This is a genomic window from Citrobacter sp. S46_ASV_140, assembly GCF_018919545.1.
GTDB lineage: Bacteria > Pseudomonadota > Gammaproteobacteria > Enterobacterales > Enterobacteriaceae > Citrobacter > Citrobacter braakii.
In genome coordinates, this window is record NZ_JAHLRC010000010.1 from 1 (window position 1) to 57094 (window position 57094).

Here is a 57094-nt window from a genome sequence, read left to right on the forward strand (position 1 = left end):
ATTTTTGCTCAAGGGCAAATAGTGAAAAATAAAAAGCGCAGGATTTGACCATAAAAAAGCAGCCTGCAGGCTAATGCTGGTCACTTAAGGATTGATTAGCTGCAAAGGTATTTTTTATTAAAGCGAAACGGATTGAACTGAAAGTCAGCGTACTGAAGCGATCCGAAGGAAGACGACATAAGGCGAATGGATCACGAAGTGACGATTTTTCCTGCCGGAAGCCTGGGTGGCAAGGGAGACGGTGAGCCTCCCTTGCCCGTTACGGGAATGAGGGGTTCAGAGAAACAATGAATATACGGTGAACGGAACCCTTTGCCATTGTTAAAAATTCTCTGTTACCACAGGTTCCTTTTCTTAATGACGATGCCCGTGACCGCCGCGCCCACGACCGCGATGGTCGTCACGGTCATTCCAGCCTTCTCGATAGCCGCGTTCATAAGCTTTGCGTTTATCCCAGCCACGATGGTAGCCGTTGTCATGACGCCACCAGCGGTTTTTGCGCCACTCATAGTTATGGTGCCAGTAATCCCGGTCGCGCCAGCGGCCGCCATCCCAGTAGTTACCGTAATTATCGCGATCGCCAATTTGCAATTTTATTGATGGCAGCAGGGTGATTTCGCCAGCGTTCGCGGCCAGCGGTGTAAAAGCCATTAAGACTGCCGCCAGAATCAGTGACCTGAACATGTTTTCTCTCCTTCACGATCGAGCCGTAGCCGGCCTGTTAACGTAATATTACGGGGCAGTAAAGCCCCGTTTCATCGCCACAACTCTTAAATCGCAAGTGAGAGCACTTTTTGTTAATAAATGTGTCTTTATTTCAACCGACTCAGAATGGCATCAATCTCCGCGCACTCTTCAGGCGTAAAGTGACGGTTTGCCAGCATGCCGACGGCATCTTCAATTTGCGCCGGTTTACTGGCACCAATCAGCACAGACGTAACTTTGTCTTCCCGGAGAACCCACGCGAGCGCCATCTGAGACAGCTTTTGTCCCCGTCGCTCTGCCAGTGCGTTCAGCGCTCGAACTTTTTCCAGTTTTTGTGGGGTGATCTGGTCCGGATTCAGAAAACGGCTGGTGCTTGCGGCGCGAGAATCCGCAGGAATACCGTTCAGATAGCGGTCGGTTAACTGCCCGCCAGCCAGCGGTGAGAAGGCGATACTACCGACGCCTTTTTCCTGTAAAAGCGACAGCAGGCTCTCTTCGACCCAACGCTCAAACATAGAATATTTGGGCTGATGAATAAGGCATGGCGTACCTAAATCGTCCAGTATTTCAATCGCTTGCCTGGCAAGTTCAGCCGGATAGTTAGAGAGGCCTACGTACAGCGCTTTGCCCTGACGGACGATATGATCCAGCGCGCGCATGGTTTCTCTGAGCGGTGTTTCAGGGTCGGGGCGATGGTGGTAGAAGATATCGACATACTCCAGCCCCAGACGCTTCAGGCTTTGATCGAGGCTGGCAATCAGGTATTTGCGTGAACCCCAGTCCCCGTAAGGGCCTTCCCACATGGTGTAACCCGCTTTGGTGGAGATGATCAGCTCATCTCGCCACGGTAAAAAATCTTCCTGCAGGATGCGACCAAAATTTCGCTCCGCTGAACCCGGCGGTGGACCATAGTTATTCGCCAGATCAAAATGGGTGATCCCCAGATCGAATGCACGCTGTAACAGCGCCCGACTGTTCTCGACCTGCGTGGTATCACCAAAATTGTGCCACAACCCCAGTGATACAATCGGGAGCTTGAGGCCGCTCTGACCGCAGCGGCGGTACTCCATTGTCTGATAACGATTTTCAGCAGCCTGATAAGCCATATAGCCTCCTGTCAGATAAGGTGTGACTTTGAGTGTATACGTTTACACAAGGCCAGCTGCAATTAAATTTAGGGATGAAAACTGTACATCTTGCTTTCCACCCCCTTCACAGCGACTTTCCTGGACAGTCATCACAGTTCTTCGATACTCAACATGAGGTTACCGTCAGAAGGAAAGCTGTCATGCAAACCCCGTATTCCGTTGCTGATTATCTGCTGGACAGGCTGGCAGGCTGTGGTGTTGGCCATCTCTTTGGTGTGCCTGGCGATTATAATTTGCAGTTTCTTGATCACGTGATTGAACATCCCAGCGTACGTTGGGTCGGGTGTGCGAACGAGTTGAATGCGGCTTATGCTGCGGATGGCTATGCCCGGGTATCCGGGGTGGGGGCGCTGCTCACCACGTTTGGCGTGGGTGAGTTAAGCGCGATTAACGGTATCGCGGGAAGTTATGCGGAATATGTTCCTGTTTTGCATATTGTTGGCGCGCCCTGTCGCGGTGCCCAACGTCGTGGGGAGTTGATGCATCACACCCTTGGGGACGGTGATTTTCAGCATTTTTATCGTATGCAGCAGGCGGTGACGACGGCCAGCGCAGTGCTGGATGAACAAAACGCCTGTTATGAAATTGACCGCGTGCTGCGAACAATGCTCATCGAACGCAGACCGGGCTATCTGATGTTACCTGCTGATGTGGCAAAACAGCGGACCACGCCGCCGAATGACATCCTGATTGTTCCTCTGAGCGAGCCAGAAAGCAGCGTGGCAGAAGCGTTTCGCTACCATGCCCGCGAGCGGTTACTGGACAGCCCGCGCGTAGCGCTTCTGGCAGACGTTCTCGCGCAACGCTTTGGCCTGCAGCCGGTATTGCAACGCTGGATGGCGGAAACGCCGATGGCCCACGCCACGTTGTTGATGGGCAAAGGGCTATTCGATGAGCGCCATCCGGCGTTTGTCGGCACCTACAGCGCTGGAGCCAGCAGCGACTATGTACGTCAGGCGATAGAAGATGCCGACACGATAGTGTGTGTTGGCACACAATTTGTTGACACTTTGACCGCCGGGTTTACGCAACAGTTACCACAGGAGCGCACGATTGAGGTGCAGCCACATGCCTCACGGATTGGAAACCGTTGGTTTAACGTCCCGATGGAGCAGGCGGTAACCACCTTGCGGGAGCTGTGTCTGGAGATGTCCTTTTCACTGCCGCCAGAACGCCCGCCAGTTAGGCGTATTCAGGTTGAGAAGGGACCTTTGACGCAGGAAAATTTCTGGCATACGGTGCAGCAATATCTGGCGCCCAATGACATTATCCTCGTCGACCAGGGGACCGCTGCATTTGGCGCGGCTGCGCTCATGCTACCCGGTGGAGCGGAGGTGCTGGTTCAGCCGCTGTGGGGGTCTATCGGCTACGCGCTCCCGGCTGCATTTGGCGCGCAAACCGCCTGCCCGGACCGCCGGGTGATCCTGATTATTGGCGATGGTGCGGCGCAGCTCACCATTCAGGAACTGGGCTCTATGCTCAGAGACGGGCAATCTCCCGTAATTTTGCTGCTAAATAATGACGGCTATACCGTGGAGCGGGCTATACATGGGGCAAATCAGCGCTATAACGATATCGCCGCCTGGAACTGGACGCAGGTGCCGCAGGCGTTTCGTCGTGAATGTCAGGCGGAGTGCTGGCGTGTGGAGCAGGCGGTACAACTGGAAGAAGTGCTGGCCCGTTTGTCCCATCCGCAACGATTGTCGTTAATTGAGGTGGTACTACCGAAAGCCGATCTTCCTGAGCTATTGCGCACGGTGACCCGTGCGCTGGAAACGCGTAACGGAGGCTAACTACTTATCGGTACGCTCGGCGATCATCATCGGTTTGCCCGCCAGCAGCAGCCAGGCGGGCAGCATGACGATGCACAGGAGCGGCAGCAGGGTGGAATCTGGCACCACCACTGCTGCCATAAACAGGCTCAGCCAGGCGTCACGGGTGACGACCAGCACCAGTCCAAGAATCGCGCAGGAGACGGTAATGGCCGCTGGCACCGCTTCAACGTGGGCGTGCAGCATCAGGCCAAGCGCGACCCCAACGAATACTGCCGGGAAAATTCGCCCGCCGCGAAAACCACTCGCAGCTGCAACCACTAATGCCGCCAATTTGATCACGGCGAGCATGAAATAATCCGATGCTCCCAGCGTCTGGCTAAATGCCATTTGCTGCATTTCGTCCAGACCTTTAAACAAGGTAAGCGGTCCGCCGATAACGCCTAAAATGCCGAGGATTAAGCCGCCTGCCCCAAGAATCAGGACCGGGTGTTTCAATCGATGCATTAAATGGTGTAAACGCGGCAGACACCAGACAGCCACCATCCCGGCGGCAATGGCGATGGCGGCAACGACCGCACCGCTGAGGATATCGATCACGTGCATCTGCGTGTAGTGCGCGATGGGCAGTGAAAAATGGGGGTGAAAAAACAGACTGGTGGTCAGCGAGCCCGCGGCGGCGGCCATTAACGGTGCAAACAGGCGATCCCATAAGGGAACATTGTCCGAGCTATTCAGCGTTTGTGAAAAGACCAGCGCGGCGGCAACGGGGGTGCCAAATAGCGCGCCGATGGTGCCGGCAGAGGCGAGGATGGTCCAGTCCAGCTTAGCAATGCGGGGAAACATACGGCTGCCGAGCGCCACAGCCAGTGCGATATTCACGGTCATGATCGGGTGTTCCGGACCCAAACTGACGCCACCCGCCAGGCCGAGGATGAGCGCTGCCAGCAGGCCCGGAATTGCTGAGGTGGGGACCGGCATTCCAATTAACGGCTCACAGGCAGGATCCGGTCCCGCGTGACCCTGGCTGTAGCGAATAACTAACCCGACCATAATCCCCGTGAGCGTCAGCATGCCGATAATCCACAGCGGAGAGTCCTGGGCAATACCGATGCTAACGGGCAGGCGTTCCCACAAAAATTGCTGTAAAACGGACGCCACTTTCATCACAACGATCAACACCAGGCTGGAGGCAATACCAATAATTAGCGCAGGAGTTGATAGCAAGAGCATCGTTCTGGCTCGTGGATGAAGCATATTCTATTCCTTAAAACAGAGTCATAGACATAGTTTGCACAGCCTGCGCAACCGCATCGCTGCAAATGGTGCTGAAACGATAAAGTAATTATGTGATCTGGATCGATTTTCCACGGGCATCAGCCTTCAGGGCGTTGTTGTTATGCCCCCATGAATTTACAGTGTGGCAAAGATTTATTCTGACTTTAGCGGAGCAGTGGAAGAATGACAAAATATGCTTTAGTAGGTGATGTTGGCGGCACCAACGCGCGTCTTGCTCTGTGCGACATTGCCAGCGGCGAGATTTCGCAGGCAAAAACCTATTCCGGGCTGGATTACCCAAGCCTCGAGGCGGTAGTACGCGTATACCTGGATGAGCATAGCGTCAGCGTTGAGGATGGTTGTATTGCCATTGCCTGTCCGATAACCGGTGACTGGGTGGCAATGACCAACCATACCTGGGCATTCTCTATTGCTGAGATGAAAAAAAATCTGGGCTTCAGCCATCTGGAAATCATCAATGATTTCACCGCCGTGTCGATGGCGATCCCGATGCTGAAGAAAGAGCATTTGATCCAGTTTGGCGGTGCGGAACCTGTTGAAGGCAAGCCGATTGCTGTCTATGGCGCAGGTACCGGACTCGGTGTGGCGCATTTGGTGCATATAGATAAACGCTGGGTGAGCCTGCCCGGTGAAGGCGGTCACGTGGATTTTGCGCCTAACAGCGAAGAAGAAGGGATTATCCTTGAGGTCCTGCGTGCGGAAATTGGTCACGTTTCCGCAGAGCGTGTACTGTCAGGTCCGGGGCTGGTTAATCTGTATCGCGCCATCGTCAAATCAGACGGGCGCCTGCCGGAAAATCTGCAGCCGAAGGATATCACCGGGCGTGCGCTGGCTGATTCCTGTATCGACTGTCGTCGCGCGCTGTCGCTGTTCTGCGTCATCATGGGGCGTTTTGGCGGCGATCTGGCGTTAACGCTGGGCACGTTTGGCGGTGTGTACATCGCTGGCGGCATCGTACCGCGCTTCCTCGACTTCTTTAAAGCTTCGGGTTTCCGTGGTGGTTTTGAAGATAAGGGGCGTTTTAAAGCCTACGTACAGGATATTCCGGTATATCTGATCGTGCATGATAACCCGGGCCTGCTTGGTTCCGGTGCGCATCTGCGCCAGACGCTGGGCCATATTTTGTAAGACCAACGCCGGACGGTGCACAGCGCTTATCCGGCTTACATATATCCCGCAAACCGCGTTTATTACGCGGTTTTTTTATTCCTGCCGCCCGCCTTTCCGACCTTCGTCACATTTCCGAATGGCGGGATTATTTGTCCAGTAAAAGCATTATTTGTCTGATAACGGTCGTTACTTTCCCCGGACCATAATTTCACTCGTTAACTATTACGAGGAAATGATTATGAGCAAAAAACTGATTGCCGTTTGCGCGTGCCCAATGGGGCTGGCCCATACCTTTATGGCGGCTCAGGCGCTGGAAGAAGCCGCGGTTGAAGCGGGTTATGAAGTGAAAATTGAAACCCAGGGTGCGGACGGAATTCAAAATCGCCTGACGGCGCAGGATATCGCAGAGGCAACGTTGATCATCCATTCTGTTGCCGTTACTCCGGAAGATAACGAGCGTTTTGAGTCGCGTGACGTCTACGAAATTACGTTACAGGACGCGATAAAAAATGCAGCCGGCATCATCAAAGAGATCGAAGAGATGGTTGCCGCTGAACAACAATAATCATCGACAGGGAATTACGTATGGCCATTAAAAAACGCAGTGCAACCGTTGTGCCTGGCGCATCTGGTGCGGCAGCGGCAATAAAAAATCCACCGGCCTCCCGCAATAGCTTCTGGGGCGAACTTCCGCAGCATGTGATGTCGGGTATTTCGCGCATGGTACCGACGTTAATTATGGGCGGGGTAATTCTCGCCTTCTCGCAACTGATCGCCTATAGCTGGCTCGATATACCTGCTGACACCGGCATCATGGATGCACTGAACAGCGGAAAATTCAGCGGTTTTAATCTCTCATTACTGAAGTTTGCCTGGCTGTCGCAATCTTTTGGCGGCGTGCTGTTTGGTTTTGCTATTCCGATGTTTGCCGCGTTTGTCGCCAACTCTATCGGCGGTAAGCTGGCGTTTCCGGCGGGGTTCATTGGTGGACTGATGTCTACTCAGCCCACACAGATACTGAATTTTGACCCAGCGACGCTGCAATGGGCAACCAGTGCCCCCGTCCCGTCAACCTTTATTGGCGCGCTGATTATCTCGATTGTCGCCGGGTATCTGGTGAAGTGGATGAACCAAAAAATCCAGTTGCCTGATTTCCTGCTGGCATTCAAAACCACCTTTTTACTGCCCATTCTTTCCGCGATCTTCGTCATGTTGGCGATGTATTACGTGATAACGCCGTTTGGCGGGTGGATCAACGGCGGAATTCGTTCTCTGCTGACGGCGGCTGGAGAGAAAGGCACGCTGATGTACGCGATGGGGATTTCTGCGGCAACGGCGATTGACCTCGGCGGTCCGATTAATAAAGCCGCAGGATTTGTCGCCTTCAGCTTTACTACCGATCACGTTCTGCCAGTAACCGCACGCTCTATTGCCATCGTGATTCCTCCAATTGGCCTCGGGTTGGCTACGCTTCTCGACCGACGCTTAACCGGCAAACGCCTGTTCAGCGCACAGCTCTACCCGCAAGGGAAAACGGCAATGTTCCTCGCGTTTATGGGCATCAGCGAAGGGGCGATCCCGTTCGTACTGGAAAGCCCCATCACGGCAATTCCATCCTATATGGTTGGCGCTATTGTCGGATCGACGGCTGCCGTCTGGCTGGGGGCGGTGCAGTGGTTCCCGGAATCGGCCATCTGGGCATGGCCGCTGGTCACTAACCTCGGCGTCTATATGGCGGGGATCCTGTTAGGTGCGGTGATTACGGCGCTGATGGTGGTGTTCCTGCGCAACATGATGTACCGCAAAGGCAAATTGCTGATTGAAAGCCTCTGATTAGAAGGATTGTGACCATGAGCTTACTTGCCTCGCTGCGTGACTGGCTAACGGCGCAACATCTCGATGCGATGCTGCTGTCATCGCGGCAGAATAAACAGCCGCATATGGGGATCTCCAGCGGTTCAGGGTTTGTGTTTATCAGCCATCAAAGCGCGCATATTCTGGTCGACGCCCGTTACTACACCGATGTTGCTACGCGTACTCAGGGCTATCAGATCCATCTACTTGATGGCGCGCAGACGCTGTATTCACGGGTGAATCACATTATTGCTGACGAAAAGCTGCAGACGGTGGGATTTGAAGGCGAGCAGGTAAGCTGGAATACGGTGAATGGATGGTCGGGCAAACTGCGTGCCCGACTAGTGAGTGCCGTGCCGGATGTGCTCCGGCAGGTAAAAACGGCGCAGGAGATAGCCTGCATTCGCGAAGCCTGCCGGATAGCTGACCTTAGTGCTGAACATATTCGCCGCTTTATTCAACCTGGGCTCAGTGAGCGCGAAATCGCCGCTGAACTGGAGTGGTACATGCGCACGCTCGGTGCAGACAAACCCTCTTTTGACACCATTGTCGCCAGCGGCTGGCGCGGCGCGCTGCCGCACGGTAAAGCCAGCGACAAGCGTGTCGAGGCGGGTGAGTTCATCACGCTGGATTTTGGTGCGCAGTATCAGGGCTATTGTTCGGATATGACGAGAACCTTTCGCATCCCAGACGCAAACCAGCCAGCGCAAGAAAGCCCGCTGTTTTCCGTGTATCAGATTGTCCTGGCGGCGCAGCGGGCGGCGGTGGCAGCAATTCGACCAGGTCGGCGTTGCCATGAGGTTGACGCCGCAGCCAAGCAGGTCATTACGCAGGCGGGCTATGGTGATGAGTTTGGTCACAATACCGGACACGCTATCGGCATTGAGGTGCATGAAAATCCCCGTTTTTCCCCCACCGACGCGACGCTTCTGGCGGCTGGCATGCTGCTCACCGTTGAGCCGGGTATTTATCTGCCGGGGCAGGGAGGCGTGCGTATTGAGGACGTGGTGCTGGTTACGCCAGACGGCGGCGAGGTGCTCTACACCATGGCGAAGACTTTGTTACACACGGGAGAAGCGTAATGGACTTATCGCTACTGAAGGCGCTGAGTGAGGCGGACGCGATCGCCTCTTCAGAACAGGAAGTGCGGCAGATCCTGCTTGAAGAGGCGGATCGTCTGCATAAAGAGGTGCGCTTTGACGGCCTGGGATCGGTGCTGATCCGTCTGAATGAATCAACCGGTCCGAAGGTAATGATCTGCGCGCATATGGATGAAGTGGGATTTATCGTGCGCAGTATTTCCAGCGAAGGAGCGATCGATGTATTGCCGGTGGGAAATGTGCGTATGGCGGCCAGGCAATTGCAGCCGGTGCGGATCACTACCCGTGAAGAGAGCAAAATTCCCGGTCTGCTCGACGGAGAGCGCAGCGGTAATGACGTCAGTGCGCTGCAGGTGGACATTGGCGCGCGGTCTTATGACGAGGTACTTCAGGCCGGCGTACGCCCTGGCGATCGCGTCACATTTGACACGACGTTTCAGGTTTTGCCGCACCAGCGAGTCATGGGCAAAGCCTTTGATGATCGACTTGGATGTTATTTGCTGGTGGCGCTGCTGCGCGAATGGCATAACGCCATTCTCCCATGTGAGGTCTGGCTGGTGGCCAGTTCCAGTGAAGAAGTGGGACTGCGCGGAGGACAAACAGCAGCACGTGCGGTCGCCCCGGATGTGGCGATCGTGCTGGATACCGCCTGCTGGGCCAAAAACTTTGATCATGGTGCGGCCAACCATCGGCAGATTGGTAATGGCCCGATGCTGGTGTTAAGCGATAAATCGCTGATTGCCTCGCCAAAGCTGACCGCGTGGGTTGAAAGCGTGGCCACCGATGCGGGTATTACCCTGCAGCTTGACATGTTCAGTAACGGCGGCACTGACGGCGGGGCGGTGCACGTAAGCGGCACGGGGATCCCCACGGTTGTCATGGGGCCAGCTACGCGGCATGGACACTGCGCGGCGTCGATTGCCGACTGCCGTGACATCATCCAGACGCAGCAGTTGTTGTCGGCTCTTCTTTCACATCTTACGTGCGAAACCGTGGTTCATCTGACGGATTTCAGGTGCTGATTTCGCGCTAAACAGGAGTTGTTATGCTAACGATTCAATTTCTTTGCCCGTTACCCAATGGCCTGCATGCGCGTCCGGCGTGGGAGCTGAAAGAGCAATGCAGCCAGTGGCAAAGTGAGGTGATATTTCTTAACCATCGCCAGAACGCCAGGGCAGATGCGAAAAGTTCGCTGGCGCTGATTGGCACCGGGACGCTGTTTAATGACAGTTGTAGCTTAACCATCACCGGTCGCGATGAAGAACAGGCCCGGCGAGCACTGGAGGAGTACCTCCTGCACCGGTTTATTGACAGCGACAGCGTTCAGCCGACGCTGGCGGAACTGGCGGCACATCCGTTGCCGCGTTCGCTGATTCGCCTCAACCCAGACCTTCTTTATGGCACCGTACTGGCAGGGGGCGTAGGGGCGGGTTCGCTCACGCTTTGGCAGAGCGATAATCTGGAAAGCTATCGCGCAATTGCGCCGAGTGCGGAAGACAATACCCGGCTGGAGCATAGTCTGGCGACGCTTGCCGAACAGCTCAATCAGCAACTGCGCGAGCGTGAGGGTGAGAGTAAAACCATCCTCAGCGCCCATCTGTCTCTGATTCAGGACGACGAGTTTGCCGGGAATATTCGTCGCTTAATGCGGGAGCAGCATCTGGGGTTAGGGGCGGCGATTATCGCCAATATGGAGCAGGTGTGCGACAAGCTGTCGGCCTCCGGTAGCGATTACCTGCGCGAGCGCGTTAGCGATATCCGTGATATCAGCGAACAGCTGCTGCACATCACCTGGCCTGAAAGACGTCCGCGCAATGCGCTGGTGCTGAATAAGCCGACGATTCTGGTCGCTGAGGATTTGACGCCCAGCCAGTTTTTAAGCCTCAATTTGCAGCATCTGTCAGGCATGATCCTGGAGAAAACAGGGCGCACCTCGCACACCCTGATCCTCGCTCGCGCGTCGGCTATACCGGTGCTTAGCGGCTTGCCGCTGGAGGCCATTAGCCGCTATGCAGGCCAGCATGCGGTACTGGATGCCCGCTGTGGGGTACTGGCCATCAATCCAGACGATGCGGTTCGCGGTTATTACGCGATTGCGCAGAAGCTGGCCGATGAATGCCAGCGGCGGCAGGCGCTGGATGCCGCCCAGCCCGCGCTGACCAAAGATAATCAGCGTATTGACGTTGCAGCGAATATCGGTACCGCGCTGGAAGCGCCGGGGGCGTTTGCCAATGGCGCGGAAGGGATTGGGCTGTTTCGTACTGAAATGCTGTTTATGGACCGCGACAGCGCTCCCGACGAGCAGGAACAGTTTGAAGCCTACCAGCAGGTCTTATTGGCCGCGGGCGACAAGCCGGTAATCTTTCGCACCATGGATATTGGGGGGGATAAAAATATCCGTTACCTCAATATTCCGCAGGAAGAGAATCCGTTCCTGGGCTACCGCGCGGTGCGAATTTATCCAGAGTTTGCCGGGCTGTTTCGCACGCAGCTGCGCGCCATCTTACGTGCGGCAACCTTCGGCAATGCGCAGCTGATGATCCCAATGGTGCACAGCCTTGACCAGATTTTGTGGGTAAAAAGCGAACTGCAAAAAGCGCTGGTGGCACTGAAAGCCGACGGTTTACGCCATGCTCCGACAATTTCATTGGGGATTATGGTTGAAGTGCCGTCGGTGTGTTACATCATCGACCATTTCTGCGATGAGGTGGATTTCTTCAGTATTGGTTCAAACGACATGACCCAGTACCTGTACGCCGTCGATCGTAATAACCCGCGCGTTTCGCCGTTGTACAACCCGATTACGCCGTCGTTCCTGCGAATGTTGCAGCAGATTGTCCGCGTGGCGCACGAACGTGGTAAATGGGTGGGCATTTGCGGCGAACTGGGGGGCGAAGGACGCTATTTACCGCTGCTGCTGGGCTTAGGACTCGACGAGCTGAGCATGAGCAGTCCACGTATTCCGGCGGTGAAAAGTCAGCTTCGTCAACTGGAGGGCCAGGCATGCCGTGAACTCGCCATACGGGCCTGTGAGTGCCGTAGCGCTCAAGAGATAGAAGATCTGCTCAACCAGTTTGCACCGCAGAAAGACGTGCGTCCGCTGCTGGCGCGGGAGAACATCTTTGTTGGTGAATCTCTGAGTAACAAAGAGCAGGTGATTCAGTTTCTGTGCGGCAATCTTGGTGTTAATGGGCGAACTGAACATCCGTTTGAGCTGGAGGAAGATATCTGGCAGCGCGAAGAGATAGTCACCACTGCTGTCGGTTTTGGTGTGGCTATTCCGCACACTAAGTCCCAGTGGATCCGCCATTCCAGCATCAGTATTGCCCGGCTTGCTCATCCCGTTGACTGGCAGTCAGAGATGGGCGAAGTGGAACTGGTTATCATGCTGACGCTGGGAGCTGATGAAGGCATTAACCACGTGAAGGTCTTCTCGCAGCTGGCGCGTAAGCTGGTGAACAAGCCGTTCCGCCAGTCGTTGTTTGCCGCTGAAAATGCCGACAGTATTCTCGCGTTGCTGGAGGCGGAACTGACGTTTTAAGCTTCATTGAAAGAGCGCTCTCCAGCCTGCGACGATCTGGTTGCAGGCTGGATGAACGCGACCGGAAAGCGACATCATCAATGTGGCGCGTTTGGCACCGGCAGTTTCCCGGCTCTTAAGAGCGTCATTTCTTGCTTACAGAGCAGAACCACCGCCTGGCGAGCTTTAACACGGCGGGAGGTAAGGGCTCTTTTCACGGTCTGACGATCCGCACCTGATTCCAGCATCTGAAAACACATCAGGGAGAGTGCACGTCTGTTTTTCATCGCATATTCACTTTATTGAGTAAGCCTGCAGGGGGAGCTACATGCCGTTATTTTACAACGATGCAAACGGATATTACTAACCTGTTGGTGTTGTCTCACTTAACGTGCTGACTGAAAACGTACGCTGTACTCTCCCGGCGTCAGGCCAAACTGACGCCGGAACAGGCGGCAGAAATAATTACTGTCCTGATAACCGCACCGCTGTGCGACTTCGCTAATCGACAGATGGTATTTCTGTAAGATGATGCGCGCCTTCGCCATTCTGACCCACCGCAGGTACTCGACGAATCCCATGGTGCCGTGCTGGGCAAACACTTTTGACAGGTGGTTGGGCGTGATATTAAAAAACTGCGCTACGCTTTCCCGGGTCAGCGGTTGGGCATAGTTATCCTGCACCCAGTTACACATACTGTGATAGAGAAATTCAGCGCGCGGACGCTCTGTGTCAGGGCGGGTATTCACCACGCTACGACACAGATGCAGCAGGCTAAGCACCAGCGGCTGAATAATATCCTGGGCCAGAGGAGAGCGGCTTAAATGGGTTAATGCGGTGAGCATCGCCTCGCCTTCGCCGCGCTGCGGATGTGGTAACTCAATACGGCGGATCGGACGTAACAGCGATGCCGTTCGATTATCGTAAAAAGAGAGCCCCAGCCAGGCCGGAGAAAACACCAGACTCAGTAGCATCACGGGTTTATCGCTACCGGGCAAATTCGCTGCTTTCGCCGGGATAAACAGCATGTCGCCTTCTGGCAGGCTATGCTGCTGTTTTTCCAGTTGATTACTGTATTCGCCACGCAGCACGATATCGAGGCGCGGAAGGTCAATACACAAACTGCCGGACGGTAACGTGCTGGGCTGGGGCGCGAACCACACGCGGCCAAGACGCTGCGGGTTCAATACCAGGCCGCTGAACAGATCGGCGAAAAACTGTTGGTCTGCGGGTAGGCCTGGCTCTTTCATCGCTCTTTCTCTGCGCTATAAGTGCATTAACTGCCTGAACTCTTTCACTTTACTCCGACTCACCGGGATTTCAAATTCCAGATCTTTTAAGCGCAAAATGTAGGTGTTGTTAAACCAGGGTTCGATCTCGCGGATTTTATTCAGATTCACACAGAACGAGCGGTGGCAGCGGAAGAAATGCGAAGCAGGCAATTTGCTGCAAAATTCAGTGATGTTCATTGGCATCACATACGATTCGCGCCGGGTGTAGACAAACGTCATCTTTTCATGGGCTTCTGCGTAGTAGATGTCGTTGATCGGGGTCACGATGATCCGCTCATCTTTGATCAGATTGATCGTATCGTTTTCGCGGGTCACCGGACTGGCAGGCGAGGTTCCCGTTTGCTGTTGCTGCCAGGCTGCTTCCAGCTTTTGCAGCATGCCGACGATGCGTGATTCCTGATACGGCTTCAGGATGTAGTCAAAGGCCTCCAGTTCAAAGGCTTCAACAGCGTGCTCTTTCCACGCGGTAATAAAGACAATAAAGGGCTTGTGCGCGAACTGGCTGATGTTTTGCGCCAACAGGACGCCATCCAGCGAGGGAATATTGATATCCAGAAAAATGGCGTCAACGCGGTTGTGCTGGAGGTATTTCAGCACGTCCAGACCGTCGTCAAATGTGCCGACAATCTCCATCTGGCTGTGCTCTTTTATCAGCCAGCTAAGTTCCTGTTGGGCCAGGAATTCATCTTCAACAATGATGACTTTCACGACTTCACTCCTGGTTAAAGCAACAATGTGGCCGGTGCGGCTGCGGGCGAGTGCTGATTAGGCACATAAAAGGCAATCTCTGTGCCTGGCTCCAGACGGCGGATATGGAGGCCCTCGCCGTAGAGCAGCTTAACGCGATGATGCACATTTAACAGACCAATTTTATTGCCCGGCATTTCATTGGATTCGACCCGTTCAATCACTTTTGGATCGATACCGTGGCCCGTATCCCGCACGGCAATCCGTACCCGATTACCGCACTCCGCAACGCTGATGGTGACCACCCCTTTTCCTTTGCAGGGCTGAATCCCATGGACGATAGCGTTCTCTACCAGCGGCTGAATCAGCAGGCTGGGAATATAACAGCTTACCTCTTCATCGATATCATAAATAACCGTCAGCTTGTCGCCAAAACGGGCCTGTTCGATGGCGATGTAATCCTTGATTTGATACAGCTCTTTTTTGATGTCGATCTGCTCATCGTCTTTTAATTCAATATTATAGCGAAGATAGCGCGATAAATTAAAAATTAGCTGGCGCGCAGTGTCTGGATTCAGCCGCACCGACGATGAAATTGCGTTCAGGGCGTTAAACAGGAAATGGGGATTTATTTTACTTTGTAGCGCACGCAGCTCTGCCTTATTTGCCATTTCGCGTAGCTGCTCCGCCCGGGAGACTTCCAGCTGAGTCGAGATAATTTGCGACAGGCCGATGGCCATTTCTTGTAGTGAGGAGGTTATCTGGTGGGCGTGACAGTAGTAGATTTTTAGCGTACCGGTGACAACACCTTTCTCCCAAAGCGGAATCACCAGCATGGAGTGTATTTCCGGCGTACGGTGCGCTTCATCATTGTTTTTAATGATGATTTTTCCGTAATTGATCGCCTGTTGCGTAGTCGGACTGACGAAATCATCATTATCGCGGTAGTTAAGTTCACCCACGCCAACGTAGGCCAGCACGTGCTGGGTGTTGGTAATAGCGACGGCATCAGCATGGATATCATGGCGAATAATTTCGCACACCTGGCGAAGCGATTCGCTATTGACCTGGCGAAAAAGCGGCAGAGTTTTGTTGGCGATATCCAGAGCCAGCTTAGCCTGCTTCGCGGCGCTGGCTTCTTTCTCGCCTTCCACGCTTTGCACCAGCATGACGATAAAACCAATGCAGACACTACCCAGAATCATTGGGATGCCGATTTTCGAAACGATATCCAGCCCCAGTTCGGTGGTGGGCGCCCAGGCGACGACGAGGATCATGGTCAGAGATTCGCACAGCATTCCGCCTAAAATACCCGCACGCCAGTGTTGCGCTTTGGGGATCCTACGGTTGATCCAGCCAGCAATGCAGCCTGCCAGAATGCTGGTGATAAAGCAGGGCAGGGCGGTTACGCCGCCGATGTCGATCAGGTAGCGGTGGGTGCCCGCGATCAGGCCTGTAATGATACCGACCCAGGGACCGAACAGAATTCCCCCTGACATGACGGCGATAATACGTACGTTAACCAGTGAGCCTTCAACCGGTACGCCGGACCAGGTACTGAACAGGGCAAACATTGAGAAAATCGCGGTAACGGCGAGCAGCTCTTTCGGGGAGTGGGCTGACTTGTGCAACAGTTCGCGAAACAGGCGGATACGAATCAGGAAAAACAGACAGAACAGCATCAGCGCTGCCCGGTCGAATACCGCCAGCAGCATATTGAATATTTCGTGCACGGGTGACTCTTGCGCAAGGGTTAAACCTCTATGATAGGTAACCTGAGGCTGGATGACCAGCACCCGCGCAGCCTGTAGCTAATGGGGAAAAACCTTAATATTAAAAGGGGATTGTTGCATGATTGTTGTATTTACAATGCCTGTCCTGTCAACAGAGCGCACAAAGTAATATGTTTAACAATAAAATGTTAAATGGTGGTAATTTTAAGTGGAGTGTGAAAAATTTTATTTCCTCATTTTTTCTGGCTATTCCTCTTTTACCTCAATAAAAAATATTTTGTTTTGCCTCTCGACAGAAGGAAATTATTCAGGCTATTTTCTAAACGTGCCACCATCGTGGCAGCGTCGCTCGGACGGTCCGGGCGCTAACGTTAATCTGAGGATATTATGGCTGACTCCCGCCCTGAACGTCGCTTTACGCGTATTGATCGCCTTCCCCCTTACGTTTTTAACATTACTGCTGAACTGAAGATGGCTGCGCGTCGGCGCGGCGAAGATATTATCGATTTCAGCATGGGGAACCCGGATGGGGCCACGCCTCCTCACATTGTCGAAAAACTCTGTACCGTGGCGCAGCGCCCGGATACGCACGGTTACTCCACCTCGCGCGGCATTCCGCGTCTGCGTCGGGCGATTTCCCGTTGGTACCAGGAACGCTATGACGTTGAGATCGATCCGGAATCCGAAGCGATTGTGACGATTGGCTCGAAAGAAGGATTGGCGCACCTGATGCTGGCCACGCTGGATCACGGCGATACGGTCCTCGTACCGAACCCGAGCTATCCGATCCATATTTATGGCGCGGTGATTGCCGGCGCGCAGGTACGTTCAGTGCCGCTGGTCGAAGGGGTCGATTTCTTTAATGAGCTGGAGCGCGCGATTCGCGAAAGCTACCCGAAACCGAAGATGATGATCTTAGGTTTTCCTTCCAACCCGACTGCGCAGTGCGTCGAGCTGGAGTTCTTCGAAAAAGTTGTGGCCCTGGCTAAACGCTATGACGTGCTGGTGGTTCATGACCTGGCTTATGCCGATATCGTCTACGATGGCTGGAAAGCGCCGTCGATTATGGAGGTACCGGGCGCTCGCGATGTCGCGGTGGAGTTTTTCACCCTATCGAAAAGCTACAACATGGCGGGCTGGCGTATCGGTTTTATGGTAGGTAACAAAACGCTGGTGAACGCGCTGGCTCGAATTAAGAGCTATCACGATTACGGAACATTTACTCCGTTGCAGGTTGCAGCAATCGCCGCGCTGGAAGGCGATCAGCAGTGCGTGCGGGATATTGCTGAGCAATATAAACGTCGTCGAGATGTGCTGGTTAAGGGGCTGCATGAAGCCGGGTGGATGGTCGAGATGCCCAAGGCCTCGATGTACGTTTGGGCGAAAATCCCAGAGCAATACGCCGCGATGGGCTCACTTGAATTTGCCAAGAAACTGCTGAACGAGGCGAAGGTATGCGTTTCGCCGGGGATTGGTTTTGGTGATTATGGTGATACGCACGTGCGCTTTGCGTTAATTGAAAACCGCGACCGTACCCGCCAGGCGATCCGTGGCATCAAAGCAATGTTCCGCGCCGATGGCTTACTGCCTGCCAGTGCAAAATCGGCCACTGAAAGTACCGACTAACAACACGTTTTCCCAAAAGCAAACAGGAGCCATCAGGCTCCTGTTTTTTTTGCTGCGTCTTTTAATTTAGATCATCAGGGCGAAAGTACCGGCCCAAACGATGACCATAAAAGAAATGCCCATAAAGAAATATTTCACTTTTCATCTCTCCGCGTACCTGAGGTACGTCTAAATGAACATATGCTAACCTGACAGAGAGCTGATGCACGCGTAAACGAAATGGAGAATTCCCTTCGTTTGCTTGTCTGCATCACCTCAGAATTCTGAGCTTTTATGCTCCAGACGGCGCTAATGTACGCCTAAAAATGAGGTGAGACAAGAGGCATTTTTTTATTTAATTTTAATAACTTACAAGTGTCGTGATTCGGCGACAGTTTAATTTCTATCGGTAATAAATTGCTATTGAGCGACGGAATGTTTACTCGGAGAATTCTCATATCTCCATGATGTTAATGCGGTTAATTTTTCGCGGAATGAGATTATGAAAAGGTTAAAAATGACCAGATTAATGATGTTAGCACTCGTTCTTACGCCAGTGACGTCGATGGCGGCCTCGCCGATGGCATTCAATTTCAGCTGCGCAAGTATTGGTGGTGTGAATAGTGATGGTAAAGGCAATATCTGGATTGATGGCACTAAGGCGACGGTAAAGGCCTTCAATGAAAATTACTGGGAAGCAAAAAGCGGTAACAATACCGTGTCTATCTCCCGTAAAGATGACGGGAATCCGGACGTTTCCTGGACCAGGCCTAATCGTAAGCACGGGATTTGCCTGCCTGAAGACAATATCGACTTTTCAGGGGCAAAGAAATCGACCAGCAACGGGCCTTCTTTTTCCTGTTCTGCGGTAGCAAAGGGCAGTATCGAGGAGGTTATCTGTCAAAGTCCTTCGCTCTCAGCCATGGATTTGGCATTGAACGGGGCCTACAAGCAGGCGCTGGTTAAATCGAGTAATAACCCGACGCTCAAAGCAGAGCAACGCGGCTGGGTGAAAGGGCGTAACGAATGCTGGAAAGAGCAGGATAAGCCAGCGTGTATAGCCCGTAACTACAATGAGCGAATGGCTGAATTACAGAACAAGTGGGGCGTGAAGTAATTCAGCCGCAGAAAAAAAGAAAGGCCTTTCGGCCTTTCTTTTTAGATGTACAACGAGGCTTCACCCATCGGGCGAGTTTTGAAGCGACGGTGGATCCAGAGATACTGCTCGGGCGCGCGCATGATCTCTTTTTCGATAATTTTGTTCATATACGCCGCTGCCTGGCTTTCATCTGTTGGATAACCTTCCATTTCTGGAGTGATGAACAGGCGGTAACCGGAGTTATCTGCTTTTCTTACCATGGTTACGGTCAGCATCGCTGCGCCCGATAACCGTGACAGCACGTAAGTACCGTTGGTGGTCGCGACGTTTTTGACTGCGAAGAAGGGGGCGAATGAACTCCCTTTACGACCGTAGTCCTGATCGGGGGCAAACCATACCGCTTCCCCTTTTTTCAGGGCGCCGACAATACCGCGCAGATTATTTCTGCCGATCATGGCCTTGTTGGAGCGCATACGACCGCGGGTTTGGATCCACTCCATCAACTTATTATTGTGCGGGCGATAGGTTGCCATCATCGGTTGGCAAAGTCCCATTACGCGACCACCCAACTCGAGTGACATAAAGTGTACGCCTACCACCATCACGCCACGGTTTTGCATCTGTGCGCGTTTCAGGTTGTCCAGCCCTTCTACATCAAACCATTTGCGTACCCGGCGATCCGGCCAGAACCAGGCCATACCCGTTTCAAGCAGGGCCATGCCGAGTGAACGGAAGTTCTCATCGACCAGTTTGTCTCTTTCTTCTTGCGACAGATTTGGGAAACAGAGTTCGAGATTTTTATGAGCAATAGATTCACGGCGCTTTAAAAATGGACGAGCCAGCGTGCCTGTACGGGTACCAAGAAAACACAATACCGGATAGGGAAGCTGTACCAGTAACCAGAGCACACCGACGCCAAACCATGTGAGCCAGTAGCGCGGATGCAAAAACGCGCGTGAAAATTTACATTGGGGGAACATAAGCACCTGTTGTTGATACGAAATAGGTGTATCGCGAAGATTCTTTAGTCTGCCGCTTTACAGTCTGTACTGATCGTTAGGCCGCCATGAACGACATTGGTTCCTGTAAAGAGTGTAAAACTGAGTCAGGACAAAACCAGGAAGGGGCATGAATGATCGGACGCTCAATGTACACCCGAATATTAATGTCAGCCAGAAATAATTACTCAAGATTCGTAAATGTTTTTACGGCGATTAAGGTCAAAAATGAGTCGATATATAATGTGCTGTTTTTATGACGATTAAATAAACGGCTGTCGAATAAATTAGTAGTCAGCGATTGAGTGATTTTTGTAACGAAAATGTTGCTTAAATTGCGAACCATTGGGAATTGTCTTAGAATATAAACTCAAGGGAGTGTAAGGACTTACGTAAATTTTTACGGCAAACAGGAGGTATCGCTATGTTCTATTTTTGGATCTTTCTCGCGTTGAGCATTCTGAGCGTCAGTTGCTATATCTGGCAGGTTATGGGGGCTGCGGCGTCAATAAGTGCTTTTATCGGCATGGCCATACTCACGGCATTAATTTACGTTTTTACTATGCAGTTGACCAATGGTAACGAGATGGTTACCGGATTATTCCTTTTTCTTGCCCCAGCATGCGGTTTGATCATCCGCTTTATGGTGGGTTACGGTAAGCAATAAATTATCACGCTGAGCTATTTATTCTTTATCTGAATGTATTGAAGTGCCAGCATCGCTGGCACTTTTTGCGAGACTGAAATCGGCTACCGGGCATCAGCCAACTGGAGTGACGCTTCCTCTTGCTGAGCGTTTTTCCGCTGTTGTTCGAGCTCCAGCGCGCCGCGATGGGAGAGGTAGCAGAACAGGATGCAGCAGACAATCCCGCCCATCAACAGATAGAAGCCGCCATGCCATCCCATTTTATCGACCATCACGCCAAACAGGCTGGTTCCCAGCGATGCGCCAAAAATGTAGCTCATGAATCCGCGTAACCCTACCGCAGAACCTACTGCGAAGCTGGGGACGATTTCCATGGTCTGCACGGAGGCCAGGAACTGCGGAACATAAATCAGGCAACCCACGATGGCGGCAAAAATAGTGACCATCAGCAGCGATTCACTTTTCCAGTAACCGATCAGGCAGACGAAAATCAGCGCCATACAGATCATGGCCAGCGGCATGCGACGGCCTTTAAACAGTTTATCGGTGAGCCAACCCGCCAGTAATGTGGAAGGAATTGCCGCCCATTCGAAAAACAGAAAAGCTATGCTCATTTGCTCTTTCGAGAAATGTTTTTCGGTTAATAAATAAATTGGCAGCCAGCTAATCATACCAAAACGCACCATATAGACAAAGACGTCTACCAGTGAAACATACCAGGCATTCTTATTACGCAATACATAGGTGCAGAAGATCTGGAAGGCACTCATATTTTCTGGCGCCTGGACAGCGTGTCGGGAATTTAATACGACTTTTTCTTCCGGCATCATTTGTTCCAGAGCCGGTAAACCCTCCTGGCGTGGTGAACCTTTCCCCAGCATCAGCACAATAAAAGCAAACAGTACGGCAACACAGGCCGGAACAATATAGCTGGCGCTTTGCCAGTGTTCGCTCCCCAAAATGGCAAACGCGGCGCCAACAATCGGGGCGACAATACCACCGCCAACGTTGTGTGAGATATTCCAGAATGCGCCAACGCGTCCACGTTCTTTACGTGGAAACCAGTTAGCGATGGTAATAAATGAAGGGCCAACGCCCATCCCCTGAAACAAACCGTTGAAAACGACCAACGCGGCGAATATCCAGAATCCGGTACTGAACCCCAGGCCTACGTTGACGATAGCGCACAGGATCAGGCCGCATGCCATGAAGACTTTCGGGCTGGCCTTGTCTGCCAGACTGCTCATAATGCCTTTACTGATCCCATAGGCAATAAGCATGCAGCTGCTGAGTAAACCAATCTGCGTAGCGCTGAGATCCAGGTGCTCCTTCAGATATGGAGTCGAAAGCGTGAAGTTATTGCGCACAATATAGTACGCAAGATAGCCAAGAAATACGCTGAGTAATGCCTGAATGCGATATCGGCCATAAGTTGCCTGGACTTTCTCCGCCGGGACTTTATTCGCCGCTGGTCCTGCCTTAAATATTGATAACATATCATCACCTAATTTTTTATTGATGTGAATATCAGGATTTTTCGCAGTGAAGAGTGAAATAGACGGCGAAGAAACTCAAGTTGATGAAATGTGTCACTATTGACTCAATTTTCGGGCGGCGTGGCAGATTTTGACACTTTTTTAATAATGGATTTTCAATTCTATTCTTTCACGGGCATTTTTATCATCGGCGTGTGCGGATATTAACAAATTCAGGCTGCATTTTCGGGTATTCTTTACTGATGTCGTCACTTTCCGTTTGGTTATTCTACGAATAACCTTATTCTTCCCCCCAGCGGTGATAAACGGGTAAGTTTTGTCTCAATATTATTTTTTGTACATGTTGGTATTTATGAACGGGATCACAAACAGACTGTTGGGCCGGGGGCGTTTTTGGGCATTCTTGCTCTGTTTTATGTCGCTGTCGGCGAGCTGCCAGGTCCTGGGTAAAGAGCTGGTGATGGCGACCACCTTTTCCCCAGGGGCCACGGCCTGGATTATCCAGCGCTGGCAGACGGAGCCAGGGTCAGTGATGATTCGCACGTTAAACCGGACCAGCGGTTCGCTGGAACAGTTGCTGGATACTGCGAATGCGGAAAACGTCGATCTGATTTTGACCTCATCACCCATGCTGTTGCAGCATCTTCAGGAACACCAGAAGCTGGCACCTTTCGATAATGCGCTGCCTGAAAGCCAGCGGCTGGTGCCAGACTCGATTCGCTCGACCTCCGTGGCTGTGGCGATATCAGGGTTTGGCCTGTTGATTAATCGTTCTGCGCTGGCGGCGCGGCATCTTCCGCCGCCTGCCGACTGGGGGGATTTAACGCAGCCTAAATATCAGAACGCGCTGTTGATGAGTAGCCCGTCGCGTTCCGATACCAATCACCTGATGGTTGAGTCGCTGCTGCAACAGAAAGGGTGGGAAGAGGGCTGGGCGACGCTGTTGGCCAGCGCCGGTAATCTGGTAACGATTTCATCACGCAGTTTTGGCGTGGCCGACAAAATTAAGAGCGGTTTGGGCGTAGCGGGGCCGGTCATTGATAACTATGCCAACCTGTTGCTTAACGATCCGCACCTTACTTTTACCTATTTCCCTCGCTCGGCGGTGTCACCCACCTATGTTGCCGTACTCAATAATAGCCAGCACCCCAACGAAGCGCGTCGCTTTATCCGCTATCTGTTAAGCCCGGAAGGACAGCGGATCCTTGCGGATGCGAACACGGGGAAATATCCGGTCACGCAGCTCGCGCCTGATAACCCACGCGCCGCTCAGCAGGCTATTTTGATGAGCCAGCCCGCGCTTAATTATCGGCTGATCCTTAAGCGGCAACAGTTGGTGCAGCGGATGTTTGATACCGCCATCAGTTTTCGACTCGCGCAGCTGAAAGATGCCTGGCGGGCGCTATACAGTGCGGAAGCGCGCCTGAAACGCCCGCTACCCGAAATCAGAGCATTACTGACCAGCGTCCCGATAGACGCCAGAAGTAGTGAAGATGAGGCCTGGCTTGCGCAATTTGAGAATAAAAGCGTAGCCGAACAGCAGATGATGGAGTGGCAGCTCTGGTTTCTTAAAAATCAGCGTCAGGCGATATCCAAACTGGAAGAGTTAAAATGAAAGGTGGTTCGATACTGCAACGCCTGCGCCAGCTCAGCATCAGCAGCAGCCTGCGGGGAGCGTTTCTGACGGGCGCATTACTGACGTTGAGCGTAAGCTGCGTCAGTTTGTACTCCTGGCATGAGCAGAGCTCGCAGATACGTTATTCACTTGATGATTACTTCCCGCGCGTACATTCCGCTTTTTTGATAGAAGGAAATCTCAACCTGGTTGTGGATCAGCTTAATGAATTCCTGTTGGCCCCCAACACCACGGTAAGGCTGCAACTACGCAATCAGATTATTTCTCATCTGGACAAAATTGAGGTGCTGAGCCGGGGATTACAATCGGCAGAACAGCAGCAGTTGGCGGTGATTTTGCAAGACAGCAGGGCGCTGATGGCGGAGCTGGACCGGGTGCTCTACAACATGTTCCTCGTGCGCGAAAAGGTGAGTGAACTCTCCGCGCGCATCGACTGGCTACATGATGATTTTACAACCGAGCTGAATTCGCTGGTGCAGGATTTTACCTGGCAGCAGGGGACGTTGCTGGATCAAATTGAGGCCAAAAACGGCGATGCGGCGCAGTATCTCAAACGTGCCAGAGAGGTACAAAACGAGCAGCAGCAGGTCTACACCCTGGCAAGAATTGAAAATCAGATCGTGGATGATTTACGCGACAGGCTCAATGAACTGAAGTCGGGTAGCGACGACGGAATGCTGGTGGAGAATCATATCCGCTATCTGGAGAACCTGAAGAAAACGGCGGATGAAAATATCCGTACCCTCGATGACTGGCCCAGTACTATCACCTTGCGGCAAACCATTGATGAGTTACTGGAAATCGGGATGATGAAAAATAAAATGCCCGATACCATGCGCGATTATGTCGCCGCGCAAAAAGCGCTCGTTGATGCTAACCATGCCAGAGAGGCAACGCTCGGGCGCTTTCGAACACTGCTTGAGGCACAGTTGGGGAGTAGCCATCAGCAAATGCAGATGTTTAACCAGCGGCTGGAACAAATTGTTCGCGTCAGCGGTGGACTTATTCTGCTGGCGACGCTGCTGGCGCTACTTCTCGCCTGGGGGCTCAACCATTACTTTATTCGTTCGCGTCTGGTGAAGCGTTTTACCGCTCTCAACCAGGCCGTGGTGCAAATTGGTCTTGGCAGAACGGATGCCACCATCCCGGTTTATGGGCGCGATGAGCTCGGGCGCATCGCAGGATTGCTGCGCCATACTCTGGGCCAGTTGAGTGCGCAAAAAAATCAGCTGGAGCAGGAAGTGACAGAGCGCAAGGAGATAGAGTCCGATCTCCGGGCAACGCAGGATGAACTGATCCAGACGGCAAAACTGGCAGTGGTTGGACAGACCATGACCACGCTGGCGCACGAGATTAACCAACCGCTGAATGCGCTGTCGATGTACCTGTTTACGGCGGGAAGGGCAATTGAACAAGGACAATCCGCTCAGGCCAGAAGTACGTTAACCAAAGCGGAGGGGCTGATTACCCGTATTGATGCCATTATCCGTTCGCTGCGTCAGTTTGCACGTCGGGCCGAGCCGGGCGCGCCTTTGCATCCGGTCGATCTGCGACAAACATTCAGCGCCGCCTGGGAACTGTTGGCCATGCGGCATAAGCCTCAGCAGGGTACGCTGACGCTTCCAGCCCAGAGTGTATGGGTGACAGGTGATGAAGTGCGTATTCAGCAGGTGCTGGTAAACGTACTGGCAAATGCGCTGGATGCCAGTCCGACTGGCGCGCAAATAGAGGTTCACTGGCAGGCTGAGGGCAGCCGATTGTGCGTCTTTGTCTGCGATAACGGCCCCGGCTGGCCGGAGGCGTTATTGCCATCACTATTAAAGCCGTTTACCACCAGTAAGGATGTGGGGCTCGGTATTGGCTTATCGATTTGTGTATCGTTAATGGGGCAAATGAACGGCGAGCTGCGCCTGGCGTCGACACCGGGGCGTAATGCCTGCGTCGTTCTGCAATTTAATCTGACGGATGTAAACGATGTTGTGTGATGACTATTCTGTTCTGCTGATTGATGATGATGCCGATGTTCTCGACGCTTACACTCTGTTGCTTGAACAAGAGGGGTACCGTGTCTATGCATGCAATAACCCTTTTGATGCCCGAAACTGGCTGCAGGCCGACTGGCCGGGGATTGTTCTGAGCGACGTGTGTATGCCTGGCTGCAATGGAATAGACCTGATGACGTTGTTTCATCAGGATGATAATCAGCTCCCTATCCTGCTAATCACCGGGCATGGCGATGTCCCGATGGCGGTGGAGGCAGTAAAGAAAGGCGCATGGGACTTTCTGCAAAAACCGGTCGACCCCGGCAAACTGCTGTCTCTGGTAGAGGATGCGCTGCGTCAGAGACGATCCGTGATTGCCCGTCGCCATTATTGCCAGCAAAAGCTTCAGGTTGAACTGCTCGGCTACAGTGACTGGGTCAATCAGTATCGTCAACGTCTGCAACACCTGGCGGAAACGGATATTGCCGTCTGGTTTTATGGCGAGCCGGGAACGGGACGTATGACCGGAGCCCGGTATTTGCATCAGCTTGGGCGCAGCGCTGATGGGCCGTTTATCCGCGGTGAACTGACGCCCGGGAACGCGGGACTACTCAATGACCTTATTGCACAGGCGCAAGGAGGAACGCTGGTCCTGAGCCATATTGAATGCCTGACACGTGAACAGCAGCACCATCTGGTGCATCTGCAAAGCCTGGAGCGGCGTCCGTTTCGTCTGATAGGCATTGGTGACACATCGTTAGTGGAACTGGCTGCAACCAACCAGATTGTGGCCGAACTCTACTACTGTTTTGCGATGACGCAAATCGGTTGCCAGCCGTTGTCACAGCGTCCGGATGATATTGAGCCGCTGTTTCGTCATTACCTGCAGAAAGCCTGTCTGCGCCTGAACCATCCCGTGCCCGAGGTTGAAGGGGAGTTACTGAAAGGCATGCGGCGTCGCGTGTGGTTAAGTAATGTCCGGGAACTGGCGAATGCCGCCGAGCTTTTTGCCGTTGGGCTACTCCCGCTGGCTGAAACCGCGAATCCGCAACTGCATCTGCCTGAACCAACACCGCTCGATCGGCGGGTTGAAGAGTACGAGCGACAGATCATTACTGAAGCGCTAAATATTCATCAGGGGCGCATTAATGAAGTGGCGGAGTATTTACAAATCCCGCGTAAAAAATTGTATTTACGCATGAGAAAATACGGGCTGAGCAAAGAACACTATAAGTTTTAGTCGCCAGGATTGGGGGAGAAGGGACGTCGAGAGTATTTCGGTGGCGGCGTTGGCGTTCACCGAAATAGGCAACGGAAGTCCAGGTGATTATCTGGTTGTTTTTCTTACCACATCAAATCATCAGGGATGACAAAATCAGCATACGGATCGTCTTCGTCCTTCGCTTCCTGGCTCAGCTCGCAATTTAAAACAATATAACTTGCATCGCGCTGCGCAATCTTGTCGGCGACGACAGCCGGGATAATGGCGTATTCGCTATCGTTGCCGCTTTCAGCCGTCAGTCGGGCAATGGCCAGACGGCCCTTGATCAGCTGAGACTGAGTCACCTTATCAACATAGACTTTTTTGATCAGGTTATTATCAGTAAAGTTGTAACCAATATCGCCACGGGTAATGGTGATTTTATTCATTTCAATCAGTTGCTTGATCTGCGCTTTATATTCTTTAGACAGCGCGGCCTGTTTCTGCTGTTCGCTGAGCTGCTTGTCGCGCTCAATTTGCGCTTTTTTATTCTCTTCAACCGCTTCTCTGGCTTCGCGAGCCTGAACGCGCGATTTCTTCGCCGTTCTTTGCACTTTGGCCATTTTTTTGCTGCTGACCAGACCTGCCTTAAGCATCTGTTCTTGTAGGGTAAGTTTTGTCATCGTCGCTTCTAATCCAATAAAATCGTTGTCAGGATTATAACCTTAACGTTCGGCGGGATGCCAGAAAATGGCCGAGCCACGACGGTTATCTCCAGTAGGCGTCACCGTTCTGCGTCTTACTCCTTTTCCGAATCGTGTTGATAGTTAACCCGTTTTTTAATAAGAAATAATATGCTGAATTATTTAAATATTTTGATAATAGATATCATAAATATAAATATTCCAGTGTTTTATCCTGATTGTCATAATCAAATAGAGTTATTTTGGCAGGTATTTAATCTAAAAAACAATCAGTTGTCTCTTGATCAAATTTAAAGTGCAGCCTCATTGCGCCGATAACCATAATGAAAATATGGACAATGGAGGGAAGTGGCATGTGGTGGGTTTATCGAATGCCGATGAAAATGAAGTTAATAATCGCGCTACAACCACTATTATTGGCGTTATGTTGGTTTGCTGGTTCAGGAATATTGACGCGCATTGAGACAGAACGGCAGATGGAAAATATTGCTCAACTGACAGCGCTCGCGCGTAGTGCCGGAAATGTGGTGCATGAGCTGCAAAAAGAACGGGGAATGAGCGTCGGATTTCTGGGGGCTGAAGGGAAGACGTTCAAAGATGAGTTAACCGCACAGCGGGCTTTAACCGATCGCGAGATCGAGGTCTTTGTGCGTTCACTGTCCGATACTGCATTGCCAGAAGGGGATGCCGCCAATTCTGTCACCACGTTCAAGAAAAACATTCTGTCGCTTGCCACCATCCGGGAAAACGTCACGCGATTGGGGCTTCCGGCCTCAGATGTCGTTAAGTTTTATACTAATGTCATTGCTGATGTGCTGAGTTTTGTGGGCAGGTTGGGGCAGTTGACGGATTCAGGCGAGATGGCGAACGCATTCGCCGCCTACTACAACTTGCTGAATTTGAAAGAACAAGCAGGTATTGAACGCGCGCTGCTGTCAAATATCTTTTCCTCCGGTCATTTCGCCGAGGGGCAGTTACATCAACTCAGTGATGTCGTCAGTAAACAGAACGTCTGGCTGGCACAATCGTTGCGTCTGAGCCCACCGGAACAGGCGGCTATGTTGAAAAGCCGCTTACAGTCCACAGAAGCGTCAAAAGCCCTCTCATTTCGCGAAACCGCGTTTAGTCATGCCGCGAACGGTGGATTTGATGTCGATCCTACTGTCTGGTTCAAGGTTCAAACCCAGCGTATTGAAGTGATGCGGCAGATAGAAGATGTGACGGCGAATCTTCTGTTAGCGAATGCGGAAAAACTCGCGCAGGATGCACGAAAAAACTGGCAAATATATATGATTGTCAGCTTGTTAGCGCTCCTGGCATCATTGGCGTTCGCAGGGGCAATCGCTATCAATATGCATCGTCAATTTAGTGACACGCTCCGCAAGATTGCGGGTATGAACGGCGATCTGACTCAACGGCTGGCGACCCCGGGGAAAGATGAGCTTTCCTCACTTAATCGCGCCTATAACACGATGCTGGAAAGTATTCAGCATATCGTCCAGGAGATTAAACAAGGCTCCGTGGTTTTATCCGATGCCAGCAGCAGTATTACGGCGGGTAATCAGGACCTGGCCCAACGCACGGATGAACAGGCAGCATCAATAGTACAAGCGGTGGCCAGTATGGAACAGCTCTCCACGACGATTACGCAAACGGCGGACAATGCCCGCGAAGCGGAGCATCTGACAATAAGGCTGGAAAAAGAGGTCCGCCAGGCCAGTAACGTCGCCAGTGCGGCAAATCAAAGCATGGGGGATATTCGCTCTTCCAGTGAGAAAATCTCGAATATTGTGACCTCGATTGACGATATTTCGTTTCAGACTAACTTGCTGGCGCTGAATGCGGCAGTGGAAGCTGCACGGGCCGGAGAGATGGGCAGGGGGTTTGCGATTGTCGCCAGTGAAGTGCGGAATCTTTCGCAGCGTTGTGCCAAAGAAGCTAATCAGATCCGCGAGCTGGTCGCGCAGAATATGGTAAAAATTAGTGAGGGTGTTGAGCGGGTTACGGCGTCCGCTACCGCGCTAGAAGCCGCGGCGGACAATACCACCAGCATGAAGCAATATATTACGGATATCGCTCGTGTAGCGACGGAACAATCGCAAGGGGTAACTCAGATTAACCTGGCACTGCGACCTATGGAGCAGGTCACGCAGCAAAACGCGGCGTTGGTTTCTCAGGCCGCGAGCGACAGCCAGCGCCTGGACAATCTGTCTGTCACCATGAAGGATCTGGTCAATCGTTTTGTTGTCTGACCTGACGCCGTTTAACCGACCCGGACAACATACCGGGTCGGTTCATCCCCTGGCGGGGAAATAGTATTAACGATAAATGGCTACAACGGGTTTTCCGTCATCGCCTATGGTTCCCCGGTACATACCTTCAGAGTTGAAGGACATGGTGTAATTACCGGCTTTATCAAGCACAATTACTCCACCGCTGCCATTCAGCGCCTTAACTTCATCCAGAGCATTCTGCGCTGCGTCTTTTAAAGGGGTATTGCGGTATTTCACCTGGGCTGCAATGTTATACGCGGTCAGCGTGCGGATAAACATTTCTCCTGAGCCGGTTGCGGATACCGCCACGGTTTCATTGTCGGCATAATTTCCTGCGCCAATGATAGGTGAATCCCCCACACGTCCGTAACGTTTGTTGGTCATTCCGCCTGTAGACGTTCCGGCAGCGAGATTACCGTCTTTATCCAGAGCAACAGCGCCGACAGTGCCATATTTATAGTCATACATCATTGGATCAGCGAACAGGGCAGCGCTCTTTCCATCGTGATCAAGGAGCACTTTTTCTTTTTTGATTGCATTCTGTAATTGCTGCCAGCGAAAATCTGTTTTGAAATAAGCAGGATCAACGGTTGCGAGTCCCTGTTCTTTTGCAAAGGTATCCGCGCCTGTCGAGACCATGAGTACGTGCGGGCTTTGAGTCATAACGGCATACGCCGCATTAATTGGGTTTTTAACCGTGGTTACACCGGCAACGGCACCGGCTTTTCGGGTTTTCCCATCCATAATGGACGCATCCAGTTCATTGCGGCCATCGTGGGTAAACACGGCACCTTTACCTGCATTGAAGAGAGGAGAATCTTCCATCACATTAATCGCTTTCTGAACGGCTTCCAGGCTGCTACCGCCTTTATTCAGAACCGCATAACCTGCATTCAGAGCTTCAGTGAGTTTTTCTGTATACTGCTTTTCCTGTTCTGGTGTGATGGTATCTTTTGTAATGGTACCGGCACCACCATGGATCACCAGCCTTATCGGCGATTGCGCGTCTCCCCATGCGGGAGCTGTCAGTAAGGTACAAAGGGTCAAAGTAGCGATACTGGTCTTGATTCTGATCATATGAATAAATTCCTTTTTTCTGAGTGATGAATCATTTCCGATAATGTTTCTCATTACCGGTATTAATCAGCCTGTTTATGGAGAACTTATTCCTGACAAACTGGCTAAAGATTAATCATGGCTATACTTCAATAATCATAATTTTGGTTAATTGATTTTAGTCAAAATATATTTTTAATGGTTGATTTATCAAAAAATGAAGCGTTTCCGCAGTAGTTTCTATCATTCCACTGACCATACTCGCGGGCTTCCGGTTGCAGTCTGTCGCTGGTAAAGTGAGCAACCAATACCGAGATGTGGCCAGAAGGGAATTCCGAGTGACCGAACGTATTGATTATCAGACTGAAAAATACAGCTTTACTGAGGCGACTGAAAGTTCCCGTCTGGCTGGCCAGTGGGCTGATGTTATTGCTGAATGTCGGGAAATGAAGGCGGGTCCGGAAGAGCGTCTGCGTATTGCTTTATTGAATGTGGACTATGTGACCAGCTTTGAGCTGCCTTTCCGTTTGTTATTACTCCGTACCCCGCAACTGATTGCCAGCGTTCGTGAAGAGCTGCAGCTTAGTCAGAAAAACGTAATCTTTAACGGCAAACGCTTTGGTTGTGTTTACAGCCTGAAAGCGAGTCTCGGCGGGATACCGGATGAATTTCAGTACCGCCTGTCGCATCGTATTCGACGCATTAATCGTGCAGGTTCAAGCGAAGCGCCATATCAGCAAATTGCTAAAACGGTGAAAGCACCGCGTGAGCGTCTGAAGCTGGCACTGGAATCAGGCCTTGATGTCACTGCTTTGGACGGGCTTTTCTGGTTTGGCAGCCAACGTATTGCTGCTGACGTACTGAGGCTGAGAAAATCAGGGATGCGGATAGCTACTGAGCAGACAATGGTGTCCGACAATCTTACTGCAACGGTGAGGAATGTGCCGTTTTATCGCCTGGCTCAGGGATGAACTGACAGGTAAATGAAAGGATTTAGCCGGATGCATTTAATTAAAAGTGTCCCCTGCAGGAATCGAACCTGCAACTAGCCCTTAGGAGGGGCTCGTTATATCCATTTAACTAAGGGGACGAAGCGGCACGAGTATAGCGTTTTTTACTCACAACGGTAAGCCTCAGGCCGCCCAACTGCTCAAACCGTCACCATTCAAGCCTGTTTTTTCTGATTTTTCTGCTTTTGCTCATCCCGCCTGGCTTGCAACCTGGCTTCTTCTTTGCGTTTATTGCTCATATCATTGCGGATCTGCGCGTGGCTCATCAGCGCGAAGATAAACGTCCCGCCACAGATATTCCCGGCGAGCGTTGGTAGCGCAAAGGGCCAGAAGAAATCACTCCAGTGCAGCGTACCATTAAAGACCAGATAGAGAATTTCCACCGAACCGACGACGATGTGCGTGGTATCGCCCAGCGCAATCAGCCAGGTCATCAGAATAATAACCACAATCTTTGCCGCACCGGCGGCGGGAAACATCCATACCATTGTGGCAATTAACCAGCCAGAAATGATGGCGTTGGAAAACATCTCCGTTGGCGTGTTTTTCATCACATCCATGCCGATTTTGACAAAAGCATCGCGGGTTTCTTCATCAAAAATCGGCATATGCTCAAACGCCCATGCCGCAACTCCGGTGCCAATAATATTACCTAGCAGAACCACACTCCACAGGCGCATCAGCAGGCCAAAATTGCCGAGCGTAGGGTTTTGCATTACCGGCAGGACGGCGGTGACGGTATTTTCGGTAAACAGTTGCTGGCGGGCCATAATGACAATTATAAAGCCGAAGGTATAACCGAGGTTCTCCAGCAAAAATCCTCCAGGCACACCTTCCAGCTGCACATGAAAAATTCCTTTAGCCAGTAGCGAGGCGCCCATCGACAGTCCCGCAGCGATGGCTGACCACAGTAGCGCCATCGCGTCGCGCTCCATTTCTTTCTCCCCATCCTGGCGGATATGTTCATGGATCGCCATGGCGCGGGAGGGGAGTCTGTCCTCATCGACCTCAATCTTTTTACCCTCTAGCTTTTCGTCACTGTCGACCTGGAGTTCGTCGCTGTGCCGATCAATCTTTTCGTTCTCAATGTCATTCATAGCCGAATCCTGAATTAGCACGTATTGCTAAAGCGTAGCGGCTTTTGTCCGAAAATCAGCGGGAGAAAGTCTGAGATAGCAAAAATGGTAACGTTAGTTTTTATTGGGGTAGCTAGAATAGAGCCGCCGCGGAGTGCGCATTACCAGGCTATGATCAAATCAGTAACACAGGGTATATAGACATCATTTGACGTGCTGTTACAATCGCTCACATCTAAACAGGCGGATACGTCATCGTTCCGTCATGGATGGCAATCAGCGATAGCCATAATACACAGGGAGACACTTATGAAGCTTCGCCTGTCGGCGCTTGCGCTGGGAACCACACTTTTGGTGGGGTGTGCGAGCTCTGGTACTGAACAGCAGGGGCGTTCGGACCCATTTGAAGGGTTCAACCGCACCATGTACAACTTCAACTTTAATGTTTTAGATCCATACGTTGTTCGACCGGTGGCAGTTGCCTGGCGTGATTATGTCCCGCAGCCGGCGCGTAACGGTTTGAGCAATTTTACCGGCAACCTTGAAGAGCCGGCCGTTATGGTCAACTACTTCCTGCAAGGCGACCCCTATCAGGGGATGGTGCACTTCACCCGTTTCTTCCTGAACACCCTGTTAGGTATGGGCGGATTTATCGACGTGGCGGGTATGGCTAATCCGAAGTTACAGCGCGTTGAACCACACCGTTTTGGTAGTACGTTAGGCCACTATGACGTTGGTTACGGACCGTATATGCAGCTTCCATTCTACGGCAGCTTCACGCTGCGTGATGATGGCGGCGACATGGTGGATACGCTGTATCCGGTACTGTCCTGGCTGACCTGGCCGTTGTCGATAGGTAAATGGACGGTTGAAGGGATTGAAACCCGCGCGCAACTGCTTGATTCCGACGGTCTGCTGCGTCAGTCTTCCGACCCTTACATCATGGTGCGAGAAGCTTACTTCCAGCGTCATGACTTTATTGCGAACGGTGGGAAACTCAAACCAGAAGAAAACCCGAACGCGAAAGATATTCAGGACGATTTAAAAGAGATCGATTCCGAGTAAGGAAGGATGAAAATAAAAAGGTGAGCTAAAAAGCTCACCTTTTTTATATCTGAAGAAAATCAGAATGCGTAGTTGAAGTTGGTACCGAACAGCCAGGCTTTACCTTCAGAATCGAAAGTATACGGGCCTTCTTTGACGGTCACTTTCTGGCCGTGCATATAAGAAACGCCTACGTCAATGGATGCGTCATCATTGAAGGCGTAAGTGGTACCCGCACTCAACCACAGACGGTCCTGGTCCGGAATGGAGATGGAACGCTTGCTCGCAGGAACCGGGCTATCGTCATAGGCGATACCGGTACGGAAGGTCCAGCTTTTATCCATGTAATAAGTCGTACCCAGCGCGATGCGGTAAGAATCTTTGAACCCTTCTTCTTTATAGAACAGCGTCTGCCCGTTGGTGCCGGTTGCTTTCAGTTCCTGGAACTGACTCCAACTGGTGTAAGCCATGCTGTAGTGAATAGCCCACTGTGGTGCAACGCGGTTGTAACCCGACAGTTCCCACATTTCCGGTAGGTTAAGCGTCAGAGAACCTGGGACGGTGGCGTTGGTGGTTCCCCAAGGGAACGCCGTGCCTGCGCCAGGTAACGCGTTGGCCTGGGTGCGGATGCCGCTCTTGTAATCGCCATCGAAGTCGATTTTGACTTCAGACCGATACGTTAAACCGTAGCGGTTATTTTTATCCAGCTCGTACAAAATACCAGCGTTCCAGCCGTAACCCCATTCGTCACCTTTCAGGCTGGCAATTTTCTGGCTGACTTTTGGCAATGCAGCAGTTTGTTCACCGGAATAACGCTCAATTTTTGCATCGGCATAGACGGCATTAAAACCAACGCCAAAGCTCCAGCTATCATTCAGACGGTAGGCACCGCTCAGGTTCAGGTTGACCGTTTTAAGATCGGTCTTCCCGCCGTATTCGCCGACGATGTAGTTATCGTTAAATTCGGTTGCCAGGCCATAGTTTGACGTGACAGAAGCCCCCCAACCAAACTGTTCGTTGATCGGCATCACGAAGTGAGCATTGGGAACCCACGCCGTAGGCGCGATGTTGTCCGCATCGGTGCTGCGACCGGTGTATGGCGATTTACCGGAAATATTCACGTCTGGATCGATATACACCGCACCCGCTGAAAAAGTAGGGCGGTCAAACATCATAATCAGCGCCGGGTTACGACTGGCGTTACCTGCATCATCTGCAATAGCGCCTTCACCCGAATATGCCCGGCCAAGGCCAGAGGAAGAAAATTCGTTTAACTGAAAGCCTGCAGACCAGGCCTGTGTGGAGATAATTGCCACTGCGACTGCGAGAGCAGACTTTGTAAACAGGGTTTTCTGGCTCATGACCATAACCTCATTGATTTATTTTTATACAAACAATGTTACATACCGTAACAGGAGCGCGAAGTGTAGGGTCTGAGGTACAACTTAGAAATCAGACCAGTGCCGAGAGTATAGGTCTGACCAGCTGAAATGTTGCAAGTATGTTTATAAATATTTTCAATTCTGATCTCGGAAACGCGATCCAGCTGGCAAAATTGCGGGTATGCACACTCACCTGTTTGGGTGATTTTTGTTTTAGATCATTTTTAAGTGTGATTTCGGTCACTTATCCCATTTCATACAATTAACGACTGGAGAGGCGAATAATGGGAGCGTAAAATATCCCCATCGTTTATCTGGCACCACAGGTGCGAATACAGAGGAAATCTACAATGAGTAAATGCAGTGCTGATGAAACCCCGGTTTGCTGCTGTATGGATGTTGGCACCATCATGGACAACTCCGATTGCACCGCGTCATACAGCCGTGTGTTCGCGAATCGTGCAGAGGCAGAAGAAACGCTGGCCGCTCTGACTGAGAAGGCGCGTGGCGTGGAATCTGAGCCTTGCCAAATCACCTCGACCTTTACTGAAGAGTCTGAAGGTGTGCGTCTGGATATCGACTTTGTTTTTGCCTGTGAAGCTGAAACGCTGATCTTCCAGCTGGGCCTGCGTTAATCCCTTCTTTAAAAGCCCTTGTTACCCGGTAGCAAGGGCTTTTTCGTCACTGTCAGTGATTATTCACTGTGTCATAGCTCCCACTTTCTTTTCTCCCTGCTTGGCTAAATGTAAAAAATTGGTTAAGACTGTGATCAGGTCAGACCACTTATTTTTATTTTTTACAGGGGAGTGTTATGAGTCAGGCTTTACCGCTGGTTACCCGCCAGGGCGATCGCATCGCCATCGTAAGCGGATTGCGTACGCCATTTGCCCGCCAGGCAACCGCGTTTCATGGCATTCCCGCCGTAGATTTGGGGAAAATGGTCGTTGGCGAGCTGCTGGCGCGCAGCGAAATTTCTGCTGATGTGATTGAGCAACTGGTCTTTGGCCAGGTGGTGCAAATGCCCGAAGCCCCAAATATTGCTCGTGAAATCGTGCTGGGAACCGGGATGAATGTGCACACCGATGCCTACAGCGTAAGCCGAGCCTGCGCCACCAGTTTCCAGGCGGTGGCGAATGTCGCGGAAAGCCTGATGGCGGGGACTATTCGCGCAGGAATTGCCGGCGGTGCGGACTCCTCGTCAGTTCTGCCTATTGGCGTTAGCAAAAAGTTGGCGCGGGTGCTGGTGGATGTCAATAAGGCCCGGACCACCGGTCAGCGTCTTAAACTTTTCTCCCGACTGCGCTTACGTGACCTGATGCCCGTACCGCCAGCCGTCGCCGAGTATTCCACCGGTTTACGCATGGGGGATACGGCCGAGCAAATGGCCAAAACTTATGGGATTACGCGAGAGCAACAGGATGCCCTGGCGCACCGTTCTCATCAGCGCGCCGCTCAGGCGTGGTCTGAAGGAAAACTGGCAGATGAGGTGATGACCACCTACGCGCCACCTTTCAAAGATCCTTTTTCAGAAGATAACAATATTCGCGGCAACTCTACGCTGGCCGATTACGCCAAACTGCGTCCGGCCTTTGACCGAAAGCACGGCACCGTTACCGCGGCGAACAGTACCCCGCTAACGGACGGCGCAGCCGCCGTGATTATGATGACGGAATCGCGTGCGAAAGAGTTGGGGCTGGTGCCGCTGGGATACCTGCGTAGTTTTGCCTTTACCGCCATCGATGTCTGGCAGGACATGCTGTTGGGGCCGGCGTGGTCAACGCCGCTTGCCCTGGAGAGAGCGGGTCTGACCATGGCTGATTTAACCCTGATCGATATGCATGAAGCATTTGCCGCACAAACGCTGGCGAATCTTCAACTGCTGGGTAGCGAACGTTTTGCCCGCGAAGTGCTGGGCAGGGCGCATGCCACGGGCGAGGTCGATGACAGTAAATTTAATGTGCTGGGCGGATCGATTGCCTATGGACACCCCTTCGCCGCCACCGGTGCTCGCATGATCACCCAAACCCTCCATGAGTTACGACGCCGTGGCGGTGGTTTTGGTTTAGTGACAGCCTGTGCTGCAGGTGGTCTGGGTGCGGCAATGGTTCTGGAGGCGGAATAATGGAAATGACATCGGCTTTTACACTAAACGTACGTCTGGATAACGTCGCTGTTGTCACCATTGATGTGCCCGGAGAGAAAATGAATACCCTGAAGGCGGAATTTGCCTCCCAGGTTCGGGTCATTCTGAAACAAATTCGCGATAACAAAGCATTACGCGGCGTGGTGTTCATTTCGGCGAAACCCGATAACTTCATTGCCGGGGCGGATATCAACATGATTGGTCGCTGTCGCAGCGCGCAGGAAGCTGAAACGCTGGCACGCCAGGGGCAGCAGATTATGGCGGAAATTAATGCCTTGCCGATCCCCGTAATCGCCGCAATTCATGGCGCCTGTCTCGGCGGTGGCCTGGAGATGGCGCTGGCGTGCCACAATCGTATTTGTACCGATGATGCTAAAACCGTACTGGGTTTACCGGAAGTGCAGCTTGGTCTGCTGCCCGGCTCTGGCGGTACCCAGCGGTTGCCCCGTCTGATTGGCGTCAGTACCGCGCTGGATATGATCCTCACCGGAAAACAACTACGCGCAAAACAGGCGCTGAAAGTGGGTTTAGTGGATGAAGTTGTACCGCATACCATTTTGCTGGAAGCGGCCGTAGAACTGGCCAAAAAGGACAGTCCCGCACACCGAACTCTGCCGGTGCGAGAGCGTGTGCTAGCGGGGCCGCTGGGGCGGGCGCTGTTATTCCGCATGGCCAGTAAAAAGACGGCGCAAAAAACGCAGGGCAACTACCCTGCAACAGAACGTATCCTTGAGGTCATCGAAACCGGCCTGGCGCAAGGCAGCAGCAGCGGTTACGACGCCGAAGCCCGCGCGTTTGGCGAACTGGCGATGACATCTCAGTCTCAGGCGCTGCGGCACATCTTTTTTGCCAACACCGATGTGAAAAAGGATCCCGGAAGTGATGTGAAGCCCGGCCCGCTAAACAGTGTAGGCATTTTGGGCGGAGGTCTGATGGGGGGCGGTATTGCCTATGTGACGGCCTGTAAAGGCGGCTTGCCAGTGCGTATCAAAGATATAAATGCCAAGGGAATCAACCACGCGCTGAAGTACAGCTGGGATCAGCTTGAAACGAAGGTTCGCCGCCGTCATATCAAACCCAGCGAGCGTGATAAACAGCTGGCGCTGATTTCGGGATCAACCGATTACCGTGGCTTCGCTCATCGCGACCTGGTTATTGAAGCCGTATTTGAAGATCTGGCGTTAAAACAACAGATGGTGGCAGAAGTTGAGCAAAATTGCGCATCTCATACCATTTTTGCCTCTAACACCTCATCTTTGCCGATTGGCGATATTGCGGCGAACGCTGCCAGGCCACAACAAGTAATTGGTTTGCACTTCTTTAGCCCGGTGGAAAAAATGCCGCTGGTCGAGGTTATCCCGCATGCCACGACCTCTGAGCAGACAATTGCCACAACCGTTAAACTGGCGAAAAAGCAGGGCAAAACGCCGATAGTGGTCAGAGATAAGGCCGGATTTTATGTTAACCGCATTTTAGCGCCATACATTAACGAAGCTATTCGTATGCTGACCGAAGGCGAGCGGGTTGAAGCCATTGACGCCGCGCTGGTTAAGTTTGGTTTTCCGGTCGGGCCAATCCAACTTTTGGATGAGGTCGGAATTGATACGGGCACTAAAATTATACCAGTGCTTGAGGCTGCATATGGAGAACGTTTTAGCGCGCCTGCAAATATTGTTGCTTCAATTTTGAATGACGATCGCAAAGGTAGAAAAAATGGTCGTGGTTTCTATCTTTATGGAGCGAAAGGGCGTAAAAGCAAAAAACAGGTCGACCCTGCAATTTATACGCTTATTGGCGTCCAGGGGCAGGGCCGACTCACCGCCGCGCAGATCGCCGAGCGGTGCGTCATGTTAATGCTCAATGAAGCAGCACGCTGTTTCGATGAGAAGATTATCCGCAGCGCGCGTGATGGCGATATCGGCGCTGTATTTGGTATTGGTTTTCCGCCCTTCCTCGGCGGCCCGTTCCGGTATTTGGATTCGCTCGGCGCGGGTGAAGTGGTTGCTGCTCTGCAACGACTGACCACGCAATACGGCTCGCGGTTTATGCCGTGTGAGCAGTTATTGCAGATGGCGGAACGTGGTGAAAGATTCTGGAGTAATGGGGAAACTGACCTGAATTCATGAGGTCAAAGGTAGGATGAATCCGCACTGAATGTATGGGTCGCGCTCAAAATGTAAACAGAGATTGACTATACTTACGCCGTTGAGGTAAAAAACAGCGTTTCATTCGGTGAATGGATAAGGCACAATGCCGGCCACCACATCGTTACCACGGTCAATAGGGGCTGTGGATAAAGGTGTCGGTGATTCTGGTTAACAAAAGCGGTGCAATATGCAAGTTTTTATCATGCGTCACGGCGACGCAGCCCTCGATGCCGCCAGTGATTCGGTTCGTCCCTTAACCTCCTGTGGTTGTGACGAATCTCGCCTGATGGCGAACTGGCTGAAAGGTCAAAAAGTGGATATCGAACGTGTTCTGGTGAGCCCGTTCCTACGAGCCGAACAAACGCTGGATGTGGTGGGGGAGTGTATGAACCTGCCAACCGGTGTGGATGTTTTGCCGGAGCTGACTCCCTGCGGCGATGTCGGTCTGGTCAGCGCCTATTTACAGGCTCTGGCCAATGAAGGTATCGCCACGGCGCTGGTCATCTCTCACTTACCTTTAGTGGGGTATCTGGTGTCTGAACTTTGCCCAGGCGAAACACCGCCGATGTTTACCACATCAGCGATTGCCAGCGTAACGCTTGATGAGAGCGGGAAGGGTACTTTTAACTGGCAGATGAGCCCGTGTAACCTGAAAATGGCAAAAGCGATTTAAAAAGCCTGGAATCGGATAAGGCACAGCCGTCATCCGGAAAATCAAAGAGCCGCAAATGCGGCTCTTTCTGTTTTTCTGCATCAGGGAAGTTCGGGTGGTTGCCACTCTTCCACTTCAATCAGCAGCAGCAGCGCGGCGTCGCCACCGTACTCTTTTGGCGCTTGATGAAAGGCCATCACGTGCGGATGCTGCGCCAGCCAGAGCGGCGTTTGCTGCTTAAGAATATGTTTTCCGTGGCCATGCATCACGCAGGCGCAAAACACATGCTCACGACGACAGGCGGCAATCAGCGCGCCTAACTCCTGTTTGGCCTGCTGCTGGGTCAGCCCGTGCAGATCGAGAAACAGCTCCGGGGAGTAATCGCCACGGCGCATTTTCTTCAGTTCGAAATGGCTGACGTCGGCACGCAGATATCTTACCGGGCCGTCCGTATTCAGCAGCGGCTGAAACTCGTCCGAGAAATAGTGACTGGCATCAGCTTGTTCCTGCAGCAGCCTTTTAACCGGAACCTCGGTAATTTTTTTACGTAGCGGTCGGTGAACAATGGTGTCCTGTTTAATTTTACGCGTGCCGGTCATCAGCTGGCGAAACAGCGTCTGATCCTCCTCGCTGAGCGATGTTTTCTTTTTCATTCGAGAGTCTCATCTTTTATTTTTCGTTAGTTTAACCCGACTCGGCGGGCATCCGATCGCTTAAAACGCAATTTTCGCGCTCAGGCCCTGTGTGAATGCTGATTTATCGCCGTCTTCGTGGCAAACTAGCCGCCGAAATTAATACGAGCATGCCCTGGAGGAATACGTGGATAAAATTTTCGTCGATGAAGCAGTGAGTGAACTGCATACCATTCAGGACATGTTGCGTTGGGCGGTCAGCCGTTTTAGCGCGGCGAACATCTGGTATGGCCATGGCACGGATAACCCATGGGACGAGGCCGTACAGCTGGTGCTGCCGTCACTTTATCTGCCGCTGGATATTCCAGAAGATATGCGTACCGCGCGTCTGACTTCCAGCGAGCGCCATCGCATTGTTGAACGCGTGATTCGCCGCGTCAACGAGCGCATTCCGGTCGCTTATTTGACCAACAAAGCCTGGTTCTGCGGGCATGAGTTTTATGTTGATGAACGCGTGCTGGTGCCACGTTCGCCGATTGGCGAGCTTATTAATAACCGCTTTGCGGGCCTTATTAATGAGCAGCCACAGCATATCCTGGATATGTGTACCGGCAGCGGCTGTATTGCCATTGCCTGCGCCTATGCTTTCCCGGAGGCCGAAGTGGATGCGGTGGATATTTCCACCGACGCGCTGGCGGTGACCGAACACAATATTGAAGAGCACGGCCTGATCCATCATGTTACGCCGATCCGTTCCGATCTGTTCCGCGATCTGCTGAAAGTCCAGTATGACCTGATTGTGACCAATCCGCCGTATGTCGATGCGGAAGATATGTCCGATCTGCCAAACGAATATCGTCATGAACCTGAGCTGGGTCTGGCGTCTGGCAGTGATGGACTGAAACTTACCCGCCGCATTCTGGGTAACGCTCCGGACTACCTGTCAGATAACGGTATTCTGATTTGTGAAGTCGGAAACAGCATGGTACATCTGATAGAGCAATACCCGGATGTACCGTTCACCTGGCTGGAGTTCGACAACGGCGGTGAAGGTGTATTCATGCTGACCAAAGAGCAGTTAGTTGCTGCTCGCGAGCACTTCAGCATTTATAAAGACTAAATACACGCGCACATACACAACACTCATAACGGAGCCGTGATGGCAGGAAACACAATTGGGCAACTCTTTCGCGTAACCACTTTCGGTGAATCACACGGGCTGGCGCTCGGTTGTATTGTCGATGGTGTTCCGCCGGGCATTTCTCTGACAGAAGCTGACCTGCAGCACGATCTCGACAGACGCCGTCCGGGCACATCGCGCTACACTACGCAGCGTCGTGAGCCGGATCAGGTGAAAATCCTCTCCGGTGTGTTCGAGGGCGTTACCACCGGCACCAGCATTGGCCTGTTGATCGAAAATACCGATCAGCGTTCACAGGATTACGGCGCGATTAAGGACGTTTTTCGTCCAGGACACGCCGACTATACCTATGAGCAGAAATATGGCCTGCGTGACTACCGTGGCGGCGGACGCTCATCCGCACGTGAAACGGCGATGCGCGTTGCGGCCGGAGCGATTGCCAAAAAATATCTGGCGGAAAAGTTCGGCGTTGAAATTCGCGGCTGTCTGACGCAGATGGGTGATATTCCGCTGGAGATCAAAGACTGGTCCCAGGTGGAACTTAACCCGTTCTTTTGTCCAGATCCGGATAAACTCGAGGCGCTGGACGAACTGATGCGTGGGCTGAAGAAAGAGGGCGACTCCATCGGAGCGAAGGTGACCGTGGTTGCAAGCGGCGTACCAGCGGGTCTCGGCGAACCTGTATTTGACCGCCTGGATGCTGATATCGCTCACGCGCTGATGAGCATTAACGCCGTTAAAGGTGTTGAGATTGGCGACGGTTTTGACGTTGTTGCACTGCGCGGCAGCCAGAACCGTGATGAAATCACCAAAGAAGGTTTCCAGAGTAATCATGCGGGCGGCATTCTTGGTGGGATCAGCAGTGGGCAACAAATCATTGCTCATATGGCGCTGAAACCGACCTCCAGTATTACCGTTCCAGGGCGCACTATTAATCGCTTTGGTGAAGAAGTCGAAATGATCACCAAAGGTCGTCACGATCCGTGTGTTGGGATCCGCGCCGTGCCAATCGCCGAAGCGATGCTGGCAATCGTGTTGATGGATCACCTGCTGCGTCAGCGGGCGCAAAATGCGGACGTGAAGACCGATATTCCACGCTGGTAAGAGATGAAAAAAACGGCACTTGCGGCGCTGGCTCTGTTTGCCAGCACCGCCTGTCTGGCGGCGACGCCCTGGCAGAAAATTACCCATCCGGTTGCAGGCAGCGCGCAGTCTATCGGCGCGTTCTCCAATGGCTGTATTGTTGGCGCAGATACGCTGCCTGTACAGTCAGAACACTATCAGGTGATGCGCACCGATCAGCGCCGTTACTTTGGCCATCCGGATCTGGTGATGTTTATCCAGCGTCTGAGTAATCAGGCCAACAATCTGGGGCTGGGTACGGTGTTAATCGGCGATATGGGCATGCCGGCCGGTGGGCGATTCAATGGCGGTCACGCCAGCCACCAGACGGGACTGGATGTAGATATTTTCCTGCAATTGCCGAAAACCCGCTGGACTCAGTCGCAACTGCTGCGGCCGCAGGCGTTAGATCTGGTCTCACAGGATGGCAAACGTGTCGTGCCGTCACTCTGGAAGCCGGAGATTTTCAGCCTTATCAGGCTGGCGGCAAAAGATAATGAAGTCACGCGTATTTTCGTGAATCCGGCGATTAAGCAGCAACTTTGTCTGGATGCAGGGACCGACAGGGACTGGTTGCGTAAAGTGCGGCCATGGTTCCAGCATCGTGCGCATATGCACGTACGGTTGCGTTGTCCTGCCGACAGTCTTGAGTGCGAAGATCAACCGTTACCACCACCGGGTGACGGCTGCGGCGCGGAGCTGCAAAGCTGGTTCGAACCTCCGAAACCTGGAACCACCAAGCCTGAGAAGAAGACACCGCCGCCGTTGCCGCCTTCCTGCCAGGCGCTACTGGACGAGCATGTACTCTAATGGATCATTTCGCCTCTCTGTTTATGGTGTCGCCACTGCTGTTAGGTGTGCTTTTTTTCGTGGCGATGCTGGCAGGTTTTATTGATTCTCTGGCCGGAGGCGGTGGTTTACTCACTATCCCGGCATTGATGGCGGCCGGGATGCCACCCGCGCAAGCGCTGGCCACCAATAAGCTACAGGCCTGCGGAGGATCTATCTCTTCCTCCCTCTATTTTATTCGCCGGGGCGTGGTTAATCTGGCGGATCAGAAGCTCAATATCTTCATGACTTTTATCGGCTCAATGAGCGGCGCGCTGTTGGTTCAGCACGTGCAGTCAGATATTCTGCGCCAGATCCTGCCGGTTCTGGTTATCTGTATTGGCCTTTACTTTCTGTTGATGCCGAAAGTGGGGGAGGAGGACCGACAGCGTCGGTTGCATGGGTTGCCTTTCGCGCTGGTGGCCGGGGGCTGCGTCGGCTTTTACGATGGCTTTTTTGGTCCGGCTGCGGGGTCGTTCTACGCGCTGGCCTTTGTCATGCTGTGCGGCTACAACCTGGCGAAATCGACGGCCCACGCCAAAGTATTAAATGCCACATCGAATATCGGCGGGCTGTTGCTGTTTGCCCTCGGCGGCAAAGTGATTTGGGCGACCGGATTTGTGATGCTCATTGGCCAGTTTATTGGCGCACGGATGGGTTCACGGCTGGTGCTCAGTAAAGGACAAAAACTCATTCGGCCAATGATCGTCATTGTCTCCGCCGTGATGAGCGCCAAGCTACTTTATGATAATCATGGACAGGAGATTCTCCACTGGCTGGGGATGAACTAATGAATAATACCCATCACTACGAACAGTTAATTGAGATTTTTAACGGCTGCTTTGCCGATGAATTTAATACCCGTCTGATTAAAGGCGATGACGAACCGATCTATCTTCCTGCGGATGCGGAATTACCGTATCACCGTATCGTTTTTGCGCATGGCTATTACGCCAGCGCGTTACACGAAATTTCACACTGGTGCATCGCCGGTAAGGCGCGGCGTGAACTGGTCGACTTCGGTTACTGGTACTGTCCGGATGGACGCGACGCGAAGACGCAATGCCAGTTTGAAGATGTGGAAGTGAAGCCGCAGGCGTTTGACTGGCTGTTTTGCATGGCGGCGGGCTACCCGTTTAACGTCAGTTGCGACAACCTTGAAGGGGACTTTGAACCGGATCGCGTGGTATTCCAGCGCCGTGTCCATGCTCAGGTGATGGAGTACCTGGAAAAGGGGATCCCTGAACGTCCGGCGCGCTTCATTAACGCGTTACAGAATTATTATCACACGCCTGAACTTAAGGCGGAACTATTCCCGTGGCCCGAAGCGCTCAACTGAAGTCGCTGCCACGTTTACAATGAGGAAAGAAGATGATCGCGGAGTTTGAATCACGCATTCTGGCATTAATCGACGATATGGTAGAGCACGCCAGCGATGATGAGTTGTTTGCCAGTGGCTATTTGCGTGGACACCTGACGCTGGCCGTGGCCGAACTGGACGCTGGCGAGGACCATTCCGCTGAGGCATTGTACGCCAATGTGACCAGCAGCCTGGAAAAAGCCATCAGCGCAGGCGAACTATCGCCGCGTGACCAGGCGTTAGTGAAAGAAATGTGGGACACTCTGTTCCAGAAGGCTACTGCACAATAATTGCGGTAAATTGTGCCGGATGGCGACGCTCTGGTGTCTTATCCGGCCTACCTTGTTGGGGTGTTTGTAGGCCTGATAAGCGTAGCGTCATCAGGCCATCCTTTTATTTCACCGCTTTACCCTTCAATAACTTCCTGACCCACAGACGATTTGGATTTAGCGCCGCCAGCGTGCTGGCATCCATGGGAATCGGTTCATTGCTCATTTGCGAAGCCAGAATTTCTGCACACAGCGGGGCAGTACACAGCCCGCGCGATCCCAGCGCGCCCAGCATAAATAAATCGGAATAAACCGGCGCGCTTACGGCGTGCTCTTTGTCTGCAGCAAGTGTGGTGTACTGGCTGAGCGTGGCGTCATAGTCCGCGACGTTGCCGACCATTGGCATGTGATCGCGCGTGGCGCAGCGCACCCCGCAGCGGGCGGCATTGTCACTAACGTCTACCTCTTTTGCCCACATAGCGTTCGGGAAGCAGTCGATTAAGCGTTGACGGTTTTGTTGCTGATCGTCCTCGCGATACGCTGTCTCTTCACTCCCACGATGATAGCTGGCGCCAATGCAGTGCTGCTGATTTTGCGGGTTGTGCGGCGTGAGGTAGCCGTCATAGCACAGCACCTGACGTAACGCTGAAAGTGCAGGTGTGGTGGGAATATGACTCACCTGACCGCCCACGGAGTACACCGGTAGCGGCTGCGTTTGCTCAAAGCCGCTAATGCGATGACCGTTAGCCAGAACGACTGCTGCGTGAGAGGCGGTTTCTCCACTGGAAAACTGCAATTGCCAGTTTGCTGTCTGGCGAGTCAGTGAGGACAGCGTATGGTGGTAGCGGGTGCGTAATCCCAGGGTTGTTGCATAGTCCAGTACCGCGGCGGTTAACTGCGCCGGGTACAGCCATCCTCCGGCCGGATACTGAATCCCGCCGCATCCGGTTTCCACCCCTGTCGTTTGTAAAACCTGCTGTGCGTCAACCCCGACGGCGAGCGCAGCGGGCAGTTCAAGGGACAGCATCTGGGTGATTTTTTGCTGGCTTTTTTCATCCCACGCGAGTTGCGTCACGCCGCACCAGTCATGCGCGAACTCAACGGGGAGGACGTCATACAGTCGACGGGCGAAGGTAAACGCAGTGGGGAAAAAGAGATTAATGGCTGCGTCATGTTTGCTAAGTAGGGGGTAGAGCGCCCCCTGGCGATTACCGGATGCGCCCCCGGCAGGTTTATCGTCGGCGCAATATAGTGTGACCTGCCAGCCGCGGCGCAATAACGCCAGTGACAGCAATGCGCTGGCAATTCCTCCACCAATAATAGCGGCTTCGCGCTTATCTGTTCCCGTACGCGCAAACCATGGCGCCGAGGACGTGAGCGCCTGAGTCTGTTCCATCACGCCACAGAGCATTTCGCGTTTGCGCCCAAAGCCTTTGCATTTTTGCATTGTAAATCCGGCTTCCTGCAACCCCCGACGTACAAAGCCTGCCGATGTAAAGGTTGCCAGCGTCCCGCCGGGACGAGCCAGTCGAGCCATCGCGTTAAACAGCGTTGGCGTCCACATATCCGGGTTTTTTGCCGGTGCGAAACCGTCCAGGAACCAGGCGTCCACCTTTTGATTCAGAGAGTCATCCAGCGTACTGGTCAGTTCGTTTATATCGCCAAACCACAGATCCAGCGTGACGCGCCCATCATCAAGCAGCAGGCGATGACATCCCGCCAGCGGCAGCGGCCATTGTTCTTGCAGTGCCGTGGCCCACGGGGCAAGTTCTGGCCAGTGCTGGTGGGCTAAGGTGAGATCTTCACGCGTCAGCGGATATTTTTCAAAGCTGATGAAATGTAATCTTTCCAGGGTAGCTTCAGGGTGGGTATCGCGAAAATCGGCAAATGCCTGCCAGAGCGTGAGGAAGTTAAGTCCGGTGCCAAACCCGCTTTCTGCCACCACGAAGAGAGGACGTGAATGCGCAGGGAATCGTTGTGCGAGATGGTTACCGCCGAGAAAGACGTAACGTGTCTCTTCCAGCCCGTTATCATTAGAAAAATAGACATCGTCAAAATCTCGGGAAACAGGTGTACCCTCAGCGTTGAATTCAAGGTTGGCAGGTTGTATAGCGTATTGTTTCACGTAAGTTACTCGTCTGACAGGCTGTGCCCCGATCTTAGCGATGAGTGCCTGGCTGCGCAAATTTCCACATAAAATGGCTGATCGGACTTGTTCGGCGTACAAGTGTACGCTATTGTGCCACTCGAAACTTTAAAATAGTGCGACTTACAGAGGTATTGAATGAAACGTGCAGTGATTACTGGCTTGGGCATCGTTTCCAGCATCGGTAATAACCAGCAGGAAGTCCTGGCATCTCTGCGTGAAGGACGTTCAGGGATCACTTTCTCTCAGGAGCTGAAGGACTCCGGCATGCGTAGCCACGTTTGGGGCAACGTAAAACTGGATACCACTGGCCTCATTGACCGCAAAGTAGTGCGCTTCATGAGCGACGCATCCGTCTATGCATTCCTATCAATGGAGCAGGCAGTGGCTGATGCCGGCCTGGCTGCAGAAGATTACCAGAACAACCCGCGCGTTGGCCTGATTGCAGGTTCCGGCGGCGGCTCCCCACGTTTTCAGGTGTTCGGCGCTGACGCAATGCGTAGCCCACGTGGTCTGAAAGCGGTTGGCCCGTATGTGGTCACCAAAGCGATGGCGTCCGGCGTTTCTGCCTGCCTCGCAACGCCGTTCAAAATCCACGGCGTAAACTACTCCATCAGTTCTGCCTGTGCGACATCTGCGCACTGTATCGGCAACGCGGTAGAACAAATTCAGTTGGGCAAACAGGATATCGTTTTTGCTGGCGGCGGCGAAGAGCTGTGCTGGGAAATGGCGTGTGAATTCGATGCAATGGGCGCGTTGTCTACCAAATACAACGACGATCCGTCAAAAGCTTCCCGTACCTATGACGCAAACCGCGACGGTTTCGTTATTGCTGGCGGCGGCGGTATGGTCGTGGTTGAAGAACTGGAGCACGCTCTGGCACGTGGCGCGCACATCTATGCGGAAATCGTCGGTTACGGCGCAACGTCCGATGGCGCAGACATGGTTGCTCCGTCTGGCGAAGGCGCAGTACGTTGCATGCAGATGGCGATGCACGGTGTAGACACGCCGATCGACTACCTGAACTCTCACGGTACCTCAACTCCGGTAGGCGACGTGAAAGAACTGGGCGCAATCCGCGAAGTGTTTGGCAACAACAGCCCGGCAATCTCCGCAACCAAAGCGATGACAGGTCATTCACTGGGCGCGGCTGGCGTGCAGGAAGCTATCTACTCTCTGCTGATGCTGGAACATGGCTTTATCGCGCCAAGCATCAACATTGAAGAGCTGGATGAGCAGGCGGCAGGTCTGAACATCGTGACCAAACCGACCGAGCAGGCGCTGACCACCGTGATGTCCAACAGCTTCGGCTTTGGCGGCACCAACGCTACGCTGGTTATGCGTAAGCTGAAGGCGTAAGTCTAAGATTGAATACGAAAAAAGGGAGCCGACAGGCTCCCTTTTTACCGTGTTTACTTCGGCATTTTTTCGTATTCCGGCGCGATCTCAGCGGACCATGCTCTGGCTCGCGTAATCTCTCCGGCATTGTAAATGGGCTGCTCGTAATGACGACCCGCGTCCCGGACACGATAAATTTTCCACCGTCCTTCCTCCCAACGGGTATATACCTCCAGTTGAATAGGGGCTGACTCAGTGCCTAACTGCAGGTTCAGTTTTTCACCGCCGAGGAATGGCTGCGCCTGTCCAACCCGCAACAGCGGGATCCATGCCGGTGCGTAATCCTGCACATACATAAAGTAGTCCGCTTGCACGATCTCCTGCTCATAAAGCGTATCAATTAGCGCCAGACGCCCGATAACCTCTTTGGCGACATAGCGTTGCAGTAATGCTGATGTTTCGCGGGGCGCATCCGGATCCTGAGTGTAGTTCTTCATCCACGAAAGATAGAACTGTTTCACATCCTGCGTACTGTCACGGTGAGAAGGGGTACAGCCACAAATCAGCAGGATGAGAACAATCAGTGGAAAGGCTTTCATTACTTCTTCCTGTAAATGGTGTATGACGGCTTTGCGGTCCGATAACCTGGACCGGCCCACATGTCTCGCTGTTTGAAGTCGGAATACCAGTCATGACCGTCATATATCGCCATGTGACCGCTCGGGTTTCCATTAGCATAAGGTTGAATGATGATGACATCCCCTTCGCGCGGCTCTTCAAGCGCGCCAATGGCGCTGAAACCGGCGTTTTTCAGCATCGGACCATAATCTTTGGCATGGTAAGTGCGCCCAAGAGTAACGCCGCCTGCCTGAACAGCTTTGCGGGTATATTCCGCACAGCGCCCTTGTGAATGTGAACTCGCGTGCGATTTGGCGTAATTGACCGCCACCTTTTTATCCCAACTCATAACGACTCCTGTTAATAACATACGTAATAGCAATTACGTGATGCTTTAACAGTATTTACGCAATTGGAAATGGCAAATAGTGCTATTAATATTCTCAATATATTAAGCTGGGATATTTATTAATTTATATGCTCGATAAATTACGAGTGATCTATTTAATATTCAGTATTACTTGTTTTATCCTCTGGCTGCTGGCGTGGATAGCGTGACGGCCAAATCACGTCTGGCGAGGTTTCGAGCGCCTGCGCAATGATCTGTTCCGCTCTGGGCCAGCTTCGGGTAAATACATTGCGCAGTGAATCGGGTGATAATCCAGCCGCACGAGAAAGATCTCTGAGCGTGATTCCTTTTTTTTCCAGTGCACTTTTAATATCTGCACGATGCCAGTCTTGGCTTTTGTGTTCCATTCTGTAATCCTAAGGAAATGTGTTATCGGCGCCGATATTTTTCAGGGTATAAACCAGAGAAACAAAAGAATGTAACTTTCTTTTTTGTCACTGGAATATTGCCAGAATAAAACTGAAATTTCGCGCAAAAGAAAAAATATTTTTTATTCCACAGGCAGAAAGGAAAGAAACTAATGGCAAAAGAGTGGTTCACGGTAAAGGAATGTCTTGAATTGCCGGGGTTTCCAGGAAGCGCGCCTGCGGTTCGTTCCCGTTTAAACATGTACAGTGAAGGCAAAGAGGGCGTGAAGCGCAAACGTGTTAAATCAAAGGCTGAGGAGTTCCATATCTCCATTTTCCCTTTGTATGTCCGTCCTTACCTGAAAGAAACTGAAAAGGTGTTGGCCTTAGAGAGCCGTTGCGTACAGGAAGCGGAACCGAAAGAGATCTGGGATATGATGTTCAGACTGCTGACGCCGGGGCAGCGCAAGCAGGTGACCGGACTGTTTGGCACAAAAGGAATTGATGCTGTATTTCCTTTTTTATTCGACGAAAAGTCGTCTTTACCGTGAACCAACCTGGTGAGATTTCAGGGTTGACAAATTTAGTGGCTCACAGGCAGACTTCGCACTCAACATTATCTATCTGATAATGCGTAAGCGTTTAACGTTATCCAACGCACCTTAATCCTGAAAGTCAGGTAGAGGGGGCGTGGACATTCCTCGCCTTACTCTGCATTTTGGAGTAACGCATGACAGCTGTAACCCAACAAGAAAAAACACCTTCGGCGAACTTTTCGCTGTTTCGTATCGCTTTTGCAGTTTTCCTGACCTATATGACGGTCGGTCTACCTTTGCCCGTTATTCCTCTGTTTGTGCATCAGGAGCTGGGCTATGGCAACACCATGGTTGGTATCGCCGTAGGCGTACAGTTTCTGGCAACGGTATTAACGCGCGGCTACGCCGGGCGCTTAGCTGATCAATATGGCGCCAAACGTTCGGCGCTACAGGGGATGTTTGCCTGTGGGTTGGCGGGCGCGGCGTGGCTGTTAGCCGCGTTATTGCCTGTTTCTGTCCCTGTAAAATTTGCATTGTTAATCGTCGGGCGTTTGATCCTCGGTTTTGGCGAAAGCCAACTGCTCACCGGAACGCTGACCTGGGGGCTTGGGCTGGTCGGTCCAACACGCTCGGGTAAGGTGATGTCGTGGAACGGGATGGCGATTTACGGTGCGCTGGCCGCCGGTGCACCGCTGGGCTTGCTGATCCATAGCCACTTTGGCTTTGCGGCGCTGGCGGGAACGACAATGGTATTACCGCTGCTGGCATGGGCATTCAACGGCACCGTTCGCAAAGTGCCTGCTCATGCAGGAGAACGCCCTTCGTTATGGAGCGTGGTAGGGCTTATCTGGAAACCGGGCCTGGGCCTGGCGCTGCAGGGCGTTGGCTTTGCGGTGATCGGTACGTTTATTTCACTCTATTTTGTCAGCAACGGCTGGACGATGGCGGGGTTCACCCTGACCGCGTTTGGCGGGGCGTTTGTGCTGATGCGCATTCTGTTTGGCTGGATGCCGGATCGGTTCGGAGGCGTGAAGGTAGCCGTTGTCTCCTTACTGGTTGAAACCGCGGGGCTGATTCTGCTGTGGCAGGCCCCATCCGCATGGATTGCGCTGCTCGGGGCGGCATTAACCGGGGCAGGGTGTTCGCTTATCTTCCCGGCATTGGGCGTAGAGGTTGTGAAGCGAGTGCCCGCGCAGGTTCGCGGTACGGCGCTGGGCGGTTACGCCGCGTTTCAGGATATCTCCTACGGCATAAGCGGCCCGGTCGCCGGGGTGCTGGCCACCGCGTACGGTTATCCCTCGGTATTCCTTGCCGGAGCGATATCCGCCGTGGTGGGGATTGTCGTGACGCTGCTTACGCTGCGCAAAGGTTAAGCGACCAGCCAGAAAATGGCTAATGCGATCATTAACGCGACAAACAGCAGTCCCGGTCGTGCCGACAGAGATTTAACCGTTTCAATCATCGGCGCGAACGGGCTGTAAATAGGTTGAAGATGGCGCGGATCGTTTAGCTCGCGTTCCCGTTCTACGCGGCGCAGGAAGATTTGATTCAGCAAGTCCTGCACCTGCACCGTGGTTAGAATCGTTTGTGGTTGGATCTGATACGTCTGCTGCGCGTACTCTTTTATTGCCGTCAGCTCATTCGGCTCTAATGGCAGCTTCAGCGCTGCCTGGAGCGTTTGTAGCGTCGGGGCGCTTTGCAGGCTGAGCGTCTGGCGCGCCTGCAGCCAGGTGACCAGATGAGTAAACTGTTTGGCGGGGATCAGCTCACCGCTTTTTACGCCAGACAGCTCTAACATTGACTGCCAGATCATCTTACCTGACTCTCCCGTGGCCGCCGCCAGTTTGGTAACCAACTGGTTCAGCGTATTGTGCTCTGCGGGTAATAACGGACGATCGGTGGCCGGGCGCTGTTGCGGTTGCGGTATAGAAAGCTGCCCTTGTTGCAGCAGCGTGAGCACGTTCTTCAATTGCTCAGGCGTGAGCTGGCTGAGCGCCGTTTGCCCATACTGCTGACGGATAAAATCACTTACCGCCTGGCGGTTATTTCCCTGACTCAGTAATTCAGTGAGCTGTGAGAGAACCTGACGATTAGCATGATTTTGCTGAGCAACACCCAGCCGCTGATTCAGGTTTTGCTCCGCGGCAGGAAAGTGACGTGATTGCAGCGGCGTATCACTTTTGACGCCCAGATCGTGCTTCATTCCGGCCCACACCTCGGCGCTTTGCTGTTGGGTGAGTGAAATCAGACGGGTAATCAGTCGTTCCAGCACGGTACGTTGTTGTGTGGATAACGGTTGTTCACCCGCAGCAGAAGGGGCATTTTGGCCTTCGCCGGGAGGGCGTGCGGGTGTACCTGAAATGGGCTGCATCATCTCTGTTCCTTAAATCTGTGCTGACCAGGTCTCGCAGTATGCCTGGCGGCGAGATTATGGCACACTTGCCCGGTTAACTCTCGTTCTCAAACAGGTGCGAAAGACGTGAAAATCCTCGTTGATGAAAATATGCCCTATGCCCGCGAACTGTTCAGTCGTTTGGGGGAGGTCAAAGCGGTTCCCGGTCGCCCGATTCCCGTTGCCGAACTGGATGATGCGGATGCCTTAATGGTGCGCTCGGTGACGAAAGTAAATGAATCACTGCTTAGCGGAAAACCGGTTCAATTTGTCGGCACGGCAACCGCAGGCACGGACCATGTGGATGAAGCCTGGCTTGCGCAGTCGAAGATCGGCTTTTCCGCAGCGCCCGGCTGTAACGCGATTGCGGTCGTAGAATATGTTTTTTCAGCGTTGCTGATGCTGGCGGAGCGCGACGGGTTTGCGTTACGCGATCGTACTGTAGGCATCGTAGGCGTGGGCAATGTGGGCGGACGTTTGCAGGCACGTCTGGAAGCACTGGGGATCCGCACGCTGCTGTGCGATCCGCCGCGAGCCGATCGCGGTGACGAGGGAGATTTTCGCTCGCTGGACGAACTGGTAGAGCAAGCCGATGTGTTGACTTTCCATACGCCGTTGTTTAAAGACGGACCGTACAAAACGCTGCACCTGGCAGATGATGCGCTGATTAGCCGGCTTAAGCCGGGCACCATTGTGATCAACGCCTGCCGCGGGCCAGTCATCGACAATACGGCATTGCTGAACCGATTGAATGCCGGGCAGTCGCTGAGCGTCGTGCTGGATGTCTGGGAAGGGGAGCCGGATCTCAATGTGGCATTGCTTGAGAAAGCCGATATCGGCACGGCGCACATTGCCGGGTATACCCTGGAAGGAAAAGCGCGCGGCACCACGCAGGTCTTTGAGGCTTTTAGCAAGTTTATTGGTCGCGAACAACACGTTGCGCTCAATACCCTGTTACCTGCGCCGGAATTTGGTCGTATCACTCTGCATGGCCCGTTAGATCAGCCAACGCTGAAAAGGCTGGTGCATTTAGTGTATGATGTGCGCCGCGATGATGCGCCGCTGCGTAAAGTCGCTGGAATTCCGGGTGAGTTTGATAAGCTGCGTAAAAATTATCTTGAGCGCCGTGAATGGTCGTCTTTATACGTGATGTGTGACGACGCAACGGCTGCTGCCTTGCTGTGTAAGCTGGGTTTTAACGCTGTTTATCACCCGGCACATTAATGTCTTCTTAATGCTCCCTGTCGAATAATGCGACAGGGACGCTTACGTATTTCTGGAGTAAATCACCATGTCTGAAGGCTGGAATATTGCCATTCTGGGCGCAACGGGCGCCGTAGGCGAAGCCCTGCTCGATACGCTGGCTGAACGCCAGTTCCCGGTCGGTGAAATTTATGCGCTGGCGCGTAATGAAAGCGCGGGTGAGCATCTGCGTTTTAACGGTAAATCGGTCCTTGTTCAGGACGTTGTAGACTTTGACTGGACGCAGGCGCAACTGGCATTTTTTGTTGCAGGCGCTGAAGCCACCGCCGCATGGGTGGAAGAAGCGACCAATGCCGGTTGCCTGGTTATCGACAGTAGTGGCCTGTTCGCGCTTGAGCCGGACGTTCCGCTGGTGGTTCCGGACGTTAACCCGTTCGTACTGGCGGATTACCGCAACCGCAATGTGATTGCGGTCCCTTCCAGCCTGACCAGCCAACTGCTGTCTGCGCTGAAGCCGCTAATTGATGACGGCGGGCTGTCACGTATTACGGTGACCAATATTATTTCCGCTTCCGCCCACGGTAAAAAAGCCGTAGATGCGCTTGCCGGACAGAGCGCGAAACTACTGAACGGCATCCCGATTGACGATGACGATTTCTTTGGTCGTCAGCTGGCGTTCAACATGCTGCCGCTGCTGCCGGATCGCGAAGGTAGCGTACGCGAAGAGCGTCGTATCGTCGATGAAGTGCGCAAAATTATGCAGGACGACGGGCTGCTTATCTCCGCCAGCATCGTGCAGTCGCCGGTATTTTATGGCCACGCACAGATGGTGAATTTTGAAGCTCTGCGTCCGTTGGCGGCGGAAGAAGCACGCGATGCGTTTTCACGCGGTGAGGACGTAGTGTTGTCAGAAGAGACCTATATCCCAACGCAGGTTGGCGATGCGTCAGGTACTCCGCACCTTTCAGTTGGCTGTGTGCATAACGATTATGGGATGCCGGAACAGGTTCAGTTCTGGTCTGTGGCAGACAACGTACGCTTTGGCGGTGCGTTGATGGCGGTGAAAATTGCGGAAAAACTGGTGCAGGAGTACCTGTACTAATGTCTGACCTGCAACAGCCGTCAACCCATAAAATTGCGCTGGGCATAGAGTATGACGGCAGCAAATATTATGGCTGGCAGCGCCAGAACGAAGTGCGTAGCGTTCAGGAAAAACTGGAAAAAGCGCTCTCTCAGGTGGCGAATGAACGCATCACTGTCTTTTGTGCGGGACGCACGGATGCGGGCGTTCATGGCACAGGGCAGGTCGTGCACTTTGAAACGACTGCCCAGCGTAAAGATGCAGCCTGGACACTGGGGGTAAATGCGAATTTACCTGGTGACATTGCTGTGCGCTGGGTGAAAGCTGTACCCGATGATTTCCATGCCCGATTTAGCGCCACGGCTCGCCGTTATCGCTACATCATCTACAATCATCGGTTGCGCCCTGCGGTTTTAGGTAAAGGGGTAACCCATTACTATGAACCGCTGGACGCTGAGCGTATGCATCGTGCGGCCCAGTGTTTGATTGGCGAAAATGATTTTACTTCGTTTCGGGCGGTGCAGTGTCAGTCGCGCACACCGTGGCGTAACGTGATGCACATTAACGTAGAACGTTTTGGTGCATATGTGGTGGTGGATATTAAAGCAAATGCCTTTGTACATCATATGGTCAGGAATATTGTCGGCAGCCTGATGGAAGTAGGCGCCAACAACCAGCCGGAGAGCTGGATAGCAGAACTGCTAGCGGCGAAGGACAGAACGCTGGCAGCGGCAACGGCGAAAGCGGAAGGATTGTATCTGGTTGCAGTAGATTACCCGGAACGGTTCGACCTGCCAAAACCGCCTATGGGCCCGCTATTTCTGGCGGACTAATTTGAGTCGTATAAAGGCAAAACTATGGACCTGATTTACTTTCTTATCGATTTTATCCTGCACATTGATGTGCATCTGGCGGAGCTGGTTGCGGAATACGGTATCTGGGTATACGCGATTCTGTTTCTGATCCTGTTCTGCGAAACCGGGCTGGTGGTGACGCCGTTCCTGCCGGGAGACTCGCTGCTGTTTGTCGCTGGCGCGCTTTCTGCGCTGCCAACTAACGATCTCAATGTTCATCTGATGGTGATGTTGATGATTGTGGCGGCGATTATCGGCGATGCGGTGAACTACACGATTGGCCGTTTGTTCGGTGAAAAACTCTTCAGTAACCCGAACTCTAAAATTTTCCGTCGCAGTTACCTGGATAAAACCCATGCGTTCTACGAGCGTCATGGCGGCAAAACGATTATCCTCGCGCGTTTCGTACCTATTGTGCGTACATTTGCACCGTTTGTTGCCGGTATGG

53 protein-coding genes and 1 tRNA gene (1 of these 54 cut by a window edge) are annotated in these 57094 nt (G+C 52.7%); 33 read left to right on the forward strand and 21 right to left on the reverse strand.

The features are described 5' to 3' along the window. Nucleotides 1–354: 354 nt before the first annotated feature. Entirely contained in the window at nucleotides 355–684 is a 330-nt protein-coding gene (ypeC, locus tag KQJ19_RS04915; RefSeq protein WP_016153906.1) for a DUF2502 domain-containing protein YpeC, read from the reverse strand. Nucleotides 685–812: 128 nt separating this feature from the next. Beyond that, nucleotides 813–1811, reverse strand: coding sequence for an L-glyceraldehyde 3-phosphate reductase (gene mgrA / locus KQJ19_RS04920; protein WP_016153905.1), 999 nt, complete (start codon nucleotides 1809–1811; stop codon nucleotides 813–815). Nucleotides 1812–1993: 182 nt separating this feature from the next. Between mgrA and KQJ19_RS04925 the strand changes: the two genes are divergently transcribed. Beyond that, nucleotides 1994–3646 carry a thiamine pyrophosphate-binding protein gene (locus KQJ19_RS04925; RefSeq protein ID WP_046275538.1) on the forward strand — a complete coding sequence of 551 codons (1653 nt, stop codon included), beginning with the start codon at nucleotides 1994–1996 and terminating at the stop codon, nucleotides 3644–3646. On the opposite strand, the gene KQJ19_RS04930 is transcribed toward KQJ19_RS04925, so the two are convergent. Then, a complete protein-coding gene (locus KQJ19_RS04930) occupies nucleotides 3647–4882 on the reverse strand; it encodes an ion channel protein (protein ID WP_053389666.1) in 1236 nt (411 codons plus the stop codon). Nucleotides 4883–5086: 204 nt separating this feature from the next. On the opposite strand from KQJ19_RS04930, the gene glk reads away from it, so the two are divergent. The 6 genes from glk to ptsP all read left to right on the forward strand — a co-directional run bounded on the left by glk (nucleotide 5087) and on the right by ptsP (nucleotide 12529). After that, on the forward strand, nucleotides 5087–6052 hold the full coding sequence (glk, locus tag KQJ19_RS04935) for a glucokinase (RefSeq protein ID WP_216403392.1): 966 nt from the start codon (nucleotides 5087–5089) through the stop codon (nucleotides 6050–6052). Between the two features lie 220 nt (nucleotides 6053–6272). Then, complete coding sequence (locus tag KQJ19_RS04940; RefSeq protein WP_003028254.1) at nucleotides 6273–6599, forward strand: fructose PTS transporter subunit IIB; 327 nt, start codon at nucleotides 6273–6275, stop codon at nucleotides 6597–6599. A 20-nt stretch (nucleotides 6600–6619) separates the two neighbouring features. Continuing rightward, the gene (locus tag KQJ19_RS04945; protein WP_216403393.1) at nucleotides 6620–7867 is read left to right on the forward strand and encodes a PTS fructose transporter subunit IIC; all 1248 of its coding nucleotides are present in this window, start codon (nucleotides 6620–6622) and stop codon (nucleotides 7865–7867) included. Nucleotides 7868–7884: 17 nt separating this feature from the next. Next, nucleotides 7885–8970, forward strand: coding sequence for an aminopeptidase (gene ypdF / locus KQJ19_RS04950; protein ID WP_216403394.1), 1086 nt, complete (start codon nucleotides 7885–7887; stop codon nucleotides 8968–8970). After that, nucleotides 8970–10010, forward strand: coding sequence for an aminopeptidase (ypdE, locus tag KQJ19_RS04955; protein ID WP_080859861.1), 1041 nt, complete (start codon nucleotides 8970–8972; stop codon nucleotides 10008–10010). The genes ypdF and ypdE overlap by 1 nt, the downstream gene beginning before the upstream one ends. 23 nt (nucleotides 10011–10033) lie before the next feature. Then, a complete protein-coding gene (gene ptsP, locus KQJ19_RS04960) occupies nucleotides 10034–12529 on the forward strand; it encodes a phosphoenolpyruvate--protein phosphotransferase (protein ID WP_216403395.1) in 2496 nt (831 codons plus the stop codon). Between the two features lie 77 nt (nucleotides 12530–12606). On the opposite strand, the gene KQJ19_RS04965 is transcribed toward ptsP, so the two are convergent. The 4 genes from KQJ19_RS04965 to KQJ19_RS04980 all read right to left on the reverse strand — a co-directional run bounded on the left by KQJ19_RS04965 (nucleotide 12607) and on the right by KQJ19_RS04980 (nucleotide 16220). Next, a complete protein-coding gene (locus KQJ19_RS04965; protein WP_032931709.1) occupies nucleotides 12607–12795 on the reverse strand; it encodes a hypothetical protein in 189 nt (62 codons plus the stop codon). A gap of 99 nt (nucleotides 12796–12894) precedes the next feature. Continuing rightward, nucleotides 12895–13758 (reverse strand): AraC family transcriptional regulator, encoded by an 864-nt coding sequence (locus KQJ19_RS04970; protein ID WP_216403396.1) that lies wholly within the window; start codon nucleotides 13756–13758, stop codon nucleotides 12895–12897. Between the two features lie 15 nt (nucleotides 13759–13773). Further along, a complete protein-coding gene (ypdB, locus tag KQJ19_RS04975; RefSeq protein ID WP_016153896.1) occupies nucleotides 13774–14508 on the reverse strand; it encodes a two-component system response regulator YpdB in 735 nt (244 codons plus the stop codon). Between the two features lie 14 nt (nucleotides 14509–14522). Beyond that, nucleotides 14523–16220: a sensor histidine kinase gene (locus KQJ19_RS04980; RefSeq protein WP_029139619.1), complete on the reverse strand. Its 1698-nt coding sequence runs from the start codon at nucleotides 16218–16220 to the stop codon at nucleotides 14523–14525. A 387-nt stretch (nucleotides 16221–16607) separates the two neighbouring features. On the opposite strand from KQJ19_RS04980, the gene alaC reads away from it, so the two are divergent. Continuing rightward, nucleotides 16608–17846, forward strand: coding sequence for an alanine transaminase (gene alaC / locus KQJ19_RS04985; RefSeq protein ID WP_016153894.1), 1239 nt, complete (start codon nucleotides 16608–16610; stop codon nucleotides 17844–17846). A 66-nt stretch (nucleotides 17847–17912) separates the two neighbouring features. Here the strand turns inward: alaC and ypdK are convergent, their stop codons facing one another. Beyond that, nucleotides 17913–17984 (reverse strand): membrane protein YpdK, encoded by a 72-nt coding sequence (gene ypdK, locus KQJ19_RS04990; protein ID WP_010723117.1) that lies wholly within the window; start codon nucleotides 17982–17984, stop codon nucleotides 17913–17915. A gap of 343 nt (nucleotides 17985–18327) precedes the next feature. On the opposite strand from ypdK, the gene KQJ19_RS04995 reads away from it, so the two are divergent. Continuing rightward, the gene (locus KQJ19_RS04995) at nucleotides 18328–18942 is read left to right on the forward strand and encodes a lysozyme inhibitor LprI family protein (protein WP_216403397.1); all 615 of its coding nucleotides are present in this window, start codon (nucleotides 18328–18330) and stop codon (nucleotides 18940–18942) included. Nucleotides 18943–18983: 41 nt separating this feature from the next. Here the strand turns inward: KQJ19_RS04995 and lpxP are convergent, their stop codons facing one another. After that, entirely contained in the window at nucleotides 18984–19904 is a 921-nt protein-coding gene (gene lpxP, locus KQJ19_RS05000; RefSeq protein ID WP_016157070.1) for a kdo(2)-lipid IV(A) palmitoleoyltransferase, read from the reverse strand. Between the two features lie 442 nt (nucleotides 19905–20346). Between lpxP and KQJ19_RS05005 the strand changes: the two genes are divergently transcribed. After that, nucleotides 20347–20589 carry a DUF2545 family protein gene (locus tag KQJ19_RS05005; protein ID WP_016153891.1) on the forward strand — a complete coding sequence of 81 codons (243 nt, stop codon included), beginning with the start codon at nucleotides 20347–20349 and terminating at the stop codon, nucleotides 20587–20589. Nucleotides 20590–20672: 83 nt separating this feature from the next. On the opposite strand, the gene pgtP is transcribed toward KQJ19_RS05005, so the two are convergent. Continuing rightward, a complete protein-coding gene (gene pgtP / locus KQJ19_RS05010; protein ID WP_016153890.1) occupies nucleotides 20673–22064 on the reverse strand; it encodes a phosphoglycerate transporter PgtP in 1392 nt (463 codons plus the stop codon). A 415-nt stretch (nucleotides 22065–22479) separates the two neighbouring features. On the opposite strand from pgtP, the gene pgtC reads away from it, so the two are divergent. From pgtC to pgtA, 3 genes are read left to right on the forward strand one after another with little or no spacing between them, the layout of a single operon-like run. Then, nucleotides 22480–23679: a phosphoglycerate transport regulator PgtC gene (gene pgtC / locus KQJ19_RS05015; RefSeq protein ID WP_200103853.1), complete on the forward strand. Its 1200-nt coding sequence runs from the start codon at nucleotides 22480–22482 to the stop codon at nucleotides 23677–23679. An 11-nt stretch (nucleotides 23680–23690) separates the two neighbouring features. Then, nucleotides 23691–25685: a two-component system sensor histidine kinase PgtB gene (gene pgtB, locus KQJ19_RS05020; protein WP_170973721.1), complete on the forward strand. Its 1995-nt coding sequence runs from the start codon at nucleotides 23691–23693 to the stop codon at nucleotides 25683–25685. After that, a complete protein-coding gene (pgtA, locus tag KQJ19_RS05025) occupies nucleotides 25675–26922 on the forward strand; it encodes a two-component system response regulator PgtA (protein WP_216403398.1) in 1248 nt (415 codons plus the stop codon). Before pgtB ends, pgtA begins: the two co-directional genes overlap by 11 nt. A 104-nt stretch (nucleotides 26923–27026) precedes the next feature. Here the strand turns inward: pgtA and KQJ19_RS05030 are convergent, their stop codons facing one another. Continuing rightward, nucleotides 27027–27566 (reverse strand): DUF2058 domain-containing protein, encoded by a 540-nt coding sequence (locus KQJ19_RS05030; protein WP_016153886.1) that lies wholly within the window; start codon nucleotides 27564–27566, stop codon nucleotides 27027–27029. 374 nt (nucleotides 27567–27940) lie between these two features. Between KQJ19_RS05030 and KQJ19_RS05035 the strand changes: the two genes are divergently transcribed. Continuing rightward, the gene (locus KQJ19_RS05035) at nucleotides 27941–29839 is read left to right on the forward strand and encodes a methyl-accepting chemotaxis protein (protein WP_216403399.1); all 1899 of its coding nucleotides are present in this window, start codon (nucleotides 27941–27943) and stop codon (nucleotides 29837–29839) included. Nucleotides 29840–29905: 66 nt separating this feature from the next. Here the strand turns inward: KQJ19_RS05035 and KQJ19_RS05040 are convergent, their stop codons facing one another. Further along, entirely contained in the window at nucleotides 29906–30937 is a 1032-nt protein-coding gene (locus KQJ19_RS05040) for an isoaspartyl peptidase/L-asparaginase (protein WP_019077319.1), read from the reverse strand. 317 nt (nucleotides 30938–31254) lie between these two features. Here KQJ19_RS05040 and KQJ19_RS05045 point away from each other — a divergent pair, with 317 nt between their 5' ends. Then, nucleotides 31255–31887, forward strand: coding sequence for a DNA-binding protein (locus KQJ19_RS05045; RefSeq protein ID WP_047500165.1), 633 nt, complete (start codon nucleotides 31255–31257; stop codon nucleotides 31885–31887). Nucleotides 31888–31934: 47 nt separating this feature from the next. On the opposite strand, the gene KQJ19_RS05050 is transcribed toward KQJ19_RS05045, so the two are convergent. Both KQJ19_RS05050 and KQJ19_RS05055 read right to left on the reverse strand, forming a co-directional pair. After that, nucleotides 31935–32006, reverse strand: a tRNA-Arg gene (locus tag KQJ19_RS05050). A 75-nt stretch (nucleotides 32007–32081) separates the two neighbouring features. Continuing rightward, a complete protein-coding gene (locus tag KQJ19_RS05055) occupies nucleotides 32082–33023 on the reverse strand; it encodes a formate/nitrite transporter family protein (protein ID WP_047416338.1) in 942 nt (313 codons plus the stop codon). Nucleotides 33024–33311: 288 nt separating this feature from the next. Between KQJ19_RS05055 and mlaA the strand changes: the two genes are divergently transcribed. Continuing rightward, a complete protein-coding gene (gene mlaA / locus KQJ19_RS05060; RefSeq protein WP_003028190.1) occupies nucleotides 33312–34067 on the forward strand; it encodes a phospholipid-binding lipoprotein MlaA in 756 nt (251 codons plus the stop codon). Nucleotides 34068–34126: 59 nt separating this feature from the next. Here mlaA and fadL read toward each other — a convergent pair whose 3' ends face one another. Then, a complete protein-coding gene (gene fadL, locus KQJ19_RS05065; protein WP_016157062.1) occupies nucleotides 34127–35407 on the reverse strand; it encodes a long-chain fatty acid transporter FadL in 1281 nt (426 codons plus the stop codon). A gap of 371 nt (nucleotides 35408–35778) precedes the next feature. Between fadL and KQJ19_RS05070 the strand changes: the two genes are divergently transcribed. The 4 genes from KQJ19_RS05070 (at nucleotide 35779) to sixA (ending at nucleotide 40391) form a co-directional block, all read left to right on the forward strand. Beyond that, nucleotides 35779–36063 (forward strand): YfcZ/YiiS family protein, encoded by a 285-nt coding sequence (locus KQJ19_RS05070; RefSeq protein WP_003834838.1) that lies wholly within the window; start codon nucleotides 35779–35781, stop codon nucleotides 36061–36063. A 176-nt stretch (nucleotides 36064–36239) separates the two neighbouring features. Next, nucleotides 36240–37550 (forward strand): acetyl-CoA C-acyltransferase FadI, encoded by a 1311-nt coding sequence (gene fadI, locus KQJ19_RS05075; protein WP_016153879.1) that lies wholly within the window; start codon nucleotides 36240–36242, stop codon nucleotides 37548–37550. Beyond that, entirely contained in the window at nucleotides 37550–39697 is a 2148-nt protein-coding gene (gene fadJ, locus KQJ19_RS05080) for a fatty acid oxidation complex subunit alpha FadJ (protein WP_216403400.1), read from the forward strand. The genes fadI and fadJ overlap by 1 nt, the downstream gene beginning before the upstream one ends. A 208-nt stretch (nucleotides 39698–39905) precedes the next feature. Further along, nucleotides 39906–40391: a phosphohistidine phosphatase SixA gene (sixA, locus tag KQJ19_RS05085; RefSeq protein ID WP_003028179.1), complete on the forward strand. Its 486-nt coding sequence runs from the start codon at nucleotides 39906–39908 to the stop codon at nucleotides 40389–40391. 80 nt (nucleotides 40392–40471) lie between these two features. Here sixA and smrB read toward each other — a convergent pair whose 3' ends face one another. Continuing rightward, the gene (gene smrB, locus KQJ19_RS05090; protein WP_016157059.1) at nucleotides 40472–41023 is read right to left on the reverse strand and encodes an endonuclease SmrB; all 552 of its coding nucleotides are present in this window, start codon (nucleotides 41021–41023) and stop codon (nucleotides 40472–40474) included. Between the two features lie 166 nt (nucleotides 41024–41189). Between smrB and prmB the strand changes: the two genes are divergently transcribed. From prmB to KQJ19_RS05120, 6 genes are read left to right on the forward strand one after another with little or no spacing between them, the layout of a single operon-like run. Next, nucleotides 41190–42122 carry a 50S ribosomal protein L3 N(5)-glutamine methyltransferase gene (gene prmB, locus KQJ19_RS05095; protein WP_016157058.1) on the forward strand — a complete coding sequence of 311 codons (933 nt, stop codon included), beginning with the start codon at nucleotides 41190–41192 and terminating at the stop codon, nucleotides 42120–42122. 39 nt (nucleotides 42123–42161) lie between these two features. Further along, complete coding sequence (aroC, locus tag KQJ19_RS05100; protein WP_003028170.1) at nucleotides 42162–43247, forward strand: chorismate synthase; 1086 nt, start codon at nucleotides 42162–42164, stop codon at nucleotides 43245–43247. 3 nt (nucleotides 43248–43250) lie between these two features. Then, nucleotides 43251–44075 carry a penicillin-insensitive murein endopeptidase gene (gene mepA / locus KQJ19_RS05105; protein WP_016153875.1) on the forward strand — a complete coding sequence of 275 codons (825 nt, stop codon included), beginning with the start codon at nucleotides 43251–43253 and terminating at the stop codon, nucleotides 44073–44075. Further along, complete coding sequence (locus tag KQJ19_RS05110) at nucleotides 44075–44884, forward strand: sulfite exporter TauE/SafE family protein (protein WP_016153874.1); 810 nt, start codon at nucleotides 44075–44077, stop codon at nucleotides 44882–44884. The genes mepA and KQJ19_RS05110 overlap by 1 nt, the downstream gene beginning before the upstream one ends. Then, on the forward strand, nucleotides 44884–45432 hold the full coding sequence (locus tag KQJ19_RS05115) for an elongation factor P hydroxylase (RefSeq protein ID WP_047358771.1): 549 nt from the start codon (nucleotides 44884–44886) through the stop codon (nucleotides 45430–45432). The genes KQJ19_RS05110 and KQJ19_RS05115 overlap by 1 nt, the downstream gene beginning before the upstream one ends. A 32-nt stretch (nucleotides 45433–45464) precedes the next feature. Beyond that, complete coding sequence (locus KQJ19_RS05120) at nucleotides 45465–45743, forward strand: YfcL family protein (RefSeq protein ID WP_016157057.1); 279 nt, start codon at nucleotides 45465–45467, stop codon at nucleotides 45741–45743. A gap of 103 nt (nucleotides 45744–45846) precedes the next feature. Here the strand turns inward: KQJ19_RS05120 and mnmC are convergent, their stop codons facing one another. Continuing rightward, nucleotides 45847–47847: a bifunctional tRNA (5-methylaminomethyl-2-thiouridine)(34)-methyltransferase MnmD/FAD-dependent 5-carboxymethylaminomethyl-2-thiouridine(34) oxidoreductase MnmC gene (mnmC, locus tag KQJ19_RS05125; RefSeq protein WP_216403401.1), complete on the reverse strand. Its 2001-nt coding sequence runs from the start codon at nucleotides 47845–47847 to the stop codon at nucleotides 45847–45849. Between the two features lie 159 nt (nucleotides 47848–48006). Here mnmC and fabB point away from each other — a divergent pair, with 159 nt between their 5' ends. Continuing rightward, nucleotides 48007–49227, forward strand: a complete 1221-nt coding sequence (gene fabB, locus KQJ19_RS05130; RefSeq protein ID WP_200049336.1) for a beta-ketoacyl-ACP synthase I — start codon at nucleotides 48007–48009, stop codon at nucleotides 49225–49227. 53 nt (nucleotides 49228–49280) lie between these two features. Here fabB and KQJ19_RS05135 read toward each other — a convergent pair whose 3' ends face one another. The 3 genes from KQJ19_RS05135 to KQJ19_RS05145 all read right to left on the reverse strand — a co-directional run bounded on the left by KQJ19_RS05135 (nucleotide 49281) and on the right by KQJ19_RS05145 (nucleotide 50580). Then, nucleotides 49281–49805, reverse strand: coding sequence for a YbjP/YqhG family protein (locus tag KQJ19_RS05135; protein ID WP_047358791.1), 525 nt, complete (start codon nucleotides 49803–49805; stop codon nucleotides 49281–49283). Next, nucleotides 49805–50173 (reverse strand): NlpC/P60 family protein, encoded by a 369-nt coding sequence (locus KQJ19_RS05140; protein ID WP_016153868.1) that lies wholly within the window; start codon nucleotides 50171–50173, stop codon nucleotides 49805–49807. The genes KQJ19_RS05135 and KQJ19_RS05140 overlap by 1 nt, the downstream gene beginning before the upstream one ends. Nucleotides 50174–50328: 155 nt before the next feature. After that, a complete protein-coding gene (locus KQJ19_RS05145) occupies nucleotides 50329–50580 on the reverse strand; it encodes a helix-turn-helix domain-containing protein (protein WP_016153867.1) in 252 nt (83 codons plus the stop codon). A gap of 173 nt (nucleotides 50581–50753) precedes the next feature. On the opposite strand from KQJ19_RS05145, the gene KQJ19_RS05150 reads away from it, so the two are divergent. Then, nucleotides 50754–51131: a hypothetical protein gene (locus KQJ19_RS05150; protein WP_047500873.1), complete on the forward strand. Its 378-nt coding sequence runs from the start codon at nucleotides 50754–50756 to the stop codon at nucleotides 51129–51131. A 179-nt stretch (nucleotides 51132–51310) separates the two neighbouring features. Further along, nucleotides 51311–52489 carry an MFS transporter gene (locus KQJ19_RS05155; RefSeq protein WP_016153865.1) on the forward strand — a complete coding sequence of 393 codons (1179 nt, stop codon included), beginning with the start codon at nucleotides 51311–51313 and terminating at the stop codon, nucleotides 52487–52489. Here KQJ19_RS05155 and flk read toward each other — a convergent pair. Continuing rightward, on the reverse strand, nucleotides 52486–53487 hold the full coding sequence (gene flk, locus KQJ19_RS05160; RefSeq protein ID WP_016153864.1) for a flagella biosynthesis regulator Flk: 1002 nt from the start codon (nucleotides 53485–53487) through the stop codon (nucleotides 52486–52488). The two genes, KQJ19_RS05155 and flk, sit on opposite strands and share 4 nt — an antisense overlap. 108 nt (nucleotides 53488–53595) lie before the next feature. Here flk and pdxB point away from each other — a divergent pair, with 108 nt between their 5' ends. From pdxB to KQJ19_RS05180, 4 genes are all read left to right on the forward strand, one after another. Further along, nucleotides 53596–54732, forward strand: a complete 1137-nt coding sequence (gene pdxB, locus KQJ19_RS05165; RefSeq protein ID WP_016153863.1) for a 4-phosphoerythronate dehydrogenase PdxB — start codon at nucleotides 53596–53598, stop codon at nucleotides 54730–54732. A 67-nt stretch (nucleotides 54733–54799) separates the two neighbouring features. After that, nucleotides 54800–55813 carry an aspartate-semialdehyde dehydrogenase gene (locus tag KQJ19_RS05170; protein WP_016157051.1) on the forward strand — a complete coding sequence of 338 codons (1014 nt, stop codon included), beginning with the start codon at nucleotides 54800–54802 and terminating at the stop codon, nucleotides 55811–55813. Further along, a complete protein-coding gene (gene truA, locus KQJ19_RS05175) occupies nucleotides 55813–56625 on the forward strand; it encodes a tRNA pseudouridine(38-40) synthase TruA (protein ID WP_016157050.1) in 813 nt (270 codons plus the stop codon). The genes KQJ19_RS05170 and truA overlap by 1 nt, the downstream gene beginning before the upstream one ends. A 24-nt stretch (nucleotides 56626–56649) precedes the next feature. After that, nucleotides 56650–57094: the 5' portion of a DedA family protein gene (locus tag KQJ19_RS05180; RefSeq protein ID WP_016153860.1), read on the forward strand. Its footprint extends 215 nt past the window's final position; the window shows 445 of its 660 coding nt (coding positions 1–445); the start codon lies at nucleotides 56650–56652; the stop codon falls past the right edge of the window.

What these genes read in the sequence shown, in the direction of transcription:
- ypeC (WP_016153906.1), bottom strand. Translation starts at nt 684, where the DNA reads ATGTTCAGGTCACTGATTCTGGCGGCAGTCTTAATGGCTTTTACACCG.
- mgrA (WP_016153905.1), bottom strand. Translation starts at nt 1,811, where the DNA reads ATGGCTTATCAGGCTGCTGAAAATCGTTATCAGACAATGGAGTACCGC.
- KQJ19_RS04925 (WP_046275538.1), top strand. Translation starts at nt 1,994, where the DNA reads ATGCAAACCCCGTATTCCGTTGCTGATTATCTGCTGGACAGGCTGGCA.
- KQJ19_RS04930 (WP_053389666.1), bottom strand. Translation starts at nt 4,882, where the DNA reads ATGCTTCATCCACGAGCCAGAACGATGCTCTTGCTATCAACTCCTGCG.
- glk (WP_216403392.1), top strand. Translation starts at nt 5,087, where the DNA reads ATGACAAAATATGCTTTAGTAGGTGATGTTGGCGGCACCAACGCGCGT.
- KQJ19_RS04940 (WP_003028254.1), top strand. Translation starts at nt 6,273, where the DNA reads ATGAGCAAAAAACTGATTGCCGTTTGCGCGTGCCCAATGGGGCTGGCC.
- KQJ19_RS04945 (WP_216403393.1), top strand. Translation starts at nt 6,620, where the DNA reads ATGGCCATTAAAAAACGCAGTGCAACCGTTGTGCCTGGCGCATCTGGT.
- ypdF (WP_216403394.1), top strand. Translation starts at nt 7,885, where the DNA reads ATGAGCTTACTTGCCTCGCTGCGTGACTGGCTAACGGCGCAACATCTC.
- ypdE (WP_080859861.1), top strand. Translation starts at nt 8,970, where the DNA reads ATGGACTTATCGCTACTGAAGGCGCTGAGTGAGGCGGACGCGATCGCC.
- ptsP (WP_216403395.1), top strand. Translation starts at nt 10,034, where the DNA reads ATGCTAACGATTCAATTTCTTTGCCCGTTACCCAATGGCCTGCATGCG.
- KQJ19_RS04965 (WP_032931709.1), bottom strand. Translation starts at nt 12,795, where the DNA reads ATGAAAAACAGACGTGCACTCTCCCTGATGTGTTTTCAGATGCTGGAA.
- KQJ19_RS04970 (WP_216403396.1), bottom strand. Translation starts at nt 13,758, where the DNA reads ATGAAAGAGCCAGGCCTACCCGCAGACCAACAGTTTTTCGCCGATCTG.
- alaC (WP_016153894.1), top strand. Translation starts at nt 16,608, where the DNA reads ATGGCTGACTCCCGCCCTGAACGTCGCTTTACGCGTATTGATCGCCTT.
- KQJ19_RS04995 (WP_216403397.1), top strand. Translation starts at nt 18,328, where the DNA reads ATGAAAAGGTTAAAAATGACCAGATTAATGATGTTAGCACTCGTTCTT.
- lpxP (WP_016157070.1), bottom strand. Translation starts at nt 19,904, where the DNA reads ATGTTCCCCCAATGTAAATTTTCACGCGCGTTTTTGCATCCGCGCTAC.
- KQJ19_RS05005 (WP_016153891.1), top strand. Translation starts at nt 20,347, where the DNA reads ATGTTCTATTTTTGGATCTTTCTCGCGTTGAGCATTCTGAGCGTCAGT.
- pgtP (WP_016153890.1), bottom strand. Translation starts at nt 22,064, where the DNA reads ATGTTATCAATATTTAAGGCAGGACCAGCGGCGAATAAAGTCCCGGCG.
- pgtC (WP_200103853.1), top strand. Translation starts at nt 22,480, where the DNA reads ATGTCGCTGTCGGCGAGCTGCCAGGTCCTGGGTAAAGAGCTGGTGATG.
- pgtA (WP_216403398.1), top strand. Translation starts at nt 25,675, where the DNA reads ATGTTGTGTGATGACTATTCTGTTCTGCTGATTGATGATGATGCCGAT.
- KQJ19_RS05030 (WP_016153886.1), bottom strand. Translation starts at nt 27,566, where the DNA reads ATGACAAAACTTACCCTACAAGAACAGATGCTTAAGGCAGGTCTGGTC.
- KQJ19_RS05035 (WP_216403399.1), top strand. Translation starts at nt 27,941, where the DNA reads ATGTGGTGGGTTTATCGAATGCCGATGAAAATGAAGTTAATAATCGCG.
- KQJ19_RS05040 (WP_019077319.1), bottom strand. Translation starts at nt 30,937, where the DNA reads ATGATCAGAATCAAGACCAGTATCGCTACTTTGACCCTTTGTACCTTA.
- KQJ19_RS05055 (WP_047416338.1), bottom strand. Translation starts at nt 33,023, where the DNA reads ATGAATGACATTGAGAACGAAAAGATTGATCGGCACAGCGACGAACTC.
- mlaA (WP_003028190.1), top strand. Translation starts at nt 33,312, where the DNA reads ATGAAGCTTCGCCTGTCGGCGCTTGCGCTGGGAACCACACTTTTGGTG.
- fadL (WP_016157062.1), bottom strand. Translation starts at nt 35,407, where the DNA reads ATGAGCCAGAAAACCCTGTTTACAAAGTCTGCTCTCGCAGTCGCAGTG.
- KQJ19_RS05070 (WP_003834838.1), top strand. Translation starts at nt 35,779, where the DNA reads ATGAGTAAATGCAGTGCTGATGAAACCCCGGTTTGCTGCTGTATGGAT.
- fadI (WP_016153879.1), top strand. Translation starts at nt 36,240, where the DNA reads ATGAGTCAGGCTTTACCGCTGGTTACCCGCCAGGGCGATCGCATCGCC.
- fadJ (WP_216403400.1), top strand. Translation starts at nt 37,550, where the DNA reads ATGGAAATGACATCGGCTTTTACACTAAACGTACGTCTGGATAACGTC.
- sixA (WP_003028179.1), top strand. Translation starts at nt 39,906, where the DNA reads ATGCAAGTTTTTATCATGCGTCACGGCGACGCAGCCCTCGATGCCGCC.
- smrB (WP_016157059.1), bottom strand. Translation starts at nt 41,023, where the DNA reads ATGAAAAAGAAAACATCGCTCAGCGAGGAGGATCAGACGCTGTTTCGC.
- aroC (WP_003028170.1), top strand. Translation starts at nt 42,162, where the DNA reads ATGGCAGGAAACACAATTGGGCAACTCTTTCGCGTAACCACTTTCGGT.
- mepA (WP_016153875.1), top strand. Translation starts at nt 43,251, where the DNA reads ATGAAAAAAACGGCACTTGCGGCGCTGGCTCTGTTTGCCAGCACCGCC.
- KQJ19_RS05110 (WP_016153874.1), top strand. Translation starts at nt 44,075, where the DNA reads ATGGATCATTTCGCCTCTCTGTTTATGGTGTCGCCACTGCTGTTAGGT.
- KQJ19_RS05115 (WP_047358771.1), top strand. Translation starts at nt 44,884, where the DNA reads ATGAATAATACCCATCACTACGAACAGTTAATTGAGATTTTTAACGGC.
- KQJ19_RS05120 (WP_016157057.1), top strand. Translation starts at nt 45,465, where the DNA reads ATGATCGCGGAGTTTGAATCACGCATTCTGGCATTAATCGACGATATG.
- fabB (WP_200049336.1), top strand. Translation starts at nt 48,007, where the DNA reads ATGAAACGTGCAGTGATTACTGGCTTGGGCATCGTTTCCAGCATCGGT.
- KQJ19_RS05135 (WP_047358791.1), bottom strand. Translation starts at nt 49,805, where the DNA reads ATGAAAGCCTTTCCACTGATTGTTCTCATCCTGCTGATTTGTGGCTGT.
- KQJ19_RS05140 (WP_016153868.1), bottom strand. Translation starts at nt 50,173, where the DNA reads ATGAGTTGGGATAAAAAGGTGGCGGTCAATTACGCCAAATCGCACGCG.
- KQJ19_RS05145 (WP_016153867.1), bottom strand. Translation starts at nt 50,580, where the DNA reads ATGGAACACAAAAGCCAAGACTGGCATCGTGCAGATATTAAAAGTGCA.
- KQJ19_RS05150 (WP_047500873.1), top strand. Translation starts at nt 50,754, where the DNA reads ATGGCAAAAGAGTGGTTCACGGTAAAGGAATGTCTTGAATTGCCGGGG.
- KQJ19_RS05155 (WP_016153865.1), top strand. Translation starts at nt 51,311, where the DNA reads ATGACAGCTGTAACCCAACAAGAAAAAACACCTTCGGCGAACTTTTCG.
- flk (WP_016153864.1), bottom strand. Translation starts at nt 53,487, where the DNA reads ATGCAGCCCATTTCAGGTACACCCGCACGCCCTCCCGGCGAAGGCCAA.
- KQJ19_RS05170 (WP_016157051.1), top strand. Translation starts at nt 54,800, where the DNA reads ATGTCTGAAGGCTGGAATATTGCCATTCTGGGCGCAACGGGCGCCGTA.
- truA (WP_016157050.1), top strand. Translation starts at nt 55,813, where the DNA reads ATGTCTGACCTGCAACAGCCGTCAACCCATAAAATTGCGCTGGGCATA.